The sequence below is a fragment of the Dietzia sp. oral taxon 368 genome, from assembly GCF_002999155.1.
In the GTDB taxonomy this organism is placed as follows: Bacteria; Actinomycetota; Actinomycetes; order Mycobacteriales; family Mycobacteriaceae; genus Dietzia; species Dietzia cinnamea.
Window position 1 is genome coordinate 1,130,747 of sequence record NZ_CP027238.1, and the last position, 56,665, is coordinate 1,187,411.

Consider the following 56,665-nt stretch of genomic DNA (forward strand, 5'->3'; position numbering starts at 1 on the left):
CTTCAACTGGCCGGACCCCGATCACTTCCGGATCGTCTGTCTGCCCGAAGCCGGTGTGCTGGAGCGCGCGGTCGGCGCGATCGCCCGCCATCTGGAGAGCAGGCTGACGGTCGCGGTGTCGTGAGGGGCCGGGTTCAGCGCCGCCCACCGCCGCGGCCGCACGGCCCCGCCCTCATCGAGAAGACAGTTCAGCGCGTATCGGCCGAGAGGCGGTGTGCGGAACTGTCTTCTCGATGGGTTACACGCCCGGGGTTACACGCCCGGGGTTACACGCGCGCGGAAGCGGTCGGTCAGGAACCGGACGAGCTCGACGAGCCCGACGACCCGGCCGAGCCCACGGAACCGGAGGTACCCGGGGTCCCCGTTCCGGACTCGACATCACCGCCGTACAGGGCGGGCTTGATGTGGTCCCAACCGGAGTCGAAGTTCTTGAGGAAGTTCGGCCAGTTGTGCAGGCCCGTGTCGGAGAAGTCCACTCTGTGCTCGACGCCGGCGCGATCGAGGGCCTTCTCGAACGCCTTGGAGTTCTCGTACACGCCCTTCTCCAGCACCAGGCCGATGAGCAGGCTCTGGTAGTTCGCGCCGTACTGCTTGAGGTCGGCCTCACCGATCTCGGCGTTGCCGGCCGAGAAGTAGACGGCCTTGCCGCGCAGGCCCTCCGGGTGGGAGATGGTGTCATTCTCCGCCCACCGCTTGCTGCGGTGCGGGCCCCACATGTTCTCGACATCGCCGCCGCGGGTCTCCACGCTCAGACGCACGGTCTGGTATCCGAGCTGGTCCATCGTGGAGTAGAAGCCGCTGAAGGACATCACGGCGTCGTAGACATCGGGGTGCGCGGCGGCGAGGTGCATCGCGGCCTGGCCGCCCATCGAGATGCCCCCGACGGCGGCCTTGGCGGTCGTGTCGAGCTGCTGCTCGACGACGGCGGGGAGCTCCTCGGTGAGGAACGTCTCCCACTTGTTGTGGCCGAGCGTCGGGTCCGTCTCCTCCCAGTCGGTGTAGTACGACGCGTAGGCGCCCGCCGGGTTCACCACGTGCACGTTCTCGTCTCTGAGACGGTCGGCGATCTCCGCCTGGTGAGCCCACCCGGTGCTGGCGATCGGCGCCCCGACCCCGTCGAGCATGTAGAGGACCGGCGCGGCGCCCTCACCACGCGACGGGACGACCTCGACGGTGATCTCGCGCTGCATGGCCTTCGAGGCGACGGTCCAGTACTCGTAGGCCCGCGCGTTGCCCGCCTCGTCCTTCCGGTACCGCTCGACGCCGCGGAACTCGGTCTTCGTGATCGAGGGGTCGACCGGGGTCGGCGTCCCCACCTTCTCGGTCGATCCCGCGTCGAGCGGGATGTCGGCAGAGCCGACCGAGCCGATGAGTCCGGCGGTGGAGCCGAGCGGCACCGAGCCGACGGCGTCGATGATCGACTCGAGATCGTCCTGGCCGAGCGTGGAGGGATCGATACTCGCGGTCTGGGCGAGAGCGGGAGAGGCCGACCCGATGGTCAGCGCGACGGCGAGTGCGCCGGCTGTGACAGCGGCGACGCGACGGAGTCCGGAAGACATGTGGCTCCAAAGAGTGATGAGAAGTGTCTGAGGAACCTTAATCCCGACTGAGTTCGGGGTGTTAACCGCGCACCGCTCCGTTCACCCCCGCAGTGCGTCGGCTACGGCGTCTCGCAGGTCCTCGGGCTTGCGGGCGGGCCCGAACCGGTCGATCACCCGACCGGTTCGGCCAACGAGGAACTTGGTGAAGTTCCACTTGATCCGCCCGCCCAACACACCGGACTTCTCGGACTTCAGCCAGTCGTAGAGCGGGTGCGCGCCCGACCCGTTGACCTCGATCTTGGAGAACAGCGGGAACTCCACGCCGAAGTTGCGCTCGCAGAACGCGCCGATCTCCTCGTCCGTGCCCGGCTCCTGGTGCGCGAACTGGTCACACGGGAACCCCAGTACCACGAAGCCGCGGTCGCGGAACTCCTCGAAGAGCGCCTGCAGCCCCTTGTACTGCGGCGTGAACCCGCACTTGCTCGCGGTGTTGACCACCAGGACGACCTGCCCCAGGTAGTCGGACAGGTCCTTCTCGCTCCCGTCCAGCAGGCTGGCTTCGAAGTCCGCGAGGGTGGTCTGGTCGTCGGGCATGAGAACTCCTCGTCGTCGTACTCGTCGTCGTACACGCCGCTGTCATACGGGACCGGCGGCACCGCGGTGACACCCGCCGCTGCCATTGTCACTGTTCCCAGGCCGCACGTGCGGGCGTACTCTGGCACACCCGTGTGAGGAGGCCGCCGTGAGCCAGCTGATCTACACCGCGTTCGTCTCGCTCGACGGCGTGGTCGAGGCCCCCCGGCGGCGAGCCCGGGTACCGCAACACCGGCTGGACGTTCGCGGTGGACTTCCTCGAGGAGGCGTACGGCCTCAAGGCCCGCGAGCAGGACGAGGCCGGCTCGATGCTGCTCGGCCGCGTCAGCTACCAGGCGTTCTCCGCCGTGTGGCCGCAGATGGTCGACGAGTTCCCGAAGTACAACGCCATGCCGAAGTACGTCGTGTCGACGTACGTCGTGTCGACGACCCTCGCCGAGGGCGACCTGGTGGAGGGATGGGGGACGACGACGATCTTGCGCGACCTCGACGAGGTGGCGGCCCTGAAGCAGGCGGAGGGCGCGCCGATCCTCGTGCACGGATCGGCGACGCTGGCCCGGAACCTGTCCGACGCGGGCCTCATCGACCGCTACCACCTGTTGGTGTTCCCGTGGATCCTCGGCGCCGGCAAACGCATGTGGAGTGACATCGACAAGCCGCGGCAGAAGCTCGAGCTGGTCGAGAGCGAGGCCTACGGCAACGGCGTGCAGAAGCTCATCTACGACGTGGTCGGGTTCGACCCCGAGGCCTGAGCGCCGCGGGAGACCTCGGGCATCGAGACCGCCGACGCCGCCCCGATGAGGCCGAGCACCGCCAGGAACACCAGCGCCCAGTCCACGCTCACCGCCGCCAGCGCCGAGCTGACGCCTCCCACCACGAGCAGGATGACGCCCATCATCGTGTTGCCGACCGCGACGTACGCGGTGCGGGTGTCGCCCTCCGCCACGTCGACCACGTAGGTCTTGCGGCCCACGCGGACGCCCGAGTGCAGCAGCGTGAGCAGGAAGTACGCGCCGACGAACACCGCGGCGCCGAGCAGTGAACCGCCGTCGAAGCCCGGGATCGACTCGATCAGCACCAGGGCCACCGCCACGATCGACGCCGCCGTCGCCGCGCCCGCCATGAGCAGACGAGAAGACCGGTCGGCCATCCGGCCGAAGATGCGCCCGCCGATCAGCGACGCCACGCCGGAGGCGAGGATGAAGCCGCCGAGTCCGGCCAGCGCGCCCGTTCCGGAGGCGATCGACATCGTCACGATGAACGGCGGGCTCAGCGACGACACCAGCAGCAGACCGCGCACGGAGATGAACTTCCGGAACGTGGCGTCCTCGCGGAAGAGCCGCGCCGCGTCCGCGAACCAGGAGGGCGACGACTCGTCGGACGCGGGGGCCTCCGCCACGGATTCCGGTTCGTCGGCGTCGCGGGCCTCGCCGGCCGGCTCGCGCACCCGCGAGTACACCGACGCCGACAGCGCCCACAGCAGCGCGCCCACGGCCAGCAGGATCGCCAGCGCGGTGTGGTCGAGATCCTCGCCGCCCAGCATCCGGATGAGCACGCCGAGGGTGATGGCGACCAGCCCGGCCGCCGACGTCGCCAGACCGACGATCTGCCCGCGCTCCCCAGACGGGATGGTGCGGCCCTGCACGTCCTTCGACGCGATCGAACACAGACACCGGCCCAGCGAGAACACCACGAGCGCGGCCAGGATCCCGACGCCCGCCGCCGTCCCGTGTCCGAGCGCGGCGATCGCGGCCATCACCGCCACCGACACCGCCTGCACGGCCGCGCCGGTGACGAAGACCCACTTCCGGCGGCGCACCCGCACCACGAGCGGCGTGAGGAACGCCTGCGGCAGCATCGACCCGGACTCGCGGATCGGCACCAGCAGGCCCACGAGCGCCGCGGGCACCCCGAGGACGTGGAACAGCCACGTCAGCACCGTGGAGGCGTTGACGGTCTGGTCCCCCGACGACTGCAGTGTGTTGGCGGCGACGAGGCGCAGGCCGTTGCGCGGAAGGTCGCGTCGGACGGGCTCGGGGAGTTCGTGTTCCGCGTCGTCGGACCGGGTGACGAGACGGGAGTAGACACGATCGGCGGTGGTCACCGTTCAAAAGACTAGCCGCCTCCGCCGTCTCCCACTCCGCCACCCGCCCGAACAGGCCGCCGGCGGAGAGACGTCAGACCGGCGCCGGAGGATCGCCCCGGCTAGACGGAAGACCGGCGCCGGAGGATCGCCCCGGCGCCGGTCATGCGCATATTCATGTGCGGCGCTCGGATCAGGCGAGCGGCCCACCGCAGTTCGGCCAGGCGCCCGCGCCCTGACCCGCGAGCACCCGCTCGCCGATGTCGATCTGTTGTTCACGCGTGGCCTGGTCGGCCGTAGCGGCGTACTCGCCACCGCCGTACCCGCTCCACGTCTGGGCCGCGAACTGCAACCCGCCGTAGTAGCCGTTTCCGGTGTTGATCTGCCAGTTGCCGCCGGACTCGCACTGAGCGACCTGGTCCCAGGCGCTCGCGGGGGCCGCGTTCGCCGCGGGCGTGGCCAGTGACGCACCGGCCGCGGCGATGCCGCCGGCCATCATCGCACCCGTCAGGGTTCGGACAAGCTTCTTCTGCATCCCTCGTGACCTCCTGGAGTCTCGCGTCGTGCTCTTCGACTGGTTCGTCTGCTTCTGGTTTGTCTGCTTCGACGTCGTTTGTCGGACGGCCGCCGACACTACGAAGAGGCGGGAGGGGCCCCGCAACCCCCGGAGCGGGATCCGGGGCCCGGCCGACCGGTGCACGGGACGACCGCTGACGTGCGGGCGTGCAGGTCACGGCGCAGGTCCGGCAGATCCGACGGCGGGCGGGATCGAGTGCGTGAGATGGCTCACCTTGTCGTCGTCCGGCCCCCATACTGGCGTCATGAGCGACTTCAAGAAGGGCGACCATGTCGAGTGGAACTCCGAGGCCGGGATGGTGCGCGGAGTGATCCGCGATGTCCACACCGAGGACGTCGAGTTCAAGGGGCGCATGCGGAGGTGCAGCAAGGACGAGCCGCAGTACGAGATCGAGAGCGACAAGACCGGCCACATGGCCATGCACAAGGGCTCGGCGCTGAAGAAGATCGACTAGGGCGGGCGGAGCCGGAGGCGAAGACGGGGTCCGATAGTTGCGCGGCGGGGGCAGGCGCGGCGATCCGCCCCTCCGAATGCGATCCGCCCCCGGGGTTCCGGGGGCGGATCGAGATCCGAGGGGCGGATCGTTGGTCGGGCAGGGGGGCGAGCCGGGGTGGGCGGCTCGCTCAGCCGGCGACGGCCGCGGCGAGGTTGCCCAGCGAGTCCTCGAGCTGCTTCTCCGACACCAGCGGGAACGACACCTTCTTGAGCAGGTCCTTGTCGGTGACCTTGGACCAGTCGTAGGTGTGGCGGACCAGCGTGGAATCCGGGCCCTGGGCCTCGAGCTCCCAGACCCACTCCCAGCCCTTGGGCTCGGTGCCCGCGGGCGCGGTCTGCCAGGCCAGCAGCTTGTCCTTGGCGTAACCGGTGACGTGGTTCTCGGTGCGGTACTCGCCGCCCATGTGCTCGCCCTCCATGTCCATGGCGAACACGTCACCGACCTGCTGGATGCGGTCGGTCTTGTAGTCGCCGCGCACGAAGCCCGAGCCGTCCAGGCGGACGTGGTTCTCCGGGTTGGACAGGAATTCGAAGATCTCAGCCGCCGAGTGGTCGATCACGCGCTCGACGGTGATGGCGTTGGAATCAGTCATGACTCCACCGTGCCCGCCGAGGCGCCGGTTCGCATCCGGTCACGGTTCTCATCCGGCCGGCCTTCGGCGCCGAATTCACCGTGGGTTCACCCCGTACTCCCGAGCCGGACCGACGAGGGTGCCAGGATGGAGTGTCCGTTTCATGGTGCAGATGGGAAGTGGTCGCGTGTCGCGGTCTGTTGGTCGTCGGGCGGTACTGGCGTCGGTGGCGGTCTTCGCCGCCGGAGCGCTCGGGCTCGCGGGGTGTTCCGAGCCCGCGGCCCCGGAATCCGGTGAGGGCGCCGCGTCCTCGGAGGCGTCCGGCGAGGTGACCCTCTACACCTCGGAGCCGCAGGCCAAGATCGACGAGATCATCGCCGCGTTCAACGAGGAGCAGCCCGACATCGAGGTGAAGGTCTTCCGCGCCGGCACCGGCGACCTCAAGGCGCGCATCGAGGCCGAGAGGTCCACCGGCGCGGTCGCCGCGGACATCCTGCTCGCCGCCGACGTGCCCACCTTCGAGGACTACAAGGACCAGAACCTCTTCCAGGAGTTCGAGCCCAGCGAGGCCGACGCCCTGTCCGACGTGGCGATCGACCCCGACGGCTTCTACGTCGGCACCCGCATCATCCCCACCGTGATCGCCTACAACACCACCGAGATCACCGAGCCGCCGACCTCGTGGGCCGAGCTCACCGAGCCCGAGTACGCCGACCGGATCATCCTGCCCAACCCGGACGTCTCCGGCGCCGCCGCCTTCAACGCCGCGGCGTGGAGCCTGCAGCCGGACCTGGGCGAGGAGTGGATCGAGCAGCTCGGCGCCAACAACCCGCAGGTCGCCGAGTCCAACGGTCCCGTCTCGCAGGCCGTCGCCGAGGGTTCCCGCCCGGTCGGGATCGTGGTGGACTACCTCGTCCGCGACCTCGCCGCCCAGGGCTCGCCCATCGCCGTGAGCTATCCCGATGAGGGCGTCCCCTACATCACCCAGCCCGGTGCCGTGTTCGCCGACGCGCCCAACCCCGAGGCCGCCAAGCTCTTCCTCGACTTCCTCGTCTCCAAGAAGGGCCAGGAGATCGCCGTCGACCAGAGCTACCTCCCCGTGCGCGAGGACGCCGGAAGCCCCGAGGGCGCCCCCGCACTGGCCGACATCGCCCTCTTCGACCAGGACCTCGAGGCGATCGCCGCCTCCCGCGACGACGCCGTGGCCACCTTCAACGAGGCCGTCAGGTAGGTGACGCTCCCCCTCAGGCTGGCCCTGTGGGCGTCCCTCGCGGGCGTCATGGTGCTGCCCCTGGCCCTGGTCGTCTCGCTGGGGCTGGGAGCCAACCACCTCCCCGAGCTCATCGACCAGGGCCTGCTCACGGCCACCGCCAACAGCCTCGTCAGCTCCCTGCTCTCGGCGGTGGGGGCCGTCATCATCGGCACGCTGATGGCGTTCCTGCTCGACCGCACCGACCTGCCGGGCCGCGGAGCGCTGCGCCTGCTGCTGCTCACCCCGCTGTTCATCCCGCCCTTCATCGGGGCCATCGCGTGGAGCGGACTGCTCACCGACGGCGGGCTCCTCGACCGACTGTTCGGGTTCGCACCGTGGAACTTCTACGGCGGGCCGGGCGTCGTCTTCCTGCTCACCCTGCACGCCTACCCCATGGCGTACTTCGTCGTCGCGGCAGCGCTCCGACGGATCCCCGCAGAGCTCGAGGAGGCCTCCCGCCTCTCCGGTGCCCGCCCGACGCGCACCCACCTCGACGTCACCCTGCCCCTCATCCGGCCCGCCATGGCTGCGGCGTTCACCCTGACCTTCGTCAGCGGGATCGGTGACTTCGGCATCCCCGTGATCGTGGGTCTGCCCGCCGGGTACGAGACGCTGTCGACGATGGTCTACCGGTTCCTCGAATCCGGATCCGCGGCCTCACCGCTGCAGACCGTCTCCCAGATCGGAGTGGTGCTGCTGCTCATCGGTGTCCTCGGAACGCTGCTCGACCGGCAGGTCACCAAGGGGTCAGTCGAGTTCGGCGGCACCGGACGGCCCGCCGCGCCCCAGTCCCTCGGCCGATCCCGGCTGCCCCTGGCGGTGGTCGCGTGGACCGTCAGCGTCCTGGTCACCCTCGCCCCGCTCGTCGGCCTGGCGGTCCGGGCCCTCCTCCCCGCACCGGGCGTGCCCCTCACCCTGGAGACCGCGACCCTGGACAACTTCCGGCGGGCGCTGACCGCCTCCACCACGATCGACGGCGTCACCAACTCCGTCGTCCTCGCGCTCGGAGCGGCGCTCATCTGCGGCGTCCTCGGACTGCTCGTCGGACTGTTCACCACCCGCCTGGCCGGACGCGACCGCGAACCGCTCCTCATGTCCGTCCTGCTGCCGCAGGCCGTCCCCGGCCTCGTCATCGCCACGGGGTGGCTCATCCTCGGCCGCTACACCGGACTGTTCAACACCCGCTGGGTCATCCTCGGCGCGTACGTCACCGCCTTCACCGCGATCGTGGTCCAGACCGTCCGCGGCCCACTGGCGGGTATCCACTCGTCGATGGAGGAGGCCGCCCGGATCGGCGGGGCGACCGCGCTGCGTTCGCGGATCGACACGAGCGTGCGCATGGCCCTACCCGCCGCCGGGATCGGCTCGGTCATGGTCGCCGTGACCGCGGTGCGGGAACTCACGCTCTCCGTCCTGCTGGTCGCCCCGGGCACACAGACGCTCGGCGTGGTGATCTTCCAGTACCAGCGGGCCGGGGACTACAACGCCTCCTCCGCCCTGTCCGTGGTGCTCATGGCGGTGGGCCTGCTCGTCCTGGCCGCCTTCGGCGCCCGCTACACCCGACCCGGCACCGGGTCCGACGCCGCATCCGGGAGGATCCGTGCCTGAACTCGACGCCCGCGGCGTCAGCGTCCGCTTCGGCGAGACCGTCGCCCTCGAGAACCTCGATGTCCACGTGGACTCCGGGCGGATCCTCGCCCTCGTGGGCCCGTCCGGTTCCGGCAAGTCCACCTTCCTCCGCGCCGTCGCCGGGTTCGAACGCCCCTCGGCGGGCACGATCCGGGTCGGCGACCGCACCCTCGTCGGCGACGGGATACACCTCCCGCCCGAGGAACGCGGGCTCGGCATGGTCTTCCAGCACCACGCCGTGTGGCCCCACCTCAGCGTGGCGGACAACGTCGCCTACCCGCTGCGCCGTGCGAAGGTGCCGGCCGCACGCCGACGCGCGCTCGTCGCCGAGGCGCTCGAGACCGTCGAGTTGGGCGAACTCGCCCGGCGCCGGCCCGACACCCTGTCCGGTGGACAGCGTCAGCGGGTCTCGCTCGCCCGGGCCATCGTCGCGCGACCGGGCGTCCTGCTACTTGACGAGGCCCTCTCCGCGCTCGACGAGCCGCTGCGCGCCTCACTCCGCCTGGTCCTGCGCCGGCTCGCCGCCGAACACGGCCTCACGATGGTCCACGTCACCCACGATCGGGGCGAGGCCCTCGCCCTCGGCGACGAGGTCGCCGTCCTGCACCGGGGAAGACTCGTGCAGTGCGACGTGCCCGACCGGTTGGACGCCGCGCCGAACAGCGCCTTCGTCGCCGGGTTCCTGCACGACGCCACTCTCGTCGACGGGACGGTCGACGGCGACGGCTTCCGCTCCGACGACGGGGGCATCACGATCGGTGCCGACGTCCTCACCGGGCCCGCCGGCACGGTGACGGGTCCCGCCACCCTCGCCCTGCTCCCCGGCGGACTCGACCTCGCCACCCCCGACGTGGCGGAGGGTCGCATCGGCGCCGAGTTCATCACCTCCCTCTACGGTCGTAGCGGGAGAACCGTCATCTGCCGCCGCGGCGACACCGAGCTGAGGATTCTCACCCCCGCCGGGACCGCGGCGCCCGGCCGGGTCGGCGAAGCCGTGGGCGTCGACGTCCGGCGCGGCTTCGTCTACCCGCGGGACTGACCGGGGCGCGGGCGGGGCCACCGCCGCGCCCGCACCCGCCTCTCTAGCCACCGCCGGGCGAGCTGGCGCCTGCCGGAGGGGTTCATCAGCCCGTGCGCGCCACCACCCGGCCGATAATGCGCGTCGAGCCGAGGAACGGCACGCGGAAGAAGCGCTTCGAGTACCAGAAAATAGTGGCCAGGGCGTCGGGCGTGACGACCACCCGGCGGGCCTCGACGCCGCGCACCGACCGTCGCGCGATGATCTCCGACGTCAGCGGCGTCCTCGTGAGCAGCCTCCTCGCCATCTCGTCCGCCTTCGGGTCGTCGCCGGAGAGCGACTCCGCCAGACCCGACCGGAAGAACAGCGGGCAGATCACCGACGTGGAGACCCCGCGCGGCCGCAGCTCGGCGTCGAGGGTCTCCCCCAGCGCGACCGCGGCGGCCTTGGTCGCGTTGTAGGCCCCCATCTTGGGCGCATGGACCAGACCCGCCGCCGAGGCGGTGATGACCAGCCGGCCGCCGCGTCCGAGCTTCGGCGCGAGCGCGCGACAACCCCGCACGACGCCGAGCAGGTTGATGTCCACGATCCGCCGCCACGACTCCATGGACGTGGTATCCAGGGACCCGCCGACCGCGATTCCGGCGTTGTTGACGAAGATGTCCAGTGAGTCGACGTCCTCGGCGGCGGCCGCCCAGTCGGCGTCGGACGTGACGTCCAGACGGCGGTACGACCACCGCCCGGGCAGCCCCCGTACCGCCGCGGGCGGATCGGCGTGGACGTCGGTGAGGATCACCTCGTCGCCGAGCTCCAGATACTCCCGGGCCAGCGCCAGGCCCAGCCCCGAGGCCGCCCCGGTGATGAGCACGCGCCTGCCCGGACCGTCGGAGGCGGCCCGCCCGGACCGTCCGGCGCTCCGGCGCGGAAGGAAACGGGTCATGATCGCGCCACCTCGTCGTCGTCGCTCATCTCGGTCACCTCACGCACGGCGACACCACCGGCGCCCGGCGCGCGGCGGGCGCCGGTCAGGACCACGTCCTGACCGAACGCCATCTCCCGGCGCTGGTCACCGAAGGCGAGCTCGGGGATCTCGACCAGGAAGTTCTGCACGTAGCGCCACGGCCGCGAGGCGCCCTGCTTGGGGAACAGGTGACCGTCACGCCGGATGTAGCCGGCGTCGAAGTCCAGCAGGAGTTGATCGGCCGGGCCGTCGGGCAGTCGCGGCGCGTAGACCTCCTCGCCGGACCCCCACAGGCGGACCATGTAGCGCGAGACCAGGTCCGCGCGCAGGGTCCACGACGAGTTGATGTAGCCCACCGTGAAACTGACGTTGGGCACGCCCGCCAGCATCATGCCGCGGTACGTGGCCAGCGACGGGACGTCGAGCGGCTCGCCGTCGATGCTCAGCGTGCCGCCCCCGAAGACCTGCAGCTGCAGGCCCGTCGCGGTGATGATGACGTCCGCGTCGACGTGCTCGCCCGTGGTGAGGCGGATGCCGCTCTCGGTGAACCGGTCGATGTGCCCGGTCACCACCCGCGCGGCGCCACGGCGCATGACGCGGAAGATGTCACCGTCCGGGGCCTTGCACACGCGCTGGTCCCACGGCCGGTACGGCGGCGTGAAATGCCGGTCGATCTCCTCCGCCGGCAGGTAGCGTCGCTGCATCGCCCGCAGCGCCGCCTTGAACAACCACGGCAGGCGCTGCGCGATCACGAACTGGGCGGTGTCGCGCGCGCCGTGGTTGAGCCGCGCCACCCGGTGGTCCCACGGCGCCGGCAGCAACCGCCTCCACACCGCGCTGATGACGTCTTTCTCCGGCAGCGGGCCGATGTAGCTCGGGGTGCGCTGCAGCATCGTCACGTCAGCGCCGAGCTCCGCCAGCGCTGGCACCAGCGTCACGGCGGTCGCGCCCGAGCCGATCACCACGAACCGTCGGCCGGCGTAGTCGAGGTCCTCCGGCCACTGCTGCGGGTGGATGATCTGCCCTCGGAAGTCCTCCTCGCCGGGGAACTCCGGGCGGAAACCCTCGGAGTGCGAGTAGTAGCCGGAGCCGAAGTGCACGCGGCGGGCCCACACGACTCGCTCGCCGTCGGCATTCCGGCAGGTCACCCGGTGTAGCTGCACGTCGCTCCGCCAGTCGGCGTCCGCGACCCAGGAGCCCAGGTGGAGACGGTCGAGCGCGCCGGCCTCGCGGGCGGTGTCGCGGATGTACTCCTTGATGTCCTCGCCGTTTCCGAGCGTCGAGTCGTGGGGCCAGGGCCGGAAGGGGAAGCCGAAGGTCGCCATGTCCGAGTCCGAGCGGATGCCCGGGTAGCGGAAGGTGTGCCAGGTCCCGCCGAGGTCGTCGTGGACGTCGTGGATCTCCCAGCGCCAGTCCGGGAAGGCGCGGTGGACGTGGTGGGCCAGGTCTATGCCCGACATCCCCGCCCCGACGATGAGCAGGTCCAGCGGGTCGGCGGGCTCGGTGCCCGGCCCGTCCGAGAGGTGGGTGCTACCAGTCATGACCCGAACCGTAACCGCGCGCGGTGACCGATGGTTTCCGTAATGCGCCAACAAGTTGCTCTTTCGCGCCACGTCGCCCAGAGTGCTCCCATGGCGTTCATCCGATCCGCAGGACTGCGGGGCGTCCGCGCCGTCGTGGCCGGGCTCGGCGGCGACGCCGACGACCTCGCGCGGCGATCCGGCCTGCCCCACGGCGCCCTGGACAGCGACGAGATGCTGGTCGAGGACCTGGCGATCGCACTCCTGCTGGAGACCGCGGCCGCCGAACTCCAATGCCCCGACCTCGGGCTACGAGTGGCCGAACACCAGGACCTCGACATGCTCGGACCCGTCGCGATGGTCGTGAAGAACGCGCGCACCACCACCGCGGCGCTCGAGATGACCTCCAAGTACCTGTTCTTCCACTCGAGGTCGATAGAGATCACCGTCGTCCCCGATTCGCGCGGTGAGCCGGACGTGGTGGGCGTGCGGTTCGGCTACCGGGACCCCGCCCAGCTCATCCCGCCCCAGGCCGTCGACCTCGTGCTGCTCTTCCTGCACCGGGCCATGCGCACCGTGCTCGGCGGCGACTACGGGCTGCTCTCCGTCGAGCTACCGGGCCCGCTCAACACCGATGCCGCACAGTACAAGGCGCTCTTCGGCGCGCCGGTCACGCCGTCGACCCCGTCCGCCGTCCTGCGCGTGCCGTCCGACCTTCTGGGCCGGGAGATCTCGGGCGGCGACGACGCCGTGCAACAGCTGGCGCTGCGGTACCTCGAGCAGCACGTGCCCACCGACCGCCGGAGCCTGACCGACCGGACCCGCGCGGCGCTCCAGCAGTCCCTCGACGCCGGCGCCTCGTCCCTGGCGCGGATCGCCGGGCTGCTGTCCATGTCACCCCGCTCGCTGCAGCGCGGCCTGGCGGGCGAGGGCACGAGCTTCTCCGCGGTCCGCGACGAGGTCCGTCGTGAGGTCGCCGCGCGGCTGCTCACCACCACGGAGATCCCGCTGTACCAGATCGCCTCGGCCCTCGACCTCGGCGACGCGACCACTTTCAGCCAGTACGCGCGCCGGTGGTGGGGCATGACCGCGCGCGAGGTCCGGCACGGCTACGGCGGGGTGGGACAATCGACCCCATGAGCGAGAACCCGTCGTCCGACCCCCTGGCGATGCTCCGTTCCGGACGCGGACTGCCGGACGCCGTCGAGGTCGACGACCCGATCCGCGAACAGCTCCTCGACGCGGCCGCCGCGCAGTTCGAGAGTGTCGGGATCGCCCGGTCGACGATGAACGACATCACCCGGCGGGCGGGCCTGGCGCGGATGACCCTGTACCGCAGGTTCGCCAACAAGCAGGAACTCGTCGAGGCGACGCTGCTGCGCGAGGCGTCGTGGTTCCTCGCGGACCTGCAGAAGGAACTCGACGCGCACGAATCCATCGAGGACAAACTCACCGAGGGCTTCGCGTTCACGGTGCAGACGCTCCGCGACCATGACCTGCTCAACCGCCTCCTCGAGACCGAGCCCGAGGCGACGGTCCCCCACTTCACCGTCCAGGGCGCGCCGCTCATCACCGCCGCCGCTCACTTCCTCGCCGCGGAGATCAGCCGCGCCGCCCCCGAGCCGCGCAGCGACGAAGAGGTGCTGGTCGTGGCCGAACTGACCGCCCGACTGGTCGTCTCCTTCGTCCTCACGCCGTCGACGACCATCGACCTCGACGACCCCACCGTCGCGCGGGGCTTCGCCCGGAACCACCTCGGCCCCCTCCTCGGTGCGCACCCGCAGCGCTGACCCGCGCGGTGCGCGCCGGCAGAGCTGACAATCCCCCCATGACTGCTTGACGAATCGACGGCCTGTGTCTAGCGTCAGGGACAAATAGATCGCGGATGTCTCTCTGTCTCATCCGCTGGATTCCACGCCTCCCGACCCGCCGGGTCGGTGACCGGAAGGAAGATCATGTCCGCAGCCGCACCCGCACCCGCCCCCACGACGAGCACAGACGAGTACGAGGACACGCTCCGCCGCCTGTCGCACGCCTCCGTGCACCGCAGCTTCGACCCGTTCAAGGACATCGCCTGGGACCACCCTGACTTCTCCGTGGACCCCACGGACGAGCGCTGGGTCCTGCCCGCCGGGCTCGATCCGCTCGGCGGTCACCCCTGGTACAAGTCCCAGCCGCTGGAGAAGCAGATCGAGATCGGGCTGTGGCGTCAGGCCAACATCATGAAGGTGGGCCTGCAGTTCGAGAACATCCTCATCCGCGGGATCATGCAGTACGTCTTCACGGCCGAGAACGGCTCCGCGGAATTCCGGTACCTCACCCACGAGGCCACCGAGGAATGCCACCACACGCAGATGTTCCAGCAGGGCGTCAACCAGATCGGGGCGGACGTCCCTGGCATGCCGCGCTGGCTGCGGCGACTCTCACCGCTCCTCCCGCTGGCCGCCGGTCGCTTCCCGGTCGCCTTCTTCATCGCCGTACTGGCCGGCGAGGAGCCGATCGACCACACGCAGAAGCAGGTCCTGCGCAACTCGGACTCGCTGCCGCCGGTGCTGTCGCGGATCATGGAGATCCACATCGCCGAGGAGGCGCGCCACATCTCGTTCGCGCACACCTACGTCGCGCGCAACGCCCCCAAGCTGTCCCGCCGGGACGCGTACCTCGTCTCCCTGGCGTTCCCGGTGATCATGCGGGTGCTGTGCGACGCGATCCTCAAGCCGACCCGCGAGTTCCGGGAGACCTTCGACATCCCCGACGAGGTGGTCCGCGAACTCTACTGGGACAACCCCGAGTCGCGGCGGTTCCTGTCCGACCTCTTCGGTGACGTCCGGATGCTGGCCGAGGAGTCTGGACTGATGAACCGGACGTCCCGCCGGCTGTGGAAGGCCCTGAAGATCGACGGACGACCCTCGCGGTACCGGGGCGAACCACCCGTGGCGTTCCGCGACTGACCACACCCCCTCCCGGACAGGCGCCCACCCATGCCCCACGTCATCACCCAGGCCTGCTGTGCCGACGCCTCCTGCGTCCACGCGTGCCCGGTCAACTGCATCCACCCGACGCCCGACGAGCCGGATTTCGCCACGGCGGAGATGCTCTACATCGACCCGGTGTCCTGCGTGGACTGCGGGGCGTGCGTGGGGGCGTGCCCGGTCGGGGCGATCGTGCCGCACACCGAGCTGGCCCCGGAGCAGCGCGCCTTCCTGCAGATCAACGCCGACCTGACCGGTGACGACCGCCCTTCCCGGCCGCAGGCGCGCGTCCCCACGCTCGTGCGCCTCGGCCCCACGCGCACGGCCGTGCGGGTGGCCGTGGTGGGTGCCGGCCCGGCCGCGCTGTACGCCGCCGACGAGCTGCTCCGCCAGCCCGGGGTGGAGGTGACGGTGTTCGAGCGCCTGCCCGTGCCGCACGGCCTGGCCCGGCACGGGGTGGCGCCCGACCACACCAGCACGCGCGCGGTCGCCGACCTGTTCCGGGCGATCGAAGACCAGCCCGGGTTCGGGTACCGCCTCGGGGTGCACGTCGGCGAGGACGTCACGGCCGCGGAACTGGCGGCCCATCATCACGCGGTGGTGTACGCGACCGGCGCCGGCACGGACCGCCCGCTGGACATCCCCGGCACCGATCTGCCCGGGAGCACGTCGGCCACGGAAGTGGTGGCCTGGTACAACGACCACCCCGACCACGCGGACGCCCACGTCCCGCTGGACCACGAGCGCGCGGTGATCGTCGGCAACGGCAACGTGGCCCTCGACGTCGCGCGCATCCTCGCCACCGACCCGGAGCGGCTCGCCGACACCTCCATCGCCCGCCACGCCCTCGAGGCGCTGCGAAACAGCCGGGTCCGCGAGGTCGTGGTGCTCGGCCGCCGCGGCCCGGAGCACGCCGCGTTCACGCTGCCCGAGCTGGTCGGACTCGCCGCGCGGGACGACATCGACCTGCGCGTCGACGCCCCGGACGGCATCGACCCCGACGCCGCGACCACCCGCCAGGGTCGGCTGAAGGCGGAGTACCTGGCCCGCATCGCGGCCCGCCCCGCCGGAGAGGCCGTGCCCGCGGACGGCACCAGCGGCCCCGGCGTCACCGCCGCCACCGGCGACACCGGCGACACCGAGCGCCGCCGGATCGTCCTGCGATTCCAGACCGCCCCGGTCGAGGTCGTGGGCACGGAGCGGGCCGAGGGCCTGCGCGTGGTGCGCACGGACCTCGTCGGCGGCGAGACGGGCCGGGTCCGCGCCGTGCCCCGGCCCGGTTCGGAGGAGACGATCCCGGCGGGTCTCGTGCTGGGTTCGGTCGGCTACCGCGGGGTCGAGGTGCCGGGCGTGCCGTTCGACCCGGACACCGCGACGATCCCCAGCCGCGAGGGCCGCGTCCTCGACGCCGTCGGCGGCAGCGTCGTCCCCGGCCTGTACGTCGTGGGCTGGATCAAGCGCGGCCCGCGCGGGTTCCTCGGCACCAACAAGACGTGCGCGCGGGAGACCGTGAACTCACTGCTCGCCGACGCCAACGGGGGGCTGCTCCCCACGCCCCGGTCCGCGGCGGCGTTCGAGGAATTGCTCCGCGACCGCGGGCGGAGCCCGGCAGGCGCCGCGGGCCGCAGCCGGCCGTTCGCTACGCCATCCCGGGTGAGTACCCGCTGAGCTGCGGCCGCGCACCGTGGGACCAGCCGCCGCCCTCGCGGACGTGCGCCTCGACGCGGTCGACAATGGCCGCGCCGAGCCGCGCCAGCGGGGACGCCCCGCCCTCACCGGACTCGTACAGAGCCGCGTACTCACGTTCCCGATAGGTCGCCAGGACGGCCACGGCGGCGTCGAGTCTGCGCAGGAGCTGCGGCGACCACTGCGCGGGCTGCTGCGCCAGCTTGAGTCGGGCGGCCAGGCGCGGCCGGGTGTCCGGCAGGTCCTCGAGCAGCTCGTCGTAGACCTGGTCGGGGGCCAGGGTGGAGGCGCGGACGACGCCCTTCAGGAGGCGGTCCGGGAGCACGCCGCTCAGCGGGTCCCCCGGCACGGACACCCACAGGGTGCGGTCGGGGATCGGGCCGCGTCGTGGGCCGGCCACGCCCTGCCCGCCGGGGTCCGGGGTGCCGTCGAGCCAGCGGTCACACGGCCGGTGAGGGTCGCCGATCATCCCGACGGCCACCACGCGGTCGAGGTCTTCCGGGTGGGCGTCCATCCAGTCGTAGATGACGCGCGTTCCGCTGCAGACCCCGATGAGCACGAGGGGGTCCGACGGATGCAGGCGCACGAGCCGGCTGACGTCGGCCACGCCGGCGGCGGCCGCGGATTCCCAGGTGTGGGACCGTCGCGGGTTCACCTTCCCAGGGGTGGGCCACTGCACCCTGACGGCTTCCCGGGCACCTGCCCACTCCGCCAGGTTGTCGACGAACTGTCCGAGTATCCTCGAGGGCTACCGGTAGCCGCCGTCGCTGTCCGCGATGAATATCCGCACTGTATGACCCCCAGGGTGCCCCACCGGCGCTCCACGAGATTGATGAACCGACCTCAGTGTCGTACGGAAGGCTGACCAACGGCAGGGTCACGAAGTAAATGTTTCCTGTCAAGACGCCTGTACGGTAATGAGATCCGGCTCAGGTTCCGCAGTAGGTGACGTGCTTCGCGGCGTCCGGAGGGGCCGGTTGTGCGTAGCGCTCGCGCCCCGGGCGCTCGGTGTAGGGATCGGTGACGACGACGAGGAGTTCCTCGAACGGTCCCATGTCCCCTGCCGTGGCCGCGTCGAGGGCCTCTTCGACGAGGTGGTTGCGCGGGATGTACAGCGGATTGGCACGAGCCATCGATCCCTGGTCGGGTCCGAGGGCCCGCCACGTCGAGAGCCAGCCCTCCGCCAAGGTGCCGACGTGCTCTCGGACCGGCGCGCTGTCCCCGGCCGCGGCCGCACCGAGGGCGCGGAAGAAGCCGGTGTGGTCGGGCCGGGTGGCGTTGAGGAGCCGGGACAGCTCCTCGATCAGGTCGTCCGCCTCGGCGTCCGGGACCTCGGCCGACAGCCCCAGCTTGTCCCGCATCCCGGCCGTCCACGCCTGCTGGTACCGCTCCGGGAAGGTGTTGAGGACCTCCGTGAGCAGGCGGACCGCCTCCTCCGTGTCCGGATCGACGAGCGGCACGAGGGTCTCGGCGAAGCGGGCGAGGTTCCACTGCAGCACCGGCGGCTGGTTGGCGTAGGCGTAACGCCCGCCGGTGTCGATCGAGCTGAACACGGTCGCCGGGTCGAAGGTGTCCATGAACGCGCACGGCCCGTAGTCGATGGTCTCGCCGGAGATGGTCGTGTTGTCGGTGTTCATGACGCCGTGGATGAACCCGAGCAGCATCCAGCGCGCCACGAGGTCGGCCTGGGTGCCGACGACGGAGGTGAACAGCTCCAGGTACGGGTTTTCCGCGTCCGCGGCGTGCGGGTGGTGCCGGGCGATGGCGTGGTCGGCCAGCCGACGCAACAGCTCGCCGTCGTCGGTCGACCGCGCGAACTGGAACGTCCCCACCCTCAGGTGGCTCGCGGCGACCCGCGCCAGCACCGCGCCGGGCAACGGCGTCTCGCGGTACACGGTGTTGCCCGTCGCCACCACGGCGAGTGAGCGGGTGGTGGGCACGCCGAGGGCGTGCATCGCCTCGCTGATGAGGTACTCGCGCAGCATGGGTCCCACAGCGGCCAGGCCGTCGCCACCGCGCGCGAAGGGGGTCCTGCCCGAGCCCTTGAGGTGCAGGTCGCGACCGTCGGGCAGCTCGCCGAGCAGCAGCGCGCGGCCGTCGCCCAAACGCGGCGAGTATCCGCCGAACTGGTGGCCCGCGTACGCCTGGGCGAAGGGCGTGGCGCCGTCCGGCACGTGGTTACCGGTGAACAGGCGCACCCCTTCCTCACCGCGCAGGTACTCCGAGTCCAGTCCCAGCTCGGCGGCCAGCGGCTCGTTGAGTGCGAGGAGTCGCGGATCCGGCGCCTCGGCCGCCTTCCACGGCACCCCGAGCTCGGGGAACTCGGTGGCGTACCGGGAACCGAGGGAGACGGGCGATGCTGCCTGCGGGGTCATACCCCGACGGTACGTCCGTGTGCGGTTCCGCGTCAGGCCAGAAGGACTGGGAGCCGCCGTCGATGGCTGAGCGGGACCGGGCTCGGCGGCGACGGACCCCACACACGCCGGGCTCCCCGAGCACGCCGGCCCGCTCGCCGACGCCGCCCGTCACGACGTCACCTGTCGACTGCTGCCCGGAAACCCTGCCGTCGGGCGCCGCCATCAGGGGATCGACACGTCCCGCGACCCTCTAGAGTCAGGTCACCACAACGACGAAGGAGGCCCGGCATGGGACCTGCTCGGTGCGCTCAACCAGACCGTCGCCGAGTGCTGCGACGAGGTGCACCCAGTGGTGTGCGGACGGGTGCTGAGGCTGTGACCGCCGACCGGGCCGGGGCGGCGCGCGCGGCCGCGGAGGCGGTCGGCGCGGGCGTGACCACCGGCCTGAGCGCGTTCCCCCTCACCCCGCTGCGCGACGACCGTGTCGACGAGCACGCATACGCGGGGATCGTCGAGCGGCTGGCGCGCGCCGGGATCGACTCGATCGGCGCCCTGGGCTCGACCGGCTCGTACGCCTACCTCGACCGGGCCGAGCGGCGCCGCGTGGCCGAGCTGACCGTTCGGCACGCGGGCGGAACCCCGGTGATCGTCGGCATCAGCGCGCTGCGCACCTCCCACGCGCGGGCGCTCGCCCACGACGCGCAGGCGGCCGGCGCCGCCGCGGTCATGCTCGCCCCCATGAGCTACCAGCCGCTCACCGCCGACGACGTGGTGGGCTTGTACACCGACGTCGCGACCGAGCTGTCCGTCCCGATGGTGGTCTACGACAACCCCGGCACCACCCGGTTCGACTTCACGCCCGAGCTCTACGCTCGTCTGACTGAGCTTCCCGCGGTCGCGTCGATCAAGATCCCACCGCCCCCGCCCGCCGCCGAGGCCGCGCGCGACCACATCGCGCGGCTCCGGGAGGCCGTGCCCGCGCGCGTCGGGTTGGGGGTCTCCGGCGATCCCTCGGCCGCCGCGGCGCTCCTCGGTGGCTGCGACTGCTGGTACTCCGTCCTCGCCGGCACCCTGCCCGGACCTGCCCTCCAGATCGCCCGCTCGGCGCTGGCGGGCGACAGCGGGGAGGCCTTCGCCGCGTCGGACCGGCTCGCCTTACTGTGGGACCTGTTCGTCCGGCACGGGAGCCTGCGGGTGGTGGCGGCGGTCGCCGAACTGCTCGGACTGGCTCCGGGGCATTGCCTGCCCCGGCCACTTCTGGGTCTGCGGGGACGTGACCGGGCCGAGGTGGAGACCGTCCTCACCGCACTGTCGCTCGCGAAATAACGACAGGTTCACCCCGGCGGGCTCATACTTGAGCCGTCCCCTCGCCGGAGGTCGCCTGGGTCCGGCGCCGGGCCCTCGTCCTCATCGAGAAGACGGTTTCGCACGTCGCCTCTCGGGCGATACGGGCGGAACCGTCTTCTCGACGCTCAGCGCCGGGCGGGCGCAGCGCCGACTCAGTCGGCGTCGAGGTCCTGCTCGATGAGGGCGGCGATCTCGGCGACGGCGTCGGCGTCGTCGCCGCTCACCGTGACCTCGGCGCCCTTCTCCGCGCCGAGCGCCATGATGAGCATCGCGGAAGCGGCGTCGGCCTCCTCGCCGTCGAAGGTGATCTCGATGTCCGTGTCGTACTTCTCGGCGGCCTCGGCGATGATGCCGGCCGGGCGGGCGTGCAGGCCCTCGGCCGATCCGACGATGACGGTGGTACTGGCCATGGTGTCTCCTCCTGTGGGGTGGGTGGCGGGGGCGCGGGGGTCGGGCCTTGCCGCCATCGTGCAGGGTGGGCGGTCAGGCCGCGACCGGCTCGGCCGCGGCGGCCGGCGCCACTGCCGGGGTGCGTCGCGCGGACTTGGCGGTGACCACGGCCGCGCAGGCGACGAGCGTGCCGGCGAGGATCGCCACCAGGTAGCCCCACACCGGGCTGATCGCGAACACCACGAACAGTCCGCCGTGCGGTGCGTACGACTCCACCGAGAACGCCATGATGAGTGCTCCGGTGACGGCGCCGCCGGCCATCATGGACGGGATCACGCGCAGCGGGTCGGCGGCTGCGAACGGGATCGCGCCCTCGGTGATGAAGCTGGCGCCCAGTAGGAACGCGGCGCGGCCGTTCTCCTGCTCGGCCGGGCTGAACAGCCGCTTGCGCACGACGGTGGCCAGGCCCATCGCCAGCGGCGGCACCATGCCGGCGGCCATCACGGCGGCCATGATCCGCAGGGTCGCCGGGTTGTCGGCGACGAGGCCCGCGGTGGCGAACGTGTACGCGGCCTTGTTGACGGGCCCGCCGAGGTCGAAGCACATCATGAGGCCCAGGATCACGCCGAGCAGGATCACGGACGAGCCGGTCATGCCGCCGAGCCACGACTCCATGGCCGAGGTCAGCGAGGCGAGCGGGCGCCCGAGCAGCAGGAACATGAGCAGGCCGATGGCCAGCGAACCGATGAGCGGGATGAGCACGACGGGCATGAGGCCGGACAGCCAGCGCGGGGTCTTCCACGTGGTCATCCAGCGCACGAGGTAGCCGGCGAGGATGCCGGTGACCAGGGCGCCGATGAAGCCGGCACCGAGGGTCGCGGACAGCGCACCGCCGACGAAGCCCGGGGCGATGCCGGGGCGGTCCGCCAGGCCGTAGGCGATGTACCCCGACAGCACGGCGATCATGAAGCCCATCGCCGCCTGGCCGATCGCGAACAGCACTGCGCCGATGTAGAGGCGCAGGCCCGCGTGGGTGAGGGCCTCGGCGCCAGCGGTGCCGGCGGAGACGATCTCGCCGTCGAGATACCAGACCTCGCCGGGCAGGTCGGTGAGCGTGAACGAGGTGGACAGTTCTTGCCACACGAACGCGACGTCGTAGCCTGCGAAGAGGAAGCCGAGCGCGAGGAGCAGGCCGCCGGCAGCGACGAACGGGATCATGTAGGACACGCCGGTCATCACCGCGCGCTGCAGTCCGCGGGCCCAGTGCTCGTCGGCGCCGGACGCGCCCGACGCGGCGGTCCCCGAGCCGTCGCCGGAGTCGGCCGACACGCGACGGGCGCGGGGGTCGCGCGCGGCGGCCAGCGCCTCGTCGAGGACCCGGTCGGGGGCGTCGATGGCCTTCTTCACGCCGTACTCGACGACGGGCTTGCCGGCGAAGCGGCCGCGGTCGCGGACGCCGACGTCGGTGGCGAACACGACCGCGTCGGCCGCCTCGATCACGCCCGGGTCGAGGGCGGTGGCGCCCGCCGAGCCCTGGGTCTCCACCTGCAGATCGACGCCACGCGCCTGCGCGGCCTGGGCCAGGGAGTCGGCGGCCATGTAGGTGTGGGCGATGCCGGTGGGGCAGGCGGTCACCGCGACCAGGCGCAGCGGCGCGTCGCCACCACCGTCGGTTGTGGTCGCCGCCCCGCCGCCGGACGCCGTGGGGGCGGGCGCCGACGAGGACGACGACGAGGCCTTCTGCTCCTGCGCGGCGAGCACCTTCTCGATGGCCGCGACCGCGTCCTCGGCCGTGGCGGCCGCCCGGAGGGAGTCCACGAACTCGGCCCGCACGAGGTTCCGCGCGAGCGTGGCGAGCAGCTTGAGGTGTTCCTTGCCGCCGCCGGCGGGGGCGCCGATCATCAGTACGAGGTCGGCGGGTCCGTCCTTGGCGCCGAAGTCGACGGGCGGGTCGAGTCGGGCGAACGCGAGGCTCGGTGAGGTCACGGCCTCGGACTTGCAGTGCGGGATCGCGATCCCGCCCTTCATGCCGGTGGCCGCTTTGTCCTCTCGGGCGAGGAGGTCGCGCACCAGGGTGTCGTGGTCATCGGCGCGGCCGGCGTCGACGAGGGTCCGGGCCAGCGCCCGGATCACCTCCTGCTTGGTGCCGCCGAGGTCGGCGTCGAGCCGCACGGTGGCGGTCTCGATGATGGGCTGGTTCATGGCCGTGCTCCGTGTCGTGGTGAGAAGGGGTTCGCGGTGAGAAGGGGTGGGGCGGGGACGGGGACCTCAGTCGAGGCGCCTGAGCGTGGCGCGGAAGGTGGCGGGGTCGAGGCCCAGCGGTAGTCCGGTGCCGGGCAGGGAGGCGGCCACGCTGCCGTGACCGACGGCCCATGCGAGACGGTCCCGCGGCGGGAGTCCGCGGGCCCCGGCGAGCAGATATCCCGCGAGCGCGGAGTCGCCGGCCCCGACCGTGGACCTGACCCGGACGGCGGGGGCGTTCGCGAACCACGTCTCGTCGTCGTCGACCAGGACTGCTCCGGCACCGCCCAGGGTGACCAGGACCGCGCCGACGCCGCGCTCGCGCAGGGCGCGTGCGGCAGCGACCACGGGTCCGGTGTCACCGTCGACGGCGCGTCGTTCCAGCTCCGCGCCGTCGACGCCGGCGAGCTGGCCGAGCTCCTCGCCGTTGGGTTTGACCAGGTCCGGCGCGGCGTCCGGGAGGCGTGCGGCGAGGGCGGCCAGGGGCGCGTCGGAGGTGTCGACGGCGAGGCGCGCCCCCGCCGGACGCAGGGCGGTGACCAGGTCGGCGTAGAAGCCGTCCTCCACGCCGCGCGGCAGGGATCCGCTCAGCACCACCCACTGCGCTTCACGGGCGAGGTCCGCGATCGTGGACCGGACCCGGTCGAGCGTGGCGGCATCGAGCTCGGGGCCAGGGGAGTTGATCTTGGTGGTGGTGCCCTCGGGGTCGGCGAGGGTGAGGTTGATCCGCACGGCCCCGGTCGTCGGCATCACGGATGTCGCGACGCCGGTCGCGGCGCACATCGTCACGAACGGGTCCTCGGGAGGCGCGGGGAACACCGCGCGCGCCTCCACCCCGCCGGCGGCCACCACACGTGCGACGTTGACGCCCTTGCCGCCGGGTGAGTCGTCGACGGCCGCTATGCGATTGACCCCGCCCACGGCGAGCGGCGCCGGCAGCTGCGCGGTGCGGTCCACCGACGGGTTCATGGTGAGCGTGACGATCATGGCAGCACGACCTCGATTCCGTGGGTGTCCAGCGCGGCGGCGAGCGGGCCGGGCGGGGGCGAGTCGGTGACCAGCACATCGATCTGGTCGAGGCGGGCGAACGAGACGAGGAACTCGTGGCCGAACTTGCTCGAGTCGGCGAGCACCGCCACCCGCCGCGCGGCGCCGCACATGGCGTTCTTCACCGCCGCCTCGTCCGGGTCCTGGGTGGTGAGGCCGCGGTCGGGGTGGAGGCCGTTGGCGCCGACGAACGCCACGTCCACGCGGATCGCCTCCAGCGCCCGAAGCACCGACGCGCCCACACACCCGCCGGTGAGGCCGCGGACCGTCCCGCCGAGCACGTGCAGGTCGTCGGTCGCCGCGCGGTGCAGGCCGTCGGCGACGGGGACCGAGTTGGTGATGACCGTCAGCCCGTGGTCGGCGGGCAGCGCCTCGGCGAGGGCCGCGGTGGTGGAGCCGGCGTCGACCAGCACGGTCCCGCAGGCGGCGGGCAGCAGGCGAAGCGCGGCCCGGCCGATCGCGGTCTTGGCCTCGACGTTCTCCGACCGGCGCGCGGCGAGGGTCCGCTCCACACGACCACCCGGGACCGCGCACACCGCGCCGCCGTGCGTGCGCTCGAGGTGGCCCTCTGATTCCAGGACCGACAGGTCGCGGCGGATGGTCTCGGCGCTCACGTCGAGGTCGGCGGCGAGTTCGGCCACGGTGACCCGCCCGGACGCGGCGAGGGTCTCCGTGATGCGCCGTCGTCGCTCGCTGCCGTACATGGTGAGCCTTTCGCCTGTGACCGAGTGTGTTGGATTCTGCCCGAAACGGTTGGAAAGTCAAGCGGTCTTAGTTATTCTCGTCACATAACCACTCGATCGGCCGGGCGCGGGTGCCCGGTCCGCTAGGAGCTCCCAATGACGCAGCAGTCGAAGGCCGGGGCGGTCATCCGCGGCACCGGCGTGGTCGCCGGACTCGCCCACGGGCCCGCCCGATGGGTGGTCCGGCCCGACGCACTTGACGTCCCCGCCCCGGCCGCCGCCCCGGACACGCCGGGCGCGGTGGACCAGGAGGCCGTCGAGCGCGGTCGCGAGCGCTTCGCTGCCGCGGCCGCCACCGTCGCCGACCGCCTCGACCAGCGGGCCGCCCTGGCGACCGGCGTCAGCGCCGAGGTGCTCACCGCCAACGCCGTACTCGCCCGCGACCGCGGCTGGGCCAAGGAGGTCACCAAGGAGCTGAAGAAGGGCGCGGCGGTCGAGGCCGCGGCGGTCGCCGCCACCGAGAGCTTCGCCGCGAAGTTCGCCAAGATCGGCGGCCGGCAGGCCGAACGCATCACCGACCTGCGCGACCTCTGCGCCCGGGTGGTCGCCGAACTGCGCGGCCTGCCCGAGCCCGGGATCCCCGCCTTCGACGAACCCGGCATCCTCCTGGCCGACGACCTGGCCCCCGCCGATACCGCCGGCCTCGACCCGGCCCTCGTGCTGGGGATCGTGTGCGAACAGGGCGGCCCCACCTCACACACCGCGATCATCGCCCGGCAGCTGGGCATCCCCTGCATGGTCGCCGCGGGAGGCCTGTCCGCCGTCGCCGACGGCACCCGCGTGCTCGTCGACGCCGCCGCGGGCACCGTCACGGTCGAGCCCGAGGAGGGCCCGGCCGCCGCGGCGGCCGAGGCGGACCGGCGCAGCCGCGCCGCGGCGGCGACCTGGACCGGACCCGCCGCCCTCGCCGACGGCCACGCGGTCTCCCTGCTCGCCAACGTCCAGGACGGCGACGGCGCGGAGGCGGCCGCCGCCGGCCCGGCCGCGGGGATCGGCCTGTTCCGCACCGAGCTGGCGTTCCTCGACCGGGCCGACGAGCCGACCCACGACGAGCAGGTCGCGCTCTACGCCCGAGTGCTCGGCGCCTTCTCCGACGCGCGCGTCGTCACCCGGACCCTCGACGCCGGCTCGGACAAGCCGCTCGCGTTCGCCGGGATGACCGAGGAGGACAACCCCGCCCTCGGCGTGCGCGGGATCCGCGTGGACCTGCTCGACCGCGGGCTATTGGACCGCCAGCTCGACGCCCTCGCGGCGGCCGGCCGGCAGGTCGGCGGAGCGCAGTCCTCACCGTGGGTGATGGCGCCGATGGTGGCCACCGTCCACGAGGCCCGCGACTTCGCCGACCGCTGCCGCGGCCGGGGCCTCACGCCCGGGATCATGGTCGAGGTGCCGTCCGTCGCCGTGGCGGTGGACCGCTTCCTCCCGCACGTGGACTTCCTGTCCGTCGGCACCAACGACCTCACCCAGTACGTCATGGCAGCCGACCGGATGTCCCCCGACCTGGCCGCCCTCACCGATCCCTGGCAGCCCGCGGTGCTGCGACTCATCCGCACGGTCGCCGACGCCGCCGGCCGTTCCCCCGACGGCCGGTCGATCCCGGTGGGCGTGTGCGGCGAAGCGGCGGCCGACCCGGACCTCGCCTGCGTCCTGCTGGGGCTCGGCGTCACCTCGCTGTCGGTGGCCACCGCCGCCCTCCCCCACGTCGGCGCCGCGCTGGCCGGGGTCACGCTCCAGCAGTGCCGCGAGTTCGCCCGGATCGCGCTCGACAGCGACACGGCCCGCGACGCCCGGGACGCGGTCCGCGCCGCCCGCGGCTGAGGGGGCGCCGGGCACGCGGGCGGCGTCGGCGGAGCGCCACTTCGAGGACCTCCGCGAACACCATTGGCTGGTCTACACTTGACGCCTGTCAACGACGAGAGTGTCCAGATCAGGACTCCGCCTTCGTCGCCACACCGAGAATCACGAGGTCTCACATCATGAATCCGCTGGTCGCCCCCGGTCGTGAAACCCTGTTCCGGTCGCTCGACGTCCGCTCACTGCACCTGGCCAACCGCCTGGTCATGTCGCCGATGACGCGGATGGGCTGCCCGGGCGGACTGCCCGACGAGATCAACCGGGACTACTACGCGGCCCGCGCCGCAGGCGGTACCGGGCTGGTCGTCACCGAGGGCATCGGCGTGGACCACCCCACGTCGGTCGACCACTCCGCGATCCCGCGCCTCGACGGTCCGGAGTCCGTGGCGGCGTGGCGCGTGGTGACGGACGCCGTGCACGCCGCGGGCGGCCGGATCATGGCGCAGCTGTGGCACGTCGGTCCGCTGTGGGGCGCCAACGCCCGCTTCGATCGCGGGAGCCGCGACCGCCTCATGGCGATGCACCCCATGCGTCCGTCGGGCCTGTGGGGTACGCCGGGCGTCACCACGTACTCGGATCGGAGTATCGAGCGCTGGTCGCCGGCGGTGGAGCCGATGACCGAGTCGGACATCGCCGACGTGATCGGCGCCTTCGCCCGGTCGGCACGGTATGCCCTCGAGGCCGGGTTCGACGGGGTCACCCTGCACGGCGGCCACGGCTACCTGCTGGATGCGTTCGTCTGGGCCGATACCAACCGACGCACCGACGAGTGGGGCGGCGACCTGGCGGCGCGGAGCCGCTTCCCCGCAGCAGTCGTGGCGGCGGTCCGTGAGGCCATCGGCGCGGAGGCGCCGCTGTTCTACCGCTTCTCGCAGCACACGCAGCAGGACTACACGGTGCTCAAGGCCACCAGCCCCGACGAGCTCGGCGTCTACCTCGGCGCACTCGCCGAGGCGGGCGTCGACCTGTTCGACGCGTCGACCAGGCGGTTCAGCGATCCGGCGTTCCCCGACCTGGAGGGTGACGACGGCAAGGTCACCCTCGCCGGGTGGGCCCGCAGACTCACGGGTAAGCCGGCGGGCGCCGTGGGCGGCGTGGGGATCGGGACGTCCCTGCGCGAGCAGAAGTTGGGCAAGGCGGCCGTGGCGGCGGACAACATCGATTCGGTCGTGGAGTGCATGGAGCGCGGCGAGTTCGATCTCATCTCCATCGGCCGGATGCACCTGGCTGATCCGGCGATTGCCCGGGTCCTGCGCGAGGCCGAGCCGCTTCCGGAGTTCGACCGCGAGGTGCATGAGGCGCCGCTCCGCGCCCCGGCCTGACAACGGTTCCCGCCGTCGCGAGCCGAACCCTGGCGGGCCCGGCCGGCCGGGGCTAGCCTGCGGCCATGACCGTCACCGATGAACTGCTCGAGGCCGCCAAGGCCTATCAGTCCGACTTCGACAAGGGCGACCTGCCCATGCCGCCCGGCAGGAAGGTCGCCGTCGTGGCCTGCATGGACGCTCGCCTCAACCCGTACGGCCTGCTGGGCCTGACAGAGGGCGACGCCCACGTCATCCGCAACGCGGGAGGGGTCGTCACCGACGATGTCCTGCGATCGCTCACCATCAGCCAGCGGCTGCTCGGGACCGAGGAGATCGTCCTCGTCCACCACACGGACTGCGGGATGCTCACCTTCCGGGACGACGACTTCAAGGATCAGATCCAGTCCGACACCGGCTTGCGGCCGCGCTGGGCGCCCGAGTCGTTCCCGGAGCCGGAGGCCGACGTCCGCCAGTCGATCGCCCGCGTGGAATCCGACCCCTTCCTGCTGCACAGCACCGCGGTGCGCGGTTTCGTCTACGACGTGTCCACCGGCGAACTGCGTGAGGTCCAGCGCGAAGAGTAGCCCGCCCGGCACGGCCGTCGACGACTCCGGCGTCATCCCACCGTTGAGGCGGCGCTGGCCGCCGACGCAGGTGGCTGGGTGGGAGACGACTACCTCCGCGCGGCGCGGTGTGCCTATGCTCGACATGAACTACCGACTTCCGGACGCAGGGAAAGACCGGTGAGAATCCGGCGCTGACCCGCAACGGTGTGCCGCTACCACAAGTGGCGGCGAGCCCGATCGCCTGCCCGGAGGCCTGACTCCACCAGTCATCGCCGAGGTCTGCGATCCGGGGTCCTGTCAGGTGACGTGGCGTCCTCGACGCCAGCCGTCCTGCGGGTCTGCCGTGGTCGTCGACCACACGACACGATCCGAGGTCTGATCATGTTCCGTCACCACCCCAGAACCGCGCTGGCCGCGCTGCTCGTGAGCGGCCTGGCGCTCGCCGGCTGCTCCCGGGGCGAGGCGCTCGAGAGCGGTGGCGCGGCCGAGCCCTTCGCCAACCCGGTCACCATCGCCAACTGCGAGCGCGAGGCCACCTACACCGAGCCGCCGCAGCGCATCATCTCGATGAACGACCACGTCACCGAGACCCTCATCCAGCTGGGTGCGGGCGACCGGATCGTCGGGATGGGTTACGGCGATCAGAACGACGTGCTGCCGGAGGTCGCCGACCAGTTCCACGCCATCCCGTCGCTTGCCGAGGAGTACCCCACCTGGGAGCAGATCGTCGACCTCGAGCCCGACCTGGTGGTCGCGGGCATGCGCAGCGCGTTCGACGAGAAGGAGGGCCGCAGCCGCGACGCCCTCGAGTCCGCCGGTATCAACACGTTCCTGTTCTCGGAGTACTGCGGCGAGGGCTTCCCCGACCTGTCGATGCTCGAGACGGACTTCTCCCAGCTCGGTCGTGTCCTCGGCGTCGAGCAGGGGGCACGCGACCTCACGGATCGGATCCGTGGGCGGGTCGAAGACGTCCGCTCCACGCTCGACGCGGCGGGCGTGACCGGCATCCCCACCTTTTTCTACGACAGCGGCGAGGCCGAACCCATGACGATCGGCGGTGTGGGCATCGGCCAGCTCATCGGCGAGTACGCGGGCGCGGACAACATCTTCTCCGAGGGTGACAAGCCGTACCCCAAGACCACCTGGGAGGTCCTCGGCGAGCGTCAGCCGGAGGCGATCGTCGTGCTGGACTACGGCCCGACCAGCGCGGAGGACAAGATCGCCTACCTGCGCGCGCAGCCCGTCATGGCCACCACCCCGGCCATCCGGGAGGACCGGATCGTGGTGGTGCCGCTGGCGGACTTCTTCGAGAGCTCGCGGATGGCGACCTCGGTGGAGACCATCGCCCGCGAGCTGCACCCGCACGCGTTCGGGCAGTGACATGACGTCGGTAGCCGAGAAGCCCGATCGCCGCGAGGGCCGCCGCCCGCCGGCCCGGGCAGGGGCCGACCCCGCCGTCGTGTCCTCCTCCGACATAACGGACCCCGCCGGCACCGCACCCAGCGGCCGCCGGCCCCTCGCGCTGATCTGTCTGCCGCTGCTGGCCGTACTCGTGGTCGCGATCGCGGCGGGCGTCTCGCTGGGCTCGGTGTCCATCCCGTTCGGGGACGTGTGGGCGATCGTGGCGCACCGCCTCGCCCCGGGGTTGTTCGAGCCGTGGTGGACCGACGCCCGGGAGGCGATCGTCCTCGAGTCGCGGCTGCCCCGCGCGCTCATGGCGGCGGCCGTGGGCGCGTCCCTGGCGGTGGCGGGCGGCGTCGCGCAGGCGGTGACCCGCAACCCGCTCGCGGACCCGTACCTGCTTGGGGTTTCCTCCGGGGCGGGCTTCGGCGTCGTCGCCCTCACCGTCCTCGGCGTGGGCGCCGGGGTGTGGGGCGTCTTCACCCTGCCCATGGCCGCGTTCGTCGGCGCGCTGCTCCCGCTGGCCGGGGTGGTGTTGGTGGCCCGCCGCGCCCACGACACCACCGCGATCGTGTTGGTGGGGGCGGCCATGACGATGGTTTTCGGCGCGCTCAACACCTTCACGCTGCTGGTACTGGGTGACGACCACCAACTCGGCACGGTCATGCGGTGGCTCGCCGGCGGATTCGGCGACGCCGGGTGGACGATGGTCTGGGCGCCGATCGCGATCCTTGCCGTCGCCGGCACGGTGGTGATGCTGTGCAGTCGCCACCTGGACCTGCTCCTCACCGGCGACGACGGCGCCACCGCCATGGGCGTCAACGTGCCGCGGTTCCGGATCCTCATGCTGCTGCTCGTCTCGCTGCTCACCGCGGGCGCCGTGGCGGTGTCGGGGACCATCGGGTTCATCGGCCTGCTCATCCCGCACCTCGCGGGCTTCCTCACGGGCCGGACGTCCGCGCGCCTGCTGCCCACCGCGGCGCTGCTCGGCGCCCTCGCCCTGGTCCTGGCCGACATCGCCGCCCGCTCAGTGCGCGAGGGCACAGAGCTGCCGGTCGGCGTCATCACGGGCGTCGTGGGCGGGCCCGTGTTCCTGGTGATGCTGTGGCGCCGCTACGGGAGGGCGTCGATATGACCACCCTCAGCGCGGACCGTGTCTCCGCCCGCCTGGGCGGCCGGCAGATCCTCGACGGCGTCGACCTCACCGTCACTCCCGGTCTGGTCACGGCCCTGGTCGGGCCGAACGGCAGTGGGAAGACGACCTTGCTGCGCGCGTGTTACCGAGCGCTGCCCACCACGGCGGGTCACGTCACCATCGACGGCGCGGACATCACCTCGCTGCGCCGCCGCGCGCTCGCCCGCGCGGTGGGGGCCAGCACGCAGGAGCCGGTCTCGCTCGGCGGCATCACGGTCCGCGAGTCGGTACGCCTGGGCCGGACGGTCACCCGCGGGTTGTTCGAGCCGCTGGACACCGACGACTCCGCGGTCGTCGAGACCGTCCTCGCGCGGGTCGGGCTGACCGAACTCGCCGACCGCGATGTGCTCGCCCTGTCCGGCGGGGAGCGGCAGCGGGTGTCGATCGCGCGCACCCTGGCCCAGCAGCCCGACGTCCTCCTGCTGGACGAGCCGACCAACCACCTCGACCTCCACCAGCAACTGTCGGTCCTGGCGCTGCTGCGCGAGCTCGCGGCCGGCGGCCTGGCGGTGCTGCTCACGCTCCACGACCTGCGCATGGCCGTCGAGTACTGCGATGCCGTCGCCGTTCTACACCGCGGTCGGCTCGTCGCGACGGGCGCGCCGGAGGAGGTCCTGGACGCCGCGGTGCTGCGGGAGGTGTTCGGCGTGCGCGGCCAGGTGCGGGCGGGGTCGGACGGTCGCCGCACCCTCGACGTGGTGGGGCTGGCCAATGCGTGACGAGGCGGTGGGTGGCGCGAGCGTGGGTGGCGGGCCGGGGGGTGACGACGGCGACGACGACGAGCTCCGCGCCCCCGGGGCCGTGGCGGCAGCGTACGCGGGCGCCTCGACCCTCCTCGGGGACTTCGCCCGCACCATCGAGCACGGCTCGACCGTCCTGCCCGGCGTGGTGCTGACGGACCCGCGGTGGCTGGCCCGGCGGGTGGAGGACACCGGCCGGCGCTGGACGCATGACGATCCGCGGGTGAACGGGACGTTGTGGTGGTATTCGGCCAGCTCGACGCTGGTCGCCGCGCCGCTGGCGATGCTGCTCGCCACCGGACGCGCGCCCGATCCCCGCCCGGGGCGGCTCAGCGTCTCGCTGCAGCCGAACGGCTATCTCCGGTCGGCGCGGTCTGATCGACTCCTTCCGTCGGTCGCGGCCTTCGCCGACGCGCTGGTGGAGGCCCACTCGGGGGTGATCGACGCCCTCGCGGAGGTCTCGGGCGCGGCCCGGCGGGCGTTGTGGGCGATCGCGACGGATTCCATCGCCAACCGGGCGCTCGAGGCGGGCCGCGCTGCGGGCGACGAGGACCGCGGCGGCGAGCTCGCTCGCGCCGTGTGTCGGCCGCCGCTGCTGCCGGCCCGCTACGTGGACGTGGAGGGCTCGGAGCGGACACGGCGGTTCGTCCGCCGCGGCTCGTGCTGCCTCATCTATGTGGCGACCGACGGCGGCAAGTGCGCGAGCTGCCCCCGCCGCGCCCCGGACGACCGCCGGGCCGAGCTCATCCGGCGGGCCTAGCTTCTCGACCGTCGATCACCCCGGGCCGATCGGAGCACCTGTCGAACTCCGGAGCCGGGTGCGACCCCAGACTCAGGCGAGAGGCAATCCGGGCACCAGATCCCCCGCCAGCCCGGCGACCGCGCCGATCACCGTGATCGCGGGTGGCGCGACCTGCGCCTCCGCGGCTTGTCGCGCGATCGTCGCCAGCGTGCCGTGCAGGATGCGCTGGGCCGGGGTCGAGCCGTTCTCGATCAGCACCGCCGGGGTGTCCGCGGGCATCGTCTCGGCCAGCAGTTCCGCGGTGATCGCGGGGAGGGTCGTCACCGCCATGAGTAGCACCAGGGTCGTGCCGGAGCGAGCCAGCGCCGCATAGTCGAGCGTCGACTGCGGGTGCCCGGGCGGGACGTGTCCGGAGATCACCGACACTCCCTGCGAGAGCCCACGGTGCGTGGCCGGGACCCCGACGAGCGCGGGCACTGAGAACGCTGAAGTCACGCCCGGGATCACCGTGACGGGCACTCCTGCGGCCGTGCACGCGAGATGCTCCTCGGCGCCGCGACCGAACAGGAAGCTGTCGCCGCCTTTGAGTCGCACCACCGTGCGGCCGCGCCGGGCCTGCTCGACGAGGATCCGGTTGATCTCCTCCTGCGGGGTCGCGGGACCGAACGGCACCTTGCCCACACCGATCACCTCGATGCCTGGGTCGAGCTCGACGAGGATCGACACAGGTCCCAGGCGGTCGGTCACCACCACGTCGGCGGTGCGCACGGCCTCGAGCCCGGCCACGGTCATCAACCCCGGGTCACCCGGCCCGCCTCCGACCAGCACCACCCGGCCCGGGCACTGCCCGCCGCCGACGGCCCGGTCGACGCGATCCTCGCCGGCCGCCGCATTCTCCGCCGCCATCAGGCCGTCGTCCCTTCTCCGCGTCGCAACAGGTACACATCCATCACCCAGCCGTGCTCGGCGCGCAGCCGCTCGCGGTGCCCCCGCAGCTCGGCCAGCACGTCGCCGACGCGGCCGGCCACCAGCGTCTCGCCGGCATCGCCGAGGTTGCCGCCCCACCAGATCCGCCAGTCGGCGAACCCGTCGAGCGGCAGGTCCGCGTTGAGCATCACCACCACGTTGTCCGCGCCGGCGGCCACGGCCTCGCGCAGCCGCCGCCCGGTGGTGACGGTGACGGTGCCGCCGATCTCGTGCAGCACGATCCGGTGCCGCGCGGCCAGGACCTGCAGCGCCGAGATCCCCGGCAGCACCTCCACGTCCAGGGCCAGTCGGCCGCGCTCGGCTATCCGGTCGAGAATCCGCACCGTGGAGTCGTAGAACGCCGGGTCGCCCCACACCGGGATCGCCACGTCGCCGGGCCGCGCGGCCATCGCGCGCTCCCACGCCAGTGAGCGCGCCTCGTGCCAGTCCAGGACCACGCCGCGGTAGTCGCCGTGGGTCGAGGTCGACGACGACGAGCGCTCCCTCTCCGGATCGGGCACGCCCACCAGCTCCAGGTTCGGTGCGTGCCGGGCGAGCAGCCGCGCCCGGAGATCGACCAGCGGGTCGGCCGGGCCCTTCACAGCGGCGAGGGCGTAGTCGCTGGCACGAAGGGCGTCGATTGATTCGACGGTGATCTGGTCGAGGCCGCCGGAGCCGATGCCCACCACGCGAACACGCCGCTTCTCAGTCGCCATGGGAGTCCTCGAGGTCGCCCTCGACGTCCAGGTACACCTGCCGCATCCGATCCATGACCTCCGCGTCCGGCTCGGCCCACATGCCGCGGTCGGCGGCCTCCGAGAGCCGCTCGATCATCCCGCGCAGCGCCCACGGGTTGGACTGGCGCAGGAAGTCCTGCGTCTTCTCGTCGAGGACGTACTCCCGGGCCAGGGCGTCGTACATCCAGTCCTGGACCACGCCGGCGGTGGCGTCGAACCCGAACAGGTAGTCCACGGTCGCGGCGAGTTCGAACGCGCCCTTGTAGCCGTGGCGCTGCATCGCGGCGATCCAGCGCGGGTTGACCACGCGGGCCCGGAACACCCGCCGGGTCTCCTCGGCCAGGGTCCTGGTACGGATCGCGTCCGGGGTGGTGGAGTCGCCCACGTACGCGCGCGGCTCGGCGCCGGTGAGCGCGCGCACGGTGGCGATCATCCCGCCGTGGTACTGGAAGTAGTCGTCCGAGTCGGCGATGTCGTGCTCGCGGGTGTCGATGTTCTTGGCCGCCACCGCGATGCGCCGGTAGTTGGTGCGCATGTCGTCGGCGGCGGGCACGCCGGCGAGGTCGCGACCATAGGCGTACCCGCCCCAGCGGGTGTACACCTCGGCCAGGTCGCGGTCGTCGCGCCAGTTGCCCGCCTCGATGGTCTGCAGGATCCCCGCGCCGTACGACCCGGGTGCCGAGCCGAAGATGCGGGTGGTGGCCCGTCGCTCGTCGTGGTGCTCGGCCAGGTCGGCGCGGGTGTGGGCGGCCACGTAGTTGAGCTCGTCCGGCTCGTCGAGCTCGGCGACCATCCGCACGGCGTCGTCGAGCATCGCGATGACGTGCGGGAACGCGTCGCGGAAGAACCCCGAGATCCGCACGGTCACGTCCACGCGGGGGCGGCCCAGCTCCTCGACCGGGACCACCTCCAAGCCGGTGACGCGGCGGGAGGCCTCGTCCCACTCGGGGCGCACGCCCAGCAGGGCCAGCACCTCGGCGATGTCGTCGCCCGAGGTGCGCATGGCCGAGGTGCCCCAGATCGACAGTCCCACCGAGGCCGGGTAGGAGCCGGTCTCCTCCAGGTGCCGCTCGAGCAGCGAGTCGGCCATGGCCTGACCCGTATCCCAGGCCAGTCGAGACGGGATCGCCCGCGGGTCCACGGTGTAGAAGTTCCGTCCCGTGGGCAGCACGTTGACCAGGCCCCGCAGCGGGGATCCCGAGGGGCCGGCCGGGATGAACCCGCCGTCCAGGGCGTGCATGACCGCGTCCAGCTCGTCGACCGTGCCGGCCAACCTCGGTACGACCTCGCGGGCGGCGAAGCCGAGCACCTGAGCCACCTCATCGTCGTCGCCCCCAACCACGTCGGGCACCGCGGCCACGTCCCAGCCTCGCGCCTCCATGGCCTCCACCAGCGCGCGCGCCCGCGCCTCGACGCGGTCGACCTCCTCGGTCGGCGCGCCCTCGGCCAGGCCGAGCGCGCGGCGCAGGCCCGGCACCGCGCCGGACTGCCCGCCCCACACCTGGGACGCGCGCAGGATGGCCAGCACCAGGTTGACCCGCGCCTCGCCGTCGGGCGCCTGGCCCAGGACGTGCAGGCCGTCGCGGATCTGGACGTCCTTGATCTCACACAGCCAGCCGTCCACGTGGAGGAGGAAGTCGTCGAACTCCTCGTCATCGGGACGCTGCTCCAGGCCCAGGTCCTCGTGCATGTGCGCGGCCTGCATGAGGGTCCAGATCTGCGCGCGAATGGACGGCAGCTTGGCCGGGTCCATCGCGGCGATGTTGCCGTACTCGTCGAGCAGCTGCTCGAGCCGCGCGATGTCGCCGTACGACTCCGCGCGGGCCATGGGCGGCACCAGGTGGTCGACGATCGTGGCGTGCGCGCGGCGCTTGGCCTGCGCGCCCTCGCCCGGGTCGTTGACCAGGAACGGATAGATCAGCGGCAGGTTCGCGATGGCCGCGTCCGTGGCGCAGTCCGCCGAGAGCGCGGCGTTCTTGCCCGGCAGCCACTCCAGGGAGCCGTGCTTGCCGATGTGCACCAGCGCGTGCGCGCCGAAGCCGTGGGCCAGCCAGCGGTAGGCGGCCAGGTAGTGGTGGGACGGCGCGAGCTCGGGGTCGTGGTAGATCGCCACCGGGTTCTCGCCGAACCCGCGGGGTGGCTGGATGAGCAGCACCACGTTGCCGGCCTGCAGGGTGGCCAGGACGAGCTCGCCGGCGTCGTTGACGAACAGGGTCCCCGGCGCCTCGCCCCACGCCTCGACCATCTCGTCTCGAAGGGTCGCGGGCAGGTCGGCGGTCCAGCGGAGGTAGTCCTCGGTGGAGATCCGGACGTGGCCGTCGGTGAGCTGCGCGGTCGTGAGCCACTCCTCGTCCTGGCCGCCCGCGTCGATGAGCGCGTGGATGAGGGCGTCTCCGGCCTCGGTGTCGGTGGCGTAGGCCTGCTCGTCGAGGAACTTCGCGATCGGCCCGTCCGCCGGGCCCAGATCGTAACCCTCGTCGCGCATGCGGCGCAGCAGGCGGATCGTGGATACCGGGGTGTCCAGGCCGACGGCGTTGCCGATGCGGGAGTGCTTGGTCGGGTACGCCGACAGGACCAGCGCGATCTTGCGGTCCGCGGGCGCGACGTGGCGCAGCCGGGCGTGGGCCACGGCGATCCCGGCCACGCGCGCGCACCGCTCGGGGTCGGCGACGTAGCGGGGCAGGCCGTCGGCGTCGATCTTCTTGAACGAGAACGGGGCGGTGATGATGCGACCGTCGAACTCGGGGATCGCGATCTGGTTGGCAGAGTCCAGCGGGTTGACGCCGTCGTCCGACTCCGACCAGTCGTCGCGGCCCCAGGTCAGGCACAGGCCCTGCAGCACGGGGATGTCCAGGGCGGCGATGCGCTCGACGTCCCACGCCTCGTCGTCGCCACCCGCGCTGGCGGCCCCGGGCGTGGTGCCGCCGGCCGCCAGTACGGTCACGACCAGCGCGTCCAGCGTGCCGAGCGCGTCGAACAGCTCGTCGGGCGCCGAGCGCAGGGAGCCGGCGAAGATCGGCACGCCCACCCCGCCGGCGGCGTCGATCGCGTCGGCCAGCGCGTGCGCGAATCCGGAGTTCCCGCTCACCTCGTGGGCGCGGTAGTAGAGCACGCCCACGCGGGGGCCGCCCGGCGACTGGTCAGACCCGCCCGCGTTCTCCCAGGTCGCGTCGCGGGAATCGCGGCGTTTGTGACCACTCGCCGGGGAGTCGGCGCCCGGCCGCTCCGGCATCCCCCACACCGGCACGCTCACCGGCGGCTCGAAACCGGCGCCGGTGAGCAGCACCGTGTCGGAGAGGAAGGCGTGCAGCTGCGCGAGGTTGGTCGGCCCGCCCTCGGCGAGATAGCGGTGGGCCTCGGCGGCGGTCCCGATGGGGACGGTCGACAGTTCCATGAGGTCGGCGTCCGGGGTCTGCTCACCGCCCAGCACCACCACGGGCACGCCCGCGCCCAGGACGGCGGCGAACCCGTCATCCCACGAGCGACGCGAGCCGAGAATGCGGACCACCACCAGGTCGGCGCCGGTGATCAGGGCGGGCAGGTCGGACTCGACGTGCAGGCGCGACGGGTTGCCGAGTGTGAACTCGGCGCCGGATTCGCGCGCGGAGAGCAGGTCCGTGTCGGAGGTGGACAGTAGTGCGATGCGGGGCACGTCGGAGCGTGCCGGGGCGTCGTCAGGGGACGCCGAACGCCGGTCGGGGCGCATGTTCTTCTCCAAACCCTCGTGGAACATGTCGCCGTGGCCGGTCTCCTGGCTTCCGCATCAGCACCGCGCGACCGACCTTCCCGGGCTCTCGCCCAGTGGCCCCCGCCCCCACGTGTGGGGCGGACGAGGGTCGCGTGGCTCCGCGACTACAGTGGCGAGGGCCGCGCCGGCTTCTCCTCCGGCTTCCCGAGCACCACGGCACGGGCGAGCCTATCCGCCGTCCCGCCCGGACCACCCTTCGCCCTCGGAAGCCACCCCGGCTCGGCTGCCGGCGCTCTCACCGCCCGCGCTGACCTTCCTACCCCGTGCTCGCCGTGCTTAGACTCGGCGTGTGCCAGCTGATCGGGCGAGGACCGAGCTCCCCCCGGTCATGACCACGATCGTGGGCGTGACCGTGGCGCTGGTCAGTGGCATCTTCGGCATCAGCGCGCACGGGCTCGCGGCGGACATGGGCCCGGTCTCGTTCGCCCAGGCGCTCACCGTGGCAATCACCAGCGCCGGGATCGGCGCCGCCACCGCCGCCGCAGCCCGCTACCGGTTCCCGATCCTCGCCTCGGCGTCAGGACTGATCACCGGGCAGGGCGCCGTCCACATCGCGATGTCCGGCGGGCACTCGCACCACGGGTCCGGCTCGCACCCGCCGGGCCACCACGGCACCGACCCCGCGGCGCTCCGGGCCGCGATGGACACCGCCGCCCACGATGCGCTGGCCTCCGCAACAGCGTTGATGACGCCCGTCATGCTCGCCGCGCACATCGCCGCGATCGGCTCTGCACTACTGGTCATCGCTGCTCTCGCCGGCGCTCTGGCCTGGGTGTCCGCCCGGTCGATGCCGCCGATATCGACAGCGCACCTCGTCGCCGTCGTCGCCGTCGTCCCGGTCCCGCGCGGCGCCGACGCGCCGCTCAAGCGCTACCTGGTCTCCCGCGGTGGGACCAGAGCGCCGCCCGCTGCCGCATAGTCGCAGGTCCCGCACCCGCCGACGCGCGCCACGCCGCGCTCGGGCGGTGCGGTGACATGTCCGGGAGCGGCGCGCGGTGGATCCACCGTCCCCGCCTCCCGTGTCTCACCCGCAGCGGCCGTCAGATCGTCCCGCTGCGCCCACTCGGGCACCGATTCCTTCCCGCCCCGCTCGGCCAGCCAGCGCCGCGCGCAGCCGGGTCTCCGGGTGCCCGCACTCACCGACCTCGCGGCCGCGCACGCCGCTCTCCGCAGACCAGCTCCGTGCTGCCCGGCGGGTAGTACCGACCCGCTCGCGGACCGCCTGATCCCGAAGGGATTCGCCTCTCATGACCGCCACCCATCCGGCCGAGCGCCACACCCGCGACCCCGGTGCTGCCGAACCGGCCCCGCCCGCGCGGCCCCTCTCCGCGCAGCTGGGCGCGATCCTCACCCGCGTCCACTTCTATGCGGGCCTGTTCGTCGCACCGTTCCTCGTCATCGCCGCTCTGTCCGGGGCCCTGTACGCGCTGTCCCCGACACTGGAGCGGCTCGTCTACGCCGAACAACTGACCGCGCCACCCGCGTCCACCGCACTCAGTCTGGAGCAGCAGATCGACGCCGCGCAGGCGCAGTTCCCGGAGCTCGCCGTGGTCCAGATCTGGCCTTCCGACGAGCCCGGCACCACCACCCGGATCCTGTTCGCCGACCCCGCGCTGGACGACGGTCTCAACCGCGCGGTGTTCGTGGACCCCGCCACCGGTGACGTGCGCGGCGACCTGAGCAGCCATTCGGGACTGGGCGAGCTCCCGCTGCGGAGCTGGATCTCCAGCCTGCACCGGGATCTCCACCTCGGCCCGCCCGGCGAGCTCTACTCGGAACTCGCCGCATCCTGGCTGCTGGTCCTGGGGCTCAGCGGAATTGTGCTGTGGTGGCGGAAGGTCCGGTCGACCCGTCACGGGAGGGCCGCAACCACCCGAACACTGCTGCGGGGCTTCCCGGCCCGTCCCGGCTCCCGCCAGAAGGCCATGAGCCTGCACGCCGCGCTCGGCACCTGGTTCGCGATCGCGATCCTCGGCATCGCGGTGACCGGCCTGACCTGGTCGGCGTTCGCCGGAGCCAACGTGGACACGGTCGTGGAGAAGATGAACTGGCGCTCGGATCCGCTGCAGACCTCCCTGGTCGCCGGCGCCGCGACGGACGGGGACGAGCACGCCGGGCACCTGGGGCACGGTTCGGCGGTTTCCGCCTTCGAGGTGCCGGTCGATCAGGTGCCGGTGGTCCTGGCCGCGGCGCACCAGGCCGGTCTCGAGGGCCCGGTGCAGATGGTCCCGCCGGCTGATCCGCACACGGCGTGGTCGGTGAGCGAGCGGTGGGTGCCGTGGACGTTCAGCTCCGATGCTGTGGCTGTGGACGGAGCCACCGGGCAGGTCGTCGACCGTCTCGACTTCCGCGACCTCTCGCTGTACTCGAAGCTGTCCTCGTGGGGCATCTACCTGCACATGGGCATGCTGTTCGGCCTACCGTTGCAGATCGCCCTCGCCGCAACCGCCCTGACGATCGTCGCGCTGACCGTCCTGGGGTATCGGATGTGGTGGACGCGTCGCCCGACGCGCGGGGGCCTGCCCGCCGGTCTGGGCGGGGTCACCGGCCATCGCTGGCCGGCGTATCTCATCGCCGGGGTTCTTGCCGTGGCCGTGGGGCTGTTCCTGCCGTTGCTCGGCGCGTCTCTCGCGCTGTTCGTCGTCGCTGACCTGCTGATATCGCTGCGGCGGTCCGTCGCCGCGAAGCGGCACGCCGAGATCGGGTCCACCACGTAGCGCTCGCCCCTGCCTGCCGGCGCGGAAGCAACGGCAGGCCGGGGCGGAAGCAACGGCAGGCCGGGGCGGCCCTCTCTCCCGGGCCGGGATGCCCTACCCCCGGGTGAGATTGCCCCTCAGAGCCAGTCGTTGCCCCCGAGCTGCAGCTCAGTGACGTCAAGCTGCGGCGTCAGGCCCGTCTCGGGGGCGAGCCCGTGCTTCTCCAAGACGGCGCGGATCGTCTCGGCGGCGTCGATGTTGAGGGGGCTGGAGACCCACATGCCGTAGGGCAGGTTGACGAAGCGGTTCTCGCGGACCGCCTTGAGGTCTCGGCTGGCGGGGTGCGCCTTGAGTGCGGCGATCTTGTCGTCGACGGTCTGCTCGCCGTAGTCGACGAACGCGATCATGTCCGGGTCCTCGGCGGCCAGGCGCTCCCAGCTGACACTTGTCCAGGTGTCGGCCACGTCCTCGGTCGCGCTGCGTGCGCCCGCCGCGTCGATGATCCCCTGAGGCCCGCCGAAGGAGCCGGACGACAGGATGGTGTCGCTGGTGCTGTCGACCAGGAAGATGGTGGGCCTGCCCTCGGGCGCGGGCAGAGCCCGGAGCGCTTCGAGCCGTTCAGCCACGTCGTCGGCGGCCGCGGCACCGGTCTCCGCGTTCCCGGTGATGATCCCGATGTTGCGCAGGTCGGTATCCAGAGCCTCCCACGGATCCATGGTGCCGCGCTGCACCTCGCCCTCGGCCTGGCGGCACGCCTCCGAGAGCTGGTAAACGCCGATGCCGTGCCCGGCGAGGATGTCCGGCGTCAGGCCCCGGGAGTCGGAGAATCCGTAGTTCCAGCCGGCGAACATGACGTCCGGCTCCGCGGCCACGACGTTCTCCAGGGTCGGGCCCTTGCCCGTCACCTCATTGAGCTGGTCGTACTGGTCACCGTACGCCAGACGCAGCAGGTCCTCGTCCTCCGAGGCGGCGGCCACGGCCGTGAGCTGATCGATAGCTCCCGCGGACAGGGCGATGGAGATGATCCCCGAGTCGTAGGCGAACAATTCGTCGACAGTCTCGGGGTAGGTCACCTCCTCGCCGCAGTTGACCACGGTGACCTCTCCCCCGGTGCCGCCGTCGGCGGAGTTCGTGGCATCGGAACCGCATGCGGAGGCCAGGGCCAGGGTGATCGCCAGGGCGGGGCCTGCCGTGATGACTGAACGCTTCATTGCTGGTCTCTACTTTCTGTGGTGACCGCGTCCCCGATGAGCAAGTGGGGTCGGCCGGTTCGTGGGTGGGCGACGATGTCGCCGTTGACGCCGAAGACCCCGTCCAGGAGGTCGGCGGTGAATATCTCGACGGGTGGCCCGTAGGCGACGATCCGCCCGTCATCGACCACGGCGACCGCATCGAAGTGACGGAGCACCAGGTCGAGGTCGTGGATCGCGGCCACCACCGTGGAGTGCAGGCTGTCCAGCGCGTCCATGAGCCGGAGTCGCCAGGCGGCGTCGAGGTGGTTGGTGGGTTCGTCGAGCATGAGCAGCGGGGTCTGCTGGGCGAGGGTTCGGGCCAGGACGACCCGGTGGCGCTCGCCTCCGGAGAGCCGGGTGCAGGACTGGTCGCCGCGGCCGGCCAGGCCGACGGTGTGGAGTGCCCGGTCGACGATCTCCTTCTCGCCCTCCTCGCCGAGTGCCCACGGGGTGCGGTGTGGGGTCCTGCCGAGCGCCACCGCTTCGGCGAGGGTGAGTTCCGCCGAGGGGGCTTCTTCCTGCCCCTGGACCGCGATGAGCAGCGCGCGCTGCCGGGACCGCATCCGGTGCACATCGAGACCGTCCACGGTCACCGATCCCTGCACCGGGGCATCCAGGCCGGCCAGGACCCGCAGCAGGGTCGACTTGCCCGCGCCGTTCGGCCCGACCAGGGCGAGGCGGGAGCCGGCGGGGACGTTGAGGTCGACCCCGGAGACGATGACTCTCTTCCCTCTGGCGCAGGACACGTTCTGCGCGACCAGGTGCGCGCTGGCGGCCTGCGTCATGACGCGTTCCCGAAGGTGTAGGCGCGGCGGCCCATGAGCAGCAGGAATACGGGGGCGCCGATGATCCCGGTGACGATGCCCAGCGGCATCTCCTGCGGGGCGGCGACGACCCGGGAGATCACGTCCACCCAGACCAGGAAGAGCGCACCTGCCGCGGCGGCCACGGGGAGCATGGCGCGGTGGGTCGCCCCCACGACGAGCCGGGCGGCGTGGGGGATGATGAGCCCCACGAACCCGACGCCGCCAGCCACGGCGACGAGCACCCCCACCAGTAGTCCCTGGGACACGAAGAGCCCGATCCGCAGGGCCCGCACGGGCACGCCGAGCGAGGCGGCGGTGTCCGATCCGGTTGCATAGGCGTCCAGCCAGGAGTGCACTGCGAGCCCGACGGCCAGCGCGAGCGCCACGACCACCGCGGCGAGCGGGATCTTGGCCCAGGTCGCTCCGGCCACGCTGCCGAGCATCCAGTGCATGACAGTCTCCGCCGAGCGCGAATCGGTGGCGATGAAGACCAGGAACGAGGAGATGGCGGTGAACGCCGAGGAGAGCACCACGCCGGCCAGGATGAGCCGCAGCGCGGTGAGCCCGCCGGTGGCGGTGGCCACCGCGTAGACCAGCAGGGTGGCACCAAGCGCGCCGACGAGTGCGCCGCCGGAGAGGGCCCAGATGCCGAGCCCGCCCAGGAAGCCCATGGTGATCACCGCGGTGGCTCCCACTGCGGCGCCCGCCGAGACGCCGAGGAGATACGGGTCGGCGAGCGGGTTGCGCACGAGGGTCTGCATCGCTGCGCCGGCGAGCGCGAGACCGGCCCCCACCAGCGCCCCGAGCACAGCTCGGGGGAGCCGTAGGTCGAGGATGATGATGAAGTGCGCGCGCTGGGCCTCGCCTCCGGTCATCGCCGCCCACACCGTCCGCCACACATCACCGACCGGGATGTGCTCGGCGCCGAAGGCCACCGAGGTCACGACGCTGATCGCCGTGAGGATCGTGAGCACGATCGCCAACGGGACGGGCGGGATCCTGCGGGCGGAGCGGACCGAGGCCGCGGGTGGTCCGGCGCGTCGGGCGGCCCCCGCCCTCACCACTCTCACCGGGTGCTGCTCCCCGCTCGGGCCCGGGCGGGTGTGTGGCGGAGGCGCTGTCGCACGCGCCGCTCTCCCTCGCTGAGCCGTGGGCATGACGCGCATTCGGTCTTGTCCGACCCCAGCCGGATGAGGCAGCAGGTGTGTCGGTCGTGAACCAGTGCGGGCGGGTTGTCCAGCCGCACCAGCGTCACCAGTGGCCGCTCGCTCAGGGACTTGGCGACGACGCGGGCGCCGTTCTCGACCGCGGCCCGTCGGGAGGTGGGAACGGTCCGGAAGCCGACCCCGAAGGCGCCGGCGCACGACGCCGCCACGCCCCCGAGGGCGGCGCGACGGGTCACGGTCCCGGCGGCCACGCATGCCTCCACCAGCGGAGTCACGTGGTGACGGAGCACGTCGACCAGCGCGGTGGGGTCCGGGCCGCATCCCACCACCGGCGTACCGGGGATCGACACCTCGACGGTGGCACCGGCTGCGTCGAGGTGGGCCCACCAGCGCTCGTGCGCCGGGTCGAGGAGGGTGCCGTCTGCACACCAGGCCGCCACCATGAGGCCAAGGGCCCGGCCCGTGTAGTGCTGGAGTGAGCACAACAGTCCGGGCGCCAGGTGGGAAGTGCCCAGGTGCGTGGAGTAGCGCTGCCCGATCTCGCGCCACGAAGCCGGGTCACGAAGCTCGACGGCGCTCCGCCACGCCGGGTCGTCGTGATCGGGTCTGGATCGGTGGGGCACGGGGTATGCCGCGAGTGCCCGTTCGGCTTCAGCACTGATGCCTGTGCCTACGGGCTCATACGTGGGGTACACGTGTGGCCTTATCTCTTCAAAACCTGTGCGCGAGGTTCGCTCGGATGTCGCGGAACCGACAGGTATTCGGACTCGGGATCGACCCTCCCCGGCGCCTTCCCGGAAATCGCTTCCAGTGGCCTCGTGCCGGTTCGGTACCCCACACCGCTGCGCGCCAGTCCCGGATTCTCACCGGGTTCCCTGGCATCCGTCGGTCTCTGTCGAGATCGGCCGGATGCGGTCAGTTCCGCGCTCAGGGTAGCAGTGTGATCGCCGCGAGCCCGGGGGGCACCGTGCCAGGGGCGCCGCCGGTGCCACACTGTCTGCCGTGAGCACCCCCGATCCGATCCGCCGCACGCGCGGCGACCTGTGCCCCGGCGTCCTGCGTCCGTGGCCGGCCGCCGATGGCGCCCTTGTGCGCCTGCGCGTCCCGGGCGGCCGCGTGTCCCCTGCGTCCCTCGCCGTGCTGGGCGAGGTGGCGAGACGATACGGCGACGACGACGGCAACGTGCACCTCACCACCCGAGCGAACCTGCAGCTTCGCGCGCTGCCCCAGGACTCTGACGGGCAGTTGCCTGCAGAGGTGGTGGCGGCGATCGCGGGGACCGAACTCCTGCCTTCGCCGGGGCATGAGCTAGTGCGGAACATCCTCGTGTCGCCGCTGACGGGGCTCGACCCCGACCAGGCTGCGGGCCGCGCCGACCTCCGGCCGGTGACCGACGCCCTGGATGCCGGACTGCTGGCCGACCCCGCGCTCGGTACGCTGCCGGGCCGGTTCCTGTTCGTGCTGGACGACGGCCGCGGTGACCTGGTGGACCGCTCGTGTGACCTGGGGCTGGTGGTCGTGGGACCCGAGCTGGCGCAGCTGCGGATCGGCGAGGGCTGGGGCGAGGTGGTGCCGCTGTCCGAGGCCGCCGCCCGGTTGGTTGCGCTGGCCTGGGCGTTCGCCGATGCCCGCGGCACCGGACCCGAGGCGCCGTGGCATGTCCGCGAGCTGCTCGCGCAGGCCAGCCCCCCTGCCCCGCCTGCCGCGCTCGCTCCGACCGCCGCCCCCGACCCGCGCCTGCCCGAGCCCACCGGCCCGCTACCCTTCGGCCCGGTCCCCGGCTCGGCGGGCCGGATCGAGCACGTCGCGGCGCCCGGGGGCGTCCTCACGCCCGCCCTGCTCGAGCGTCTCACGGCGCCGGGGGTCACCGAGCTCGTCGTCACCCCGTGGCGTGGGGTTGTGGCCGTGCACGCGTAGGCTGCCTGCTGTCCCACGGCGAGGAACCCGGTGTGAATCCGGGGCGGTTCCGCCACTGTGAGGCGCGCCCAGCGGGTGTGCCCAGCCAGATACTCGCCGGGGATCAGCGCGCTCCGCCCGGGCGCCGCTGCGCTTTCTCACGCCGGGGCGAGAACCCCGAGGAGGACCTGTCGTGTCTGGAGCTGTCCGGCCGCCGCGTCGCTACGAGTATGTCGATAGCGGCCCCGCCATCTACGTCGACTCCTTTGCCACCATCCGCCGCGAATCCGACCTGTCGCGTGTCCCGGTGGACGCCGAGCGTCTCGCGGTGCGGATGATCCACGGCACGGGTCAGACCGATCTCACCGACGACCTGCAGGTTCACCCTCGGCTCGTCTCCGCCGCCCGGGCCGCTCTCAACGCCGGGGCGCCGATCCTCTGCGACGCCCGCATGGTCGCCTCGGGCGTCACCCGCGCCCGGCTGCCCCGCGACAACGACGTGGTGTGCACTCTGTCCGAGCCGGGCGTCCGCGAGCTGGCCGCCCAGATGGGCACCACCCGCTCCGCGGCGGCGCTCTCGCTGTGGGGTGACCGCCTCGACGGCGCGGTGGTGGCGATCGGCAATGCCCCGACCGCCCTGTTCCACCTGCTGGAGATGCTGCTCGACGGCGCTCCCCGCCCCGCGGCGATCGTCGGCTGCCCGGTGGGCTTCATCGGCGCCGCCGAGTCCAAGGCCGCGCTCGCCTCGTTCGCCGGCGACCATGGCATCGACATCCCGTTCGTCACCGTCCACGGCCGCCGCGGCGGGTCGGCGATGACGGCCTCCGCGCTCAACGCCCTGGCCCAGGAGCAGGAGTGAGCGGCCGCCTGTACGGCGTGGGCGTGGGCCCCGGTGATCCCGAATTGCTCACCCTCAAAGCCGCCCGGCTCATCGGTACCGCCGACGTGGTGGCATTCCATGCCGGTCGCGGTAAGGAATCCAACGCCCGCCGCATCGCCGCCGATCTCATCCCCGCGACCGCGATCGAGGAGCGACTCGAATACCCGGTCACGACGGGCACCACCGACCACCCCGGCGGCTACGCGGGCGCGATCGCCGACTTTTACGAGCGCAGCGCAGAGCGGCTTGCCTCTCATCTGGCCGCCGGCCGCGACGTCGTTCTGCTGTCCGAGGGTGACCCGCTGTTCTACGGCTCCTTCATGTACATGCACGACCGGCTCTCGCCCCATTTCGAGACCGAGATCGTCCCCGGGGTGCCGGCCTTCGCCGCCGCGACGGCCACCGCCGCCACTCCCCTGGTCCGGCAGACCGACGTGCTGACTGTTCTGCCCGGCACACTGCCCGAGCCCGAGCTCGCCCGCCGCCTGGCCGACACCGACGGTGCGATCATCATGAAGCTCGGTCGCAACTTCCCTGCCGTCCGACGCGCTCTCGAGGCCGCGGGCCGTCTCGATGGAGCGGTGTACGTCGAGCGGGCCTCGATGAGCGCCGAGCAGTTCCACGCCGTGGCCGACGTCGACCCTGCTTCGGTTCCCTACTTCTCTCTCATCGTGGTCCCCGGCGACTCGCGGCACGAGGACCCGACAGGACGTCGCGGTGCTCCCTTGTCCGATGTTTCTGCGGCTGCCGTCGCTCCCGCTACGCCGCCCTCCCTGACCGTTGCCGGTCGCCCCGTCGTCCACGTACTCGGCCTCGGACCCGGCCCGGACTGCTGGCTCACTCCCGAGGTCACCGACGTGCTGTCACAGGTCGATCACGTCGTCGGCTACGCCCCGTACGTCAACCGCGTGCCGCAGCGGGCCGGCCTGACCCGGCACGCCTCCGGCAACACTGTGGAGGTGGACCGGGCGCGTTTCGCCCTCGACCTGGCGCTGGCCGGTGAGCGGGTCGCGGTCGTCTCCGGCGGCGATGCGGGTGTGTTCGGCATGGCCTCGGCCGTGTTCGAGGCCGCTGAGGATCCCGCCTACGCCGAGGTCGACATCCGGGTGGCGCCTGGCGTCTCCGCCGTCCAGGCGGTTGCCGCCCGTGCCGGCGCCCCGATCGGCGCCGACTTCGCCGTGGTGAGCCTGTCTGACCGGCTCAAGCCGTGGTCGGTGGTCGAGCGCCGCCTGGAGGCGATCGCCGCCGCCGACCTGGTGCTCGCCATCTACAACCCGGCTTCTCGCTCACGCACCCACCAGGTGGCCGACGCCCGCGAGGTGCTGCTGCGCCACCGCGATCCCGCCACCCCGGTCGTGGTGGGCCGCGACGTCGGCCGGGCCGAGGAGTCGCTCACGGTCACCACGCTCGGGGAGCTCGACTGCGCGTCAATCGACATGAAGTGCCTTCTCATCGTGGGGGCGTCCGGTACCCGGGTCACCGCCTCGGGTCGGGCGTGGAGCCCGAGGTTCGTTCAGGCGTGATTTAGCCACACGATAACGACGACAGGTGCGAAAACCGCCTCCTGCCTGGCAGCATATCAACGCCAATTACCAGACGTTACGTCATCTGCGCTGATCACCGTGCTCCCCTCTGGGGAGCGCCTCACGACGGGCCGCCTAACCTCGCCTTTTCGCCTCCCGCTCCGGGCTCGACGCGTACAGCCACGACTCCGCCTCCCCCGGCCGCACCAAAGCGCGCCCGACGAGAATCACCGCAGCCTGCCGCAGGCCAGCCGCCTCCACCGCATCCGCGACATCAGCCAGGGTCCCTCGCAGTTCCACCCGATGCGGGCGACTCGCGTTGGCCACTACCGCCACCGGGCAGTCCGCGCCGTGGGTCGGGATCAGCCGCTCGGCCAGCTCGCGAATGCGGGTAATCGCGAGATGCAGCACCAGAGTGGCACCGGTGGCGGCGAAGTTCTCCAGCGCCTCGGCAGAGGGCATCGCCGTGGACCGGGCTTGCGTCCGGGTGAGCACCACCGACTGCACCACCTCGGGAACCGTCAGTTCCACACCCAGCTCAGCGGCCGCAGCTGCATAAGCGGGCACACCCGGGACCACGGCCCACGGCACCCCGGCCGCGTCCAACCGGCGGGTCTGCTCGGCCAGCGCTGAGTAGATCGACGGATCGCCTGAGCACAACCGAACCACCTCGAGCCCGTCTGCGTGAGCAGCGACGATCTCGCCGATGATCCCGTCCAGATCCAGATTCTGCGTATCGACCAGTCGGGCCTCGGGACGGCAGTGCTCCAGAACGCCCTCGTCGAGGTACGTCCCCGCGTACAAGCACACGTCCGCAGACCGGAGCAGAGTAACCGCGCGCAGTGTGAGCAGGTCCGCCGCGCCCGGCCCGGCACCCACGAAGTGAACGGTCACGAGGTTCCCTCCATCGCATCGCCACGCGGCTTCACGGCCGCCCACTGCACCACGGCCCGCGCCGGCGCCCAGCCGGTGAACGAGCCGATCTGATCACTGCGTTCCACGAAAAACCGCGTCAGCTCGCCACCGAACTCGGCGCGGGCGTCGATCATCACGCGTTCAGTCTCCAGCGTCACCGCATGAGCTACCAGTCGTCCGCCGGGCGCGAGCGCGTCCCAACACCGTCTGAGCAGGCCAGGGGCGGTACCGCCCCCGCCGATGAACACCGCATCCGGTCGGGGCAAGCCCTCCAGCGCGCCCGGGGCGCGGCCCTCCACGATCTCCAGCGAGGGCACCCCCAGCGCCGCGGCGTTGCGCCCGATCCGGGCCGCACGCTCGGGATCGGCCTCCACGGCGATCGCCCGGCACGCGGGGTGCATCCGCATCCACTCGATGCCCACCGACCCGGCGCCGGCCCCCACGTCCCAGAGCAGCTCTCCGGCCGAGGGCGCGAGCCGGGACAGCGCCGAGGCCCGCAGGTCACGCCGGGTGAGTTGGCCGTCGTTCTCAAAGGCGTCATCGGGCAGCCCGGGCGCCAGGCCGAGGGGCCGGGCGGAGGCATCGGCCACGCACTCGATTGCCAGGACGTGAAGCTGCGGCGCTTCGCGGCCCGGTTCCCAGTCTCGCGCCGTGCACCGCACACACGACTCCGCGGGGCTGCCGAGTTCCGCGAGGACGATCATCTCGCTCCCCCCGAACCCGGTGTCGCGGAGCACCGCGGCGACAGCCGACGGGGTGTGCCGGTCGGCGGACAGCACCAGCAGGCGCCGGCCCGGGGCGAGCTCGCGAGACAGCGTCCGGTGGTCACGCAGCACCGCCACCGACTCGGCCGGCCAACGCATCCGGGCCCGCGCCAACGCCACCGAGGACACCGCCGGCAGCACCTCCACCGCCTCGGCGCCGAGCAGCTCGACGAACGTCGTTCCCGCTCCGGCGACAAGCGGATCACCCGAGGCCAGGGCCACAATTCGCCGGTCCGCGAACCGGGCTAGCGCCTCTGCCACACCCTCGCGGAAGGGCCTCGTCCACGGCACCTGCTCAGCGGAGACCTCAGCTGGGAGCATCGTCAGATGGCGATCGCCGCCGAGCACCACCTCGGCACCGAGGACGGCGCTACGGCGGGCCGCGTCGAGACCCGCCCAGCCGTCACCGCCGATCCCCACCACCGTCACCCGCGCTGTCATGACGCGGAACCCTACAGCCTCCGCCGAGCTGCCTCAGCGCCCAGTCAGACGACCGAGCCTCCCCGCGGCTGCCGATCCCGCCCGGTCGAGGTCGTCACGGCTCCGTCGACCAGACGGAGCTGGGAATCGCACCGCGCCGCCATCGATGGGTCATGAGTGACCAGCATCAGTGCCACCCCGAGATCCCGGGCGGTACCCAGGAGGAGATCCATCACGACCCCACCGGATTCGGAATCGAGCGCGCTGGTGGGCTCGTCGGCGAGCACCATCACCGGCTGGTTCATGAGGGCGCGCGCCACCGCCACCCGCTGCCGCTGCCCCCCGGACAGCGCCCCGACCGCCCGCTCTCCAGCGTCACCCAGGCCGACCACACCGAGGAGTTCGTCCGCTCGTCCGCGCACGTCGCGGCGCCGCGCCCGTGACGGTCGTGATCCGAGCCAGGCCATGGCCTCGAGTTGTTCGCGTGCCGTGAGCGACTCGATGAGGTTGGACTGCTGGAACACGATCCCGATGTCCTTCCTGCGCAACGCCGCACCCTCCGCAGGGCTCACCGTGGCCAGGTCCACCATGCCGTCCCTGGTCTGCAGCCACACCTGCCCGGAGTCGGGCGTGGTCAGGGTCGCCGCCACCGCCAACAGGCTGGACTTTCCCGAGCCTGAAGGTCCCGTCACGGCGAGGCTGCGCCCACGATCGATCGAGAGTGAGACGTGGTCGACGGCGGTGACCCTGCCCTCGCCGTCGGGGAAGGTCAGGAGGACGTCCTTCATCCTCAGCGCGGTGGTCGACGGTGCCTCGAGCAGAGCGGTGTCGGACATGAGATTCCTTCCGGAGGTTGAGGGTTGCCGCGAGTGGACGGAGGGCGGCGTCATCAGCGAAGGACCGCTGCGATCGGGGCTGCTCATCGGGCGGCCCCGAGCGCGGAGTTGGGGTCGGCGTTCAGGACCGGCCCCAGCGAGGCGGCGGCGCCGGCCAGACCGAGCACCGCGAGCAGAGATGCCGGCAGAAGCGTGGTCCCGGTCGAGACGACAACCGGCACGGTGCCTGCCGCCGCCAGCCCGAGAAGCGCGACGATCCCCACTCCGCCCCCGATGCCCACGGCCAGTACGATCGCCGCCTGTCCTATCGAATCGCGGACGACCATCGCCGTGGACGCACCGAGCGCCTTGAGCACGGCGACATCACGGCGGCGCTGCATCCCCCAGACGGTGAAGAACGCACCCACGACCAGCGCCGTCACAGCCAGCAGCATGTAGGTCATGGTCCTCAGCGAGGTGTTCTCCGCCCGGTGCGAGGGCAACGCACCCACGAGTCCCGCGGAGTCGACCAGGCCGAGGCCCTGATCCAGTACGGCGAAATCAGCGAGTGCTTCCGACGACACCGCGATGGTGGTGGCCGCCCCGCCGCGGGGGGCGAGTTCTCTCCACGTGTCGAGGTCGGTCACCACCACAGGTGTGTGCGAGTGCCAGAGATCGCCGGCGTTTCCGGCGACCGCCAGGGTGTCGCCACCGATTCCGATCTCATCCACGCCGCCGCTCACCTCGTCGTCGACCCCGGTGGACACCAGGACCTCCCCCCTTGACGGCGGGGCCACTGAGCCCACCGGTGCCGCCAGACCCACGGCGACGGCGGACACGCCTGTTTCCGTGCCGTCGTCCACGGTGAGCCGGGCGAGTCCTACCGGCACGGCGGAGGGGTCCAGCGCCGAGATCTCCTCCACCTGCCTGTCGGTGAGGGCCGCTCGATCGAGGTCGACGACGCCTTTGTCGTCAGTGGGCAGGACAAAGCTCGAGCCGCCCGATCCGAGCGCCCGGAGAGCGGACACGCTCTGGTTCGCCAGACCGGCGGTCAGACCGAGCAGGCCCGCCACCAGAACCGACAGCAGCAGCACGACCCCGGTGATGAGGGCGAAACGCCACCTCGCGGTACGGAGGTCACGAAGTGCGAAGAACATGGTTTTCCCTTTCCGACGGCATACCTCAAGGCTCGACTCACAGGCCCCACACCGGATCGACCGCGAGGTTGGTTCTCCGGCACCGAAAGGCGGGTCCCGCCTCCACCTTTCGATGGATGCCGGACCCGGTTCGCGGCGACTAGCGTCGAGCGGGTGACCCCTGCACCAGCCAGCGCCGCGGAGCTCCCGCCCGAGTCCGCGGGCGTGCGTGTGGTGTTCACGCAGCTCCAGATCGCGCTGCACACGCTGGTGGCGGCGCTGCTCGTGCTCACCCTGATCGGCGCGCACAGCAGCACCCCCGGCGTCCTCAACGTCCCTGCAGTGGTGACCGCCGCGGGATTCGCCGCGGTGTATTGCATCGGGACCGTGTGGGAGCGCCGTCGCGAGGCGACCCGCACCATCCGTCTGGGGTGGCTGGGCGTCGTCGTCGGGCTGTGGGCGGCTCTCGTGGTCCAGGTGCCCGAGGCCGCCTACCTCGTGTTCCCACTGTTCTTCCTGGCCCAGTTTCTCCTCGGCGTGTTAACGGGCGCGGCGGCGGTGGCATTTCTTGCCGCAGTCGCGGTGCTGGCCCTGGGACTTCACGAGGGCTTCACCGCCGCCGGGATCATCGGGCCGGTGGTGGGAGCACTCGTGGCGCTCGGCCTGGGGGCCGGCGTGCGCGCGCTACACCGCGAGTCGCAGGCCCGGCGCGCGGTGATCGCCGAGCTCATGGCCACGCGCTCCGAGCTCGCCGCCCGGGAGCGGGAGGTGGGACGAGAGGCCGAGCGGGCCCGGCTGGCAGGCGAGATCCACGACACCGTGGCGCAGGGGTTGTCGAGCATCGGAATGCTGTTGCACGCCGCCGAGCGCTCGGATCCCTCGCATCCCGCGGTGGACCAGATCCGTCTCGCCCGCGAGGTGGCGGGCGAGAACCTCACCGAGACGCGCAGGCTCATCGCCGCGCTGCGCCCGGCACCACTCGACGGTGTCTCGCTGGCCGGGGCCCTGCGCCGCGTCGCCGAGCAGGTGGGGACCGAGAACCCCGGACTCGCCGTGTCGGTGGGTGGCGATCTGACCGCCGACCCACCCGCGGAACTCTCGGCGGTACTCGTCAGGGTGACGCAGGAGGCCCTGACCAACGCGGTCAAGCACGGGTCGCCCGACCAGATCAGGATCACCCTCGACCACCGCCCCACCTCGGTGCAGCTGGAGGTCCACGACGACGGATGCGGGTTCGACACCACCGCCCCTCGCACCGCGGCCTCGTTCGGGCTGGCCGGGATGGCCCGTCGGGTCGACGACCTGGGAGGGACACTCGAGGTGGAGTCGGAGGTGGGCGGCGGTACGTCGGTCCGTGCGGTGCTGCCGACGGGGACGACGGAGAAGGAGCTGTGACGAGAGTGCGGGTGCTGATCGCGGACGACCACGGGGTGGTGCGGACGGGGCTGCGGGCGCTACTCGCTTCCGATCCGTCAATCGAGGTGATCGCAGACGTTGCCGATGCCGGCGCCGCCGTGGAGCGTTGCAGGATCGGGGACGTGGACGTGGTGCTCATGGACCTGCGCTTCTCCGGTGATGCCACCGCGGGGGTCCGGGCCACGGCCAGGATCCAGGAGCTCGCCGACCCGCCCCAGGTCCTGGTTCTCACCAGTCACGACACGGACTCGGACATCCTCGGCGCGATCGAGGCCGGCGCCTGCGGCTACCTCCTCAAGGACGCCGGCCCCGACGAACTCCTGGGCGCGGTCCGCGCCGCCGCAGCGGGCGAGAGTGCGCTCTCCCCCACCGTCGCCGGCAAGCTCATGGGCCGACTACGCGACCCGCGTCCACTACTCACCGATCGCGAAACGGAGGTCCTCCGGGCGGTGGCAGACGGTGCCACCAACAGGCAGGCCGCCGCCTCGCTGAACGTGTCGGAGGCGACCGTCAAAACCCACCTGGTGCACATCTTCGACAAGCTCGGCGTCACCACGCGGACCGCAGCCGTGGCCCGGGCCCGCGAACTCGGAGCCGTCTAGCCGGGCGGGTCCGCTGCTCCCCTGTGCCGCTGGTGACCGGTGCTTGGACTACCCTCAGCACCACAACCGAACACGACCCACAGCACGAGGTGCCCCACGGCCGCGAGAGCGGGCGGAGGGGAGAATCAGGGAAGCCGGTGAGAATCCGGCACAGGGCCCGCTACGGTGACCCGGCCTCTCGCGACACCGCGCCCAGCGCGCGAGCCGCGAGATGAGCCTGGAAGTCCGGAGACCGGCCTCGCGCTGACCAGCCTGGCAGACGAGAGCGGGAGCCCCCATGCCATTGCACTACCCCTTCAGCGCGGTTGTCGGTTCCGACGACATGGCGCTGGCCCTCACCCTCACCGCGGTGTCGCCGCAGGTCGGCGGCGTCCTCATCCGTGGTGAGAAGGGCACGGCCAAGTCCACGATGGTCCGCGCCCTCGCCGGAGTCCTCCCGGAGATCGAGGTGGTCACCGGCGACCGCTTCTCCTCCGCGCCCGACGACCGCGGCTCCGAGACCCCCGACGGCCGCATCCCCACCGACGCTCCCACCGAGCGGCGGCCGGTCCGCCTGGTCGAGCTTCCGGTCGGGGTGTCCGAGGACCGGATCACCGGGTCGCTGCACCTGGAGAGCGCGCTGTCCGACGGCGTGACCGTGTTCCAGCCCGGCCTGCTCGCTCGCGCCCACCGCGGGATCCTCTACGTGGACGAGGTCAACCTGCTCCACGACCACGTGGTGGACCAGCTCCTCGACGCCGCCGCGATGGGCCGCGTCACCGTCGAGCGCGATGGCCTGTCGGTCGAGTACGCCGCCCGGTTCGTGCTGGTCGGCACCATGAATCCCGAGGAGGGCGAGCTCCGCCCGCAGCTGATGGACCGTTTCGGTCTCACCGTGGAGGTGGCCGCGCCGCGCGACCCCGAGCTGCGGGCCGAGGTGGTGCGCCGCCGCATCGCGTTCGAGGCCGACCCCGCCGGGTTCGCCGCCGCGTACGCCGACGACGAGCGCGCCCTGCGTGAGCGGGTCGCCGCCGCCCGGCGCGTCCTCGGCGGGGTCAGGCTCACCGAGTGGGCACTGGCCACCATCGCGCGGGTCTGCGCGGGCTTCGACGTGGACGGAATGCGCGCCGACATCGTCACCGCCCGCGCGGCCGCAGCCCACGCCGCGTGGCACGGCCGCACGCGTATCGGCCGCGAGGACATCCGGGTCGCCGCGCGCATGGCGCTGCCCCACCGCCGCCGCCGCGCACCGTTCGACGCGCCGGGCCTCGACGAGGAGCTGCTGGACCGGCTGTTGGGCGACGACGAGCCCGATCCCGACCCCCACGACGAGGAGCCACAGGCCGAGGACACCGGTCCGTCCGAGTCCGCCGACGACTCGAGCAGTGCGGACACCCCGTCCACCGACCAAACCCCGGCCGAGGCCTCGGCCGGCGGGCCCGGCAGCGACGCGACCGAGGGCGGCGGGCACGCTCAGCGGGACAGCCCGGCTGACGCCGACGGCAGCCCGGACCCCGACACCACCCCGGACCCCGACACCGCCCCGGGCTCCGCACCCGGTCCCGCCGCCCCGCAGCCCGGCACCGTGGCCTCCGCGTCGGAGCCGTACCGGACGCGGCTGTTCAGCGTCGCCGGCACCGGCGAGGGTGCGGCGGGTCGTCGGTCCCGGGCCCGCACGAGCAGCGGTCGGCGGGTCGGCGCCGGTGAGTTCACCGGCGCGGACCTGCACTTTCCCGCCACCATCCGCTCGGCCGCGCCGCACCAGGCTGCCCGCGGCCGCGCGGCCGGCAGCGACGCGGCCGCGAACAACCGCCTCCTGCTCGCCCCCGAGGACCTGCGCTCTGCCGTGCGCGAGGGCCGCGAATCCAACCTCGTCCTCTTCTGCGTGGACGCCTCGGGCTCCATGGCCGCCCGCACCCGGATGGAGCAGGTCAAGACCGCCATCCTGTCCCTCCTGCTAGACGCCTACCGCCGCCGCGACAAGGTCGGCCTGGTGACGTTCCGCGGGTCCGCCGCGCAGGTCACTCTCCCGCCCACCTCCTCGGTCGACGTCGCGGCCACCCGCCTCGCCGACCTCCCCGCGGGCGGCCGGACCCCACTGGCGGAGGGACTGCTCACCACCGCCGAGGTCCTGCGCATCG

49 protein-coding genes, 1 pseudogene and 5 riboswitches (2 of these 55 cut by a window edge) are annotated in these 56,665 nt (G+C 72.2%); of the genes and pseudogenes, 26 read left to right on the forward strand and 24 right to left on the reverse strand.

Features of this window, described 5'->3' with window-relative positions; translation table 11 throughout:
• Positions 1-124, forward strand: the end of a protein-coding gene (locus tag C3V38_RS05420) for a pyridoxal phosphate-dependent aminotransferase (protein WP_061228154.1). It extends 1,109 nt beyond the left edge of the window; only the last 124 of its 1,233 coding nucleotides appear in the window; the start codon falls outside the window, past its left edge; its stop codon occupies positions 122-124.
• Between the two features lie 166 nt (positions 125-290).
• Here C3V38_RS05420 and C3V38_RS05425 read toward each other — a convergent pair whose 3' ends face one another.
• Positions 291-1,559 carry an alpha/beta hydrolase family protein gene (locus C3V38_RS05425; RefSeq protein WP_061916173.1) on the reverse strand — a complete coding sequence of 423 codons (1,269 nt, stop codon included), beginning with the start codon at positions 1,557-1,559 and terminating at the stop codon, positions 291-293.
• 81 nt (positions 1,560-1,640) lie between these two features.
• Complete coding sequence (locus C3V38_RS05430; protein ID WP_061916176.1) at positions 1,641-2,135, reverse strand: glutathione peroxidase; 495 nt, start codon at positions 2,133-2,135, stop codon at positions 1,641-1,643.
• Between the two features lie 148 nt (positions 2,136-2,283).
• Here C3V38_RS05430 and C3V38_RS05435 point away from each other — a divergent pair.
• Positions 2,284-2,887: pseudogene (locus tag C3V38_RS05435) on the forward strand (dihydrofolate reductase family protein).
• On the opposite strand, the gene C3V38_RS05440 reads toward C3V38_RS05435, so the two are convergent.
• Together C3V38_RS05440 and C3V38_RS05445 are read right to left on the reverse strand one after the other, a co-directional pair.
• Positions 2,854-4,239, reverse strand: coding sequence for an MFS transporter (locus tag C3V38_RS05440; RefSeq protein WP_106385226.1), 1,386 nt, complete (start codon positions 4,237-4,239; stop codon positions 2,854-2,856). The pseudogene C3V38_RS05435 and the gene C3V38_RS05440 sit on opposite strands and share 34 nt — an antisense overlap.
• A 172-nt stretch (positions 4,240-4,411) precedes the next feature.
• Positions 4,412-4,753 (reverse strand): transglycosylase family protein, encoded by a 342-nt coding sequence (locus tag C3V38_RS05445; protein ID WP_106385227.1) that lies wholly within the window; start codon positions 4,751-4,753, stop codon positions 4,412-4,414.
• Between the two features lie 286 nt (positions 4,754-5,039).
• Between C3V38_RS05445 and C3V38_RS05450 the strand changes: the two genes are divergently transcribed.
• Positions 5,040-5,249, forward strand: coding sequence for a DUF2945 domain-containing protein (locus tag C3V38_RS05450; RefSeq protein WP_007628932.1), 210 nt, complete (start codon positions 5,040-5,042; stop codon positions 5,247-5,249).
• Positions 5,250-5,418: 169 nt separating this feature from the next.
• On the opposite strand, the gene C3V38_RS05455 is transcribed toward C3V38_RS05450, so the two are convergent.
• Positions 5,419-5,883 carry an SRPBCC family protein gene (locus tag C3V38_RS05455; RefSeq protein ID WP_106385228.1) on the reverse strand — a complete coding sequence of 155 codons (465 nt, stop codon included), beginning with the start codon at positions 5,881-5,883 and terminating at the stop codon, positions 5,419-5,421.
• Between the two features lie 151 nt (positions 5,884-6,034).
• Between C3V38_RS05455 and C3V38_RS05460 the strand changes: the two genes are divergently transcribed.
• From C3V38_RS05460 to C3V38_RS05470, 3 genes are read left to right on the forward strand one after another with little or no spacing between them, the layout of a single operon-like run.
• On the forward strand, positions 6,035-7,093 hold the full coding sequence (locus tag C3V38_RS05460) for an ABC transporter substrate-binding protein (RefSeq protein ID WP_165001145.1): 1,059 nt from the start codon (positions 6,035-6,037) through the stop codon (positions 7,091-7,093).
• Positions 7,094-8,722, forward strand: a complete 1,629-nt coding sequence (locus tag C3V38_RS05465) for an iron ABC transporter permease (protein ID WP_106385230.1) — start codon at positions 7,094-7,096, stop codon at positions 8,720-8,722.
• Entirely contained in the window at positions 8,715-9,782 is a 1,068-nt protein-coding gene (locus C3V38_RS05470; protein WP_070720365.1) for an ABC transporter ATP-binding protein, read from the forward strand. The genes C3V38_RS05465 and C3V38_RS05470 overlap by 8 nt, the downstream gene beginning before the upstream one ends.
• An 85-nt stretch (positions 9,783-9,867) precedes the next feature.
• Here the strand turns inward: C3V38_RS05470 and C3V38_RS05475 are convergent, their stop codons facing one another.
• Positions 9,868-10,701 (reverse strand): SDR family NAD(P)-dependent oxidoreductase, encoded by an 834-nt coding sequence (locus C3V38_RS05475; RefSeq protein WP_239550657.1) that lies wholly within the window; start codon positions 10,699-10,701, stop codon positions 9,868-9,870.
• Positions 10,698-12,263 carry an NAD(P)/FAD-dependent oxidoreductase gene (locus C3V38_RS05480; RefSeq protein WP_106385231.1) on the reverse strand — a complete coding sequence of 522 codons (1,566 nt, stop codon included), beginning with the start codon at positions 12,261-12,263 and terminating at the stop codon, positions 10,698-10,700. Before C3V38_RS05480 ends, C3V38_RS05475 begins: the two co-directional genes overlap by 4 nt.
• 90 nt (positions 12,264-12,353) lie before the next feature.
• On the opposite strand from C3V38_RS05480, the gene C3V38_RS05485 reads away from it, so the two are divergent.
• From C3V38_RS05485 to C3V38_RS05500, 4 genes are all read left to right on the forward strand, one after another.
• Entirely contained in the window at positions 12,354-13,382 is a 1,029-nt protein-coding gene (locus C3V38_RS05485) for an AraC family transcriptional regulator (protein ID WP_106385232.1), read from the forward strand.
• The gene (locus tag C3V38_RS05490) at positions 13,379-14,032 is read left to right on the forward strand and encodes a TetR/AcrR family transcriptional regulator (protein ID WP_106385233.1); all 654 of its coding nucleotides are present in this window, start codon (positions 13,379-13,381) and stop codon (positions 14,030-14,032) included. The genes C3V38_RS05485 and C3V38_RS05490 overlap by 4 nt, the downstream gene beginning before the upstream one ends.
• A 165-nt stretch (positions 14,033-14,197) precedes the next feature.
• Positions 14,198-15,193, forward strand: coding sequence for a diiron oxygenase (locus C3V38_RS05495; RefSeq protein WP_061228143.1), 996 nt, complete (start codon positions 14,198-14,200; stop codon positions 15,191-15,193).
• A gap of 30 nt (positions 15,194-15,223) precedes the next feature.
• Positions 15,224-16,882, forward strand: a complete 1,659-nt coding sequence (locus C3V38_RS05500) for an FAD-dependent oxidoreductase (protein ID WP_106385234.1) — start codon at positions 15,224-15,226, stop codon at positions 16,880-16,882.
• On the opposite strand, the gene C3V38_RS05505 is transcribed toward C3V38_RS05500, so the two are convergent.
• Together C3V38_RS05505 and C3V38_RS05510 are read right to left on the reverse strand one after the other, a co-directional pair.
• Positions 16,854-17,555, reverse strand: coding sequence for a hypothetical protein (locus tag C3V38_RS05505; protein WP_106385235.1), 702 nt, complete (start codon positions 17,553-17,555; stop codon positions 16,854-16,856). The genes C3V38_RS05500 and C3V38_RS05505 overlap by 29 nt on opposite strands.
• Before the next feature lie 274 nt (positions 17,556-17,829).
• Positions 17,830-19,275 (reverse strand): YdiU family protein, encoded by a 1,446-nt coding sequence (locus C3V38_RS05510; RefSeq protein WP_106385236.1) that lies wholly within the window; start codon positions 19,273-19,275, stop codon positions 17,830-17,832.
• Between the two features lie 357 nt (positions 19,276-19,632).
• Between C3V38_RS05510 and C3V38_RS05520 the strand changes: the two genes are divergently transcribed.
• Positions 19,633-20,583, forward strand: coding sequence for a dihydrodipicolinate synthase family protein (locus tag C3V38_RS05520; RefSeq protein WP_232303109.1), 951 nt, complete (start codon positions 19,633-19,635; stop codon positions 20,581-20,583).
• Between the two features lie 173 nt (positions 20,584-20,756).
• On the opposite strand, the gene C3V38_RS05525 is transcribed toward C3V38_RS05520, so the two are convergent.
• The 4 genes from C3V38_RS05525 to C3V38_RS05540 form a co-directional block, all read right to left on the reverse strand.
• Positions 20,757-21,014: an HPr family phosphocarrier protein gene (locus C3V38_RS05525; RefSeq protein WP_007629212.1), complete on the reverse strand. Its 258-nt coding sequence runs from the start codon at positions 21,012-21,014 to the stop codon at positions 20,757-20,759.
• A 73-nt stretch (positions 21,015-21,087) separates the two neighbouring features.
• On the reverse strand, positions 21,088-23,196 hold the full coding sequence (locus C3V38_RS05530) for a fructose-specific PTS transporter subunit EIIC (RefSeq protein WP_106385237.1): 2,109 nt from the start codon (positions 23,194-23,196) through the stop codon (positions 21,088-21,090).
• Between the two features lie 66 nt (positions 23,197-23,262).
• Positions 23,263-24,222, reverse strand: a complete 960-nt coding sequence (locus tag C3V38_RS05535; RefSeq protein ID WP_106385238.1) for a 1-phosphofructokinase family hexose kinase — start codon at positions 24,220-24,222, stop codon at positions 23,263-23,265.
• Positions 24,219-24,986, reverse strand: coding sequence for a DeoR/GlpR family DNA-binding transcription regulator (locus C3V38_RS05540; protein WP_061228138.1), 768 nt, complete (start codon positions 24,984-24,986; stop codon positions 24,219-24,221). Before C3V38_RS05540 ends, C3V38_RS05535 begins: the two co-directional genes overlap by 4 nt.
• 135 nt (positions 24,987-25,121) lie before the next feature.
• On the opposite strand from C3V38_RS05540, the gene C3V38_RS05545 reads away from it, so the two are divergent.
• From C3V38_RS05545 to C3V38_RS05575, 7 genes are all read left to right on the forward strand, one after another.
• Positions 25,122-26,843, forward strand: coding sequence for a phosphoenolpyruvate--protein phosphotransferase (locus C3V38_RS05545; RefSeq protein WP_106385239.1), 1,722 nt, complete (start codon positions 25,122-25,124; stop codon positions 26,841-26,843).
• A 158-nt stretch (positions 26,844-27,001) separates the two neighbouring features.
• Positions 27,002-28,201 (forward strand): 12-oxophytodienoate reductase, encoded by a 1,200-nt coding sequence (locus C3V38_RS05550; RefSeq protein WP_106385240.1) that lies wholly within the window; start codon positions 27,002-27,004, stop codon positions 28,199-28,201.
• 65 nt (positions 28,202-28,266) lie between these two features.
• Positions 28,267-28,767 (forward strand): carbonic anhydrase, encoded by a 501-nt coding sequence (locus C3V38_RS05555; RefSeq protein ID WP_070722567.1) that lies wholly within the window; start codon positions 28,267-28,269, stop codon positions 28,765-28,767.
• A gap of 88 nt (positions 28,768-28,855) precedes the next feature.
• Positions 28,856-29,013: riboswitch (cobalamin riboswitch) on the forward strand.
• Between the two features lie 117 nt (positions 29,014-29,130).
• Positions 29,131-30,129: an ABC transporter substrate-binding protein gene (locus C3V38_RS05560; RefSeq protein ID WP_106385241.1), complete on the forward strand. Its 999-nt coding sequence runs from the start codon at positions 29,131-29,133 to the stop codon at positions 30,127-30,129.
• Position 30,130: 1 nt separating this feature from the next.
• Positions 30,131-31,285, forward strand: coding sequence for an iron ABC transporter permease (locus tag C3V38_RS05565; RefSeq protein WP_106385242.1), 1,155 nt, complete (start codon positions 30,131-30,133; stop codon positions 31,283-31,285).
• Positions 31,282-32,064, forward strand: coding sequence for an ABC transporter ATP-binding protein (locus tag C3V38_RS05570; RefSeq protein ID WP_106385243.1), 783 nt, complete (start codon positions 31,282-31,284; stop codon positions 32,062-32,064). Before C3V38_RS05565 ends, C3V38_RS05570 begins: the two co-directional genes overlap by 4 nt.
• Positions 32,057-32,845: a (2Fe-2S)-binding protein gene (locus tag C3V38_RS05575; protein ID WP_106385244.1), complete on the forward strand. Its 789-nt coding sequence runs from the start codon at positions 32,057-32,059 to the stop codon at positions 32,843-32,845. Before C3V38_RS05570 ends, C3V38_RS05575 begins: the two co-directional genes overlap by 8 nt.
• Before the next feature lie 72 nt (positions 32,846-32,917).
• Here the strand turns inward: C3V38_RS05575 and cobA are convergent, their stop codons facing one another.
• The 3 genes from cobA to cobN are packed head-to-tail and all read right to left on the reverse strand — an operon-like array spanning position 32,918 to position 38,182.
• Entirely contained in the window at positions 32,918-33,733 is an 816-nt protein-coding gene (cobA, locus tag C3V38_RS05580; RefSeq protein WP_106385245.1) for a uroporphyrinogen-III C-methyltransferase, read from the reverse strand.
• A complete protein-coding gene (gene cobF, locus C3V38_RS05585; protein ID WP_106385246.1) occupies positions 33,733-34,509 on the reverse strand; it encodes a precorrin-6A synthase (deacetylating) in 777 nt (258 codons plus the stop codon). Before cobF ends, cobA begins: the two co-directional genes overlap by 1 nt.
• Positions 34,499-38,182 carry a cobaltochelatase subunit CobN gene (cobN, locus tag C3V38_RS05590; RefSeq protein ID WP_217354166.1) on the reverse strand — a complete coding sequence of 1,228 codons (3,684 nt, stop codon included), beginning with the start codon at positions 38,180-38,182 and terminating at the stop codon, positions 34,499-34,501. The genes cobF and cobN overlap by 11 nt, the downstream gene beginning before the upstream one ends.
• Positions 38,183-38,253: 71 nt before the next feature.
• A riboswitch (cobalamin riboswitch) is annotated at positions 38,254-38,449 on the reverse strand.
• Positions 38,450-38,567: 118 nt separating this feature from the next.
• Here cobN and C3V38_RS05595 point away from each other — a divergent pair.
• The gene (locus C3V38_RS05595; protein ID WP_106385247.1) at positions 38,568-39,197 is read left to right on the forward strand and encodes a hypothetical protein; all 630 of its coding nucleotides are present in this window, start codon (positions 38,568-38,570) and stop codon (positions 39,195-39,197) included.
• A gap of 328 nt (positions 39,198-39,525) precedes the next feature.
• Positions 39,526-40,995 carry a PepSY domain-containing protein gene (locus C3V38_RS05600; RefSeq protein ID WP_061915795.1) on the forward strand — a complete coding sequence of 490 codons (1,470 nt, stop codon included), beginning with the start codon at positions 39,526-39,528 and terminating at the stop codon, positions 40,993-40,995.
• A gap of 116 nt (positions 40,996-41,111) precedes the next feature.
• Here the strand turns inward: C3V38_RS05600 and C3V38_RS05605 are convergent, their stop codons facing one another.
• From C3V38_RS05605 to C3V38_RS05620, 4 genes are read right to left on the reverse strand one after another with little or no spacing between them, the layout of a single operon-like run.
• Positions 41,112-42,185 carry an ABC transporter substrate-binding protein gene (locus C3V38_RS05605; RefSeq protein ID WP_070719748.1) on the reverse strand — a complete coding sequence of 358 codons (1,074 nt, stop codon included), beginning with the start codon at positions 42,183-42,185 and terminating at the stop codon, positions 41,112-41,114.
• Positions 42,182-42,991, reverse strand: a complete 810-nt coding sequence (locus tag C3V38_RS05610; protein ID WP_061915801.1) for an ABC transporter ATP-binding protein — start codon at positions 42,989-42,991, stop codon at positions 42,182-42,184. Before C3V38_RS05610 ends, C3V38_RS05605 begins: the two co-directional genes overlap by 4 nt.
• Positions 42,988-44,082 carry a FecCD family ABC transporter permease gene (locus C3V38_RS05615; RefSeq protein WP_371412140.1) on the reverse strand — a complete coding sequence of 365 codons (1,095 nt, stop codon included), beginning with the start codon at positions 44,080-44,082 and terminating at the stop codon, positions 42,988-42,990. Before C3V38_RS05615 ends, C3V38_RS05610 begins: the two co-directional genes overlap by 4 nt.
• On the reverse strand, positions 44,079-44,801 hold the full coding sequence (locus C3V38_RS05620) for a hypothetical protein (RefSeq protein ID WP_061915804.1): 723 nt from the start codon (positions 44,799-44,801) through the stop codon (positions 44,079-44,081). Before C3V38_RS05620 ends, C3V38_RS05615 begins: the two co-directional genes overlap by 4 nt.
• A gap of 111 nt (positions 44,802-44,912) precedes the next feature.
• A riboswitch (cobalamin riboswitch) is annotated at positions 44,913-45,099 on the reverse strand.
• 81 nt (positions 45,100-45,180) lie between these two features.
• Here C3V38_RS05620 and C3V38_RS05625 point away from each other — a divergent pair.
• From C3V38_RS05625 to C3V38_RS05635, 3 genes are all read left to right on the forward strand, one after another.
• Entirely contained in the window at positions 45,181-46,095 is a 915-nt protein-coding gene (locus tag C3V38_RS05625; RefSeq protein ID WP_165001070.1) for a nitrite reductase, read from the forward strand.
• Positions 46,077-46,211, forward strand: a riboswitch (cobalamin riboswitch). (Overlaps the previous gene by 19 nt.)
• A gap of 56 nt (positions 46,212-46,267) precedes the next feature.
• Complete coding sequence (locus C3V38_RS05630) at positions 46,268-46,933, forward strand: precorrin-8X methylmutase (RefSeq protein WP_061915807.1); 666 nt, start codon at positions 46,268-46,270, stop codon at positions 46,931-46,933.
• Positions 46,930-48,477, forward strand: coding sequence for a precorrin-2 C(20)-methyltransferase (locus C3V38_RS05635; protein WP_106385248.1), 1,548 nt, complete (start codon positions 46,930-46,932; stop codon positions 48,475-48,477). Before C3V38_RS05630 ends, C3V38_RS05635 begins: the two co-directional genes overlap by 4 nt.
• Positions 48,478-48,612: 135 nt before the next feature.
• Here C3V38_RS05635 and C3V38_RS05640 read toward each other — a convergent pair whose 3' ends face one another.
• The 4 genes from C3V38_RS05640 to C3V38_RS05655 all read right to left on the reverse strand — a co-directional run bounded on the left by C3V38_RS05640 (position 48,613) and on the right by C3V38_RS05655 (position 52,548).
• On the reverse strand, positions 48,613-49,371 hold the full coding sequence (locus C3V38_RS05640; protein WP_106385249.1) for a cobalt-precorrin-4/precorrin-4 C(11)-methyltransferase: 759 nt from the start codon (positions 49,369-49,371) through the stop codon (positions 48,613-48,615).
• On the reverse strand, positions 49,368-50,597 hold the full coding sequence (gene cbiE, locus C3V38_RS05645; RefSeq protein ID WP_106385250.1) for a precorrin-6y C5,15-methyltransferase (decarboxylating) subunit CbiE: 1,230 nt from the start codon (positions 50,595-50,597) through the stop codon (positions 49,368-49,370). Before cbiE ends, C3V38_RS05640 begins: the two co-directional genes overlap by 4 nt.
• Positions 50,598-50,641: 44 nt before the next feature.
• Entirely contained in the window at positions 50,642-51,412 is a 771-nt protein-coding gene (locus tag C3V38_RS05650) for an ABC transporter ATP-binding protein (protein WP_106385251.1), read from the reverse strand.
• Between the two features lie 83 nt (positions 51,413-51,495).
• Positions 51,496-52,548 (reverse strand): FtsX-like permease family protein, encoded by a 1,053-nt coding sequence (locus tag C3V38_RS05655; RefSeq protein WP_106385252.1) that lies wholly within the window; start codon positions 52,546-52,548, stop codon positions 51,496-51,498.
• Between the two features lie 153 nt (positions 52,549-52,701).
• Here C3V38_RS05655 and C3V38_RS05660 point away from each other — a divergent pair, with 153 nt between their 5' ends.
• The 3 genes from C3V38_RS05660 to C3V38_RS05670 form a co-directional block, all read left to right on the forward strand.
• Positions 52,702-53,922: a sensor histidine kinase gene (locus C3V38_RS05660; protein WP_106385253.1), complete on the forward strand. Its 1,221-nt coding sequence runs from the start codon at positions 52,702-52,704 to the stop codon at positions 53,920-53,922.
• On the forward strand, positions 53,919-54,545 hold the full coding sequence (locus C3V38_RS05665; protein WP_106385254.1) for a response regulator transcription factor: 627 nt from the start codon (positions 53,919-53,921) through the stop codon (positions 54,543-54,545). The genes C3V38_RS05660 and C3V38_RS05665 overlap by 4 nt, the downstream gene beginning before the upstream one ends.
• Before the next feature lie 70 nt (positions 54,546-54,615).
• Positions 54,616-54,801: riboswitch (cobalamin riboswitch) on the forward strand.
• A 21-nt stretch (positions 54,802-54,822) separates the two neighbouring features.
• Positions 54,823-56,665, forward strand: the 5' portion of a protein-coding gene (locus tag C3V38_RS05670; protein WP_106385255.1) for a VWA domain-containing protein. Its footprint extends 305 nt past the window's final position; the window shows 1,843 of its 2,148 coding nt (coding positions 1-1,843); its start codon is at positions 54,823-54,825; the stop codon falls past the right edge of the window.

Bases quoted from the DNA above. Each gene is read 5' to 3' on its own strand.
- C3V38_RS05540 (WP_061228138.1), bottom strand. From the start codon at position 24,986: ATGTACGGCAGCGAGCGACGACGGCGCATCACGGAGACCCTCGCCGCG.
- C3V38_RS05480 (WP_106385231.1), bottom strand. From the start codon at position 12,263: ATGACTGGTAGCACCCACCTCTCGGACGGGCCGGGCACCGAGCCCGCC.
- C3V38_RS05570 (WP_106385243.1), top strand. From the start codon at position 31,282: ATGACCACCCTCAGCGCGGACCGTGTCTCCGCCCGCCTGGGCGGCCGG.
- cobA (WP_106385245.1), bottom strand. From the start codon at position 33,733: ATGGCGGCGGAGAATGCGGCGGCCGGCGAGGATCGCGTCGACCGGGCC.
- C3V38_RS05495 (WP_061228143.1), top strand. From the start codon at position 14,198: ATGTCCGCAGCCGCACCCGCACCCGCCCCCACGACGAGCACAGACGAG.
- C3V38_RS05510 (WP_106385236.1), bottom strand. From the start codon at position 19,275: ATGACCCCGCAGGCAGCATCGCCCGTCTCCCTCGGTTCCCGGTACGCC.
- C3V38_RS05655 (WP_106385252.1), bottom strand. From the start codon at position 52,548: ATGTTCTTCGCACTTCGTGACCTCCGTACCGCGAGGTGGCGTTTCGCC.
- C3V38_RS05490 (WP_106385233.1), top strand. From the start codon at position 13,379: ATGAGCGAGAACCCGTCGTCCGACCCCCTGGCGATGCTCCGTTCCGGA.
- C3V38_RS05650 (WP_106385251.1), bottom strand. From the start codon at position 51,412: ATGTCCGACACCGCTCTGCTCGAGGCACCGTCGACCACCGCGCTGAGG.
- C3V38_RS05445 (WP_106385227.1), bottom strand. From the start codon at position 4,753: ATGCAGAAGAAGCTTGTCCGAACCCTGACGGGTGCGATGATGGCCGGC.
- C3V38_RS05535 (WP_106385238.1), bottom strand. From the start codon at position 24,222: ATGATCGTCACGCTCACCATGAACCCGTCGGTGGACCGCACCGCGCAG.
- C3V38_RS05475 (WP_239550657.1), bottom strand. From the start codon at position 10,701: ATGACCCGTTTCCTTCCGCGCCGGAGCGCCGGACGGTCCGGGCGGGCC.
- C3V38_RS05430 (WP_061916176.1), bottom strand. From the start codon at position 2,135: ATGCCCGACGACCAGACCACCCTCGCGGACTTCGAAGCCAGCCTGCTG.
- C3V38_RS05450 (WP_007628932.1), top strand. From the start codon at position 5,040: ATGAGCGACTTCAAGAAGGGCGACCATGTCGAGTGGAACTCCGAGGCC.
- C3V38_RS05605 (WP_070719748.1), bottom strand. From the start codon at position 42,185: ATGAAGCGTTCAGTCATCACGGCAGGCCCCGCCCTGGCGATCACCCTG.
- C3V38_RS05610 (WP_061915801.1), bottom strand. From the start codon at position 42,991: ATGACGCAGGCCGCCAGCGCGCACCTGGTCGCGCAGAACGTGTCCTGC.
- C3V38_RS05530 (WP_106385237.1), bottom strand. From the start codon at position 23,196: ATGAACCAGCCCATCATCGAGACCGCCACCGTGCGGCTCGACGCCGAC.
- C3V38_RS05575 (WP_106385244.1), top strand. From the start codon at position 32,057: ATGCGTGACGAGGCGGTGGGTGGCGCGAGCGTGGGTGGCGGGCCGGGG.
- C3V38_RS05600 (WP_061915795.1), top strand. From the start codon at position 39,526: ATGACCGCCACCCATCCGGCCGAGCGCCACACCCGCGACCCCGGTGCT.
- C3V38_RS05425 (WP_061916173.1), bottom strand. From the start codon at position 1,559: ATGTCTTCCGGACTCCGTCGCGTCGCCGCTGTCACAGCCGGCGCACTC.
- cobF (WP_106385246.1), bottom strand. From the start codon at position 34,509: ATGGCGACTGAGAAGCGGCGTGTTCGCGTGGTGGGCATCGGCTCCGGC.
- C3V38_RS05485 (WP_106385232.1), top strand. From the start codon at position 12,354: ATGGCGTTCATCCGATCCGCAGGACTGCGGGGCGTCCGCGCCGTCGTG.
- C3V38_RS05455 (WP_106385228.1), bottom strand. From the start codon at position 5,883: ATGACTGATTCCAACGCCATCACCGTCGAGCGCGTGATCGACCACTCG.
- C3V38_RS05525 (WP_007629212.1), bottom strand. From the start codon at position 21,014: ATGGCCAGTACCACCGTCATCGTCGGATCGGCCGAGGGCCTGCACGCC.
- C3V38_RS05460 (WP_165001145.1), top strand. From the start codon at position 6,035: ATGGGAAGTGGTCGCGTGTCGCGGTCTGTTGGTCGTCGGGCGGTACTG.
- C3V38_RS05550 (WP_106385240.1), top strand. From the start codon at position 27,002: ATGAATCCGCTGGTCGCCCCCGGTCGTGAAACCCTGTTCCGGTCGCTC.
- C3V38_RS05555 (WP_070722567.1), top strand. From the start codon at position 28,267: ATGACCGTCACCGATGAACTGCTCGAGGCCGCCAAGGCCTATCAGTCC.
- cbiE (WP_106385250.1), bottom strand. From the start codon at position 50,597: ATGACAGCGCGGGTGACGGTGGTGGGGATCGGCGGTGACGGCTGGGCG.
- C3V38_RS05565 (WP_106385242.1), top strand. From the start codon at position 30,131: ATGACGTCGGTAGCCGAGAAGCCCGATCGCCGCGAGGGCCGCCGCCCG.
- C3V38_RS05545 (WP_106385239.1), top strand. From the start codon at position 25,122: ATGACGCAGCAGTCGAAGGCCGGGGCGGTCATCCGCGGCACCGGCGTG.
- C3V38_RS05560 (WP_106385241.1), top strand. From the start codon at position 29,131: ATGTTCCGTCACCACCCCAGAACCGCGCTGGCCGCGCTGCTCGTGAGC.
- C3V38_RS05500 (WP_106385234.1), top strand. From the start codon at position 15,224: ATGCCCCACGTCATCACCCAGGCCTGCTGTGCCGACGCCTCCTGCGTC.